This is a genomic window from Pseudomonas sp. CFBP 8770 (assembly GCF_014841705.1).
Lineage (GTDB): Bacteria > Pseudomonadota > Gammaproteobacteria > Pseudomonadales > Pseudomonadaceae > Aquipseudomonas.
Genome location: NZ_JACYUL010000001.1, coordinates 113,717 through 170,321 on the forward strand (window position 1 = coordinate 113,717; position 56,605 = coordinate 170,321).

Genomic DNA, 56,605 nt, shown 5'->3' on the forward strand with positions numbered 1-56,605 from the left:
ACGCATGCCGCTGCTGGTGGTCGGGGCCAAGGGCCTGGATTTCGGCAAACGCTGCAGGCTGGCCGACTGCCAAAGCGAGGGTTGGGTGCTCAATCCCGATGGCTGCGGCTTTCGCGCTGGCCTCTCGCACGCCTTGGCCGAGCAAGGCCTGAGCCTGAAACTCAATCTGGAGACTTTCGGCACCGACCTGCAACTGGGGCTGGCGGCCAGCGGCATGGGCCTGGGTCTGGTCCCGGCACCGCTGTTGCAGCACAGCCGCCATCGCGACGAACTGCAGGTTCTGCAGGTGTCGGATTTCAAACCCATGGTCGATCTGTGGCTGGTGCATGCGGCTTTCGTCGGCAACCTGCAAGGCGCGATTCGCTTGTTCGGGGAAACCGTGGCGCGCGGCATGAATACGGACTGATAGCGCGAGATATGTGCGATATTCGCATATTAGGATATGCCTAAAATGAGCTTTACTCATGTAATGGGGGTTAGGTAGATTGGCCCAATTCAATGTGCCGTGCGGTGAGTCGTGCCGTCGGCGGCCTGCCGTTATCGAACCGCCCGACGGAGTTTTCCCATGACCCCACTCGACCCCATCGCCCTGGCCGCGCTTACCGAGCGAATGGCGCTGCACGCCGAGCGCTACGACCGCAGTGGCGAGTTTCCCCAAGACAACATCGACCACCTGCACAGCCTCGGCCTGCTCGCGCTGAGCGTGCCTACGGCCTATGGTGGCGGCGGGGCCGACCTGGCAACAGCGCAGAAAGTGGTGGCCGCAGTCGCCAAGGGCGAGCCGGCCACGGCGCTGATTCTGGTCATGCAGTACCTGCAGCAAGCCCGCCTGCACCAGAGCGAGCGTTGGCCTCAGGGGTGGAAACAGCGTCTGGCGCTGGACGCCGTGGAAAGCGGGGCGCTGATCAATTCGCTGCGGGTCGAGCCCGAACTGGGCACGCCGGCCCGCGGCGGCCTGCCCAATACCGTGGCGCGACGTACCGCCGAGGGCTGGCGACTGGGCGGCCGCAAGATCTATTCCACCGGCAGCCACGGCCTGACCTGGCTGCTGGTGTGGGCGCGCAGCGACGATGACGATCCGTTGGTGGGTTCCTGGCTGGTGCATCGAGACACCCCCGGAATCACCATCGAAGACACCTGGGACCACCTGGGGATGCGTGCCACGTGCAGCCACGACGTGGTCTTCGAAGACGTGCTGGTACCGTTCGAGCAAGCTGTCAGCGTGAATCCGGCCAGCACGCCACAGCCGGAACTGGACAGCGAAGGCCTGTTGTGGATGGCGGTGCTGATGTCCAGTGTCTACGACGGTGTCGCCCAAGCCGCGCGGGATTCGTTCATCGATTGGCTGCAGCACCGTGTGCCGGCCAATCTCGGTGCTCCCCTGGCGACGCTGCCGCGCTTCCAGGAGCGGGTCGGCGAGATCGACAGCCTGCTGCTGGCCAACCAGGCCCTGTTGCAATCGGCTGCCGAAGGTCGCCTGCCGCCCGAGCGCTGGCCCGCCATCAAGTACCTGGTGTGCAATCAGGCCATCCGCGCCGTAACCCTGGCCATCGAAGCCGGCGGCAACCCGGCACTGGACCGTCGCAACGCGCTGGAACGGCACTACCGCAACGTGCTCTGTGCGCGCATTCACACGCCTCAGGATGACAGCGCACTGGTCGCAATAGGCCGTCAGGCGCTGTCGCTCTGACACCCATTGACGGGCTCACGAAATTTTCATGCGCCGCTGCTTACAGTGGCGTCCCTTGTTGGGGAGTAGCCTGCTCTGGATCTCGGTTCAGCGCGTTCGTGTCAACATTCTCGGCTGCCTGCCGTGGCACGAACACCTTGTGGTTGGTGAGACCAACGATGCATCCATGCCTGAAGCCGGGCGTGTGGTCGCGTCGTTGACTCATAGCCCGGCTGGATGTTCGACCGTGAATCCCATTTCCATCATTTTCGTCGCGTTGGCCATGTCCACCGACGCCTTCGCAGCCGCCATCGGCAAGGGCGCTACCCTTCACAAGCCGCGATTCGCCGAGGCACTTCGTACCGGTGTCATCTTTGGCGCGATAGAAACCATTACCCCGTTGATAGGGTGGTTCATAGGTCAGGCGGCTACACAGTACGTCCAGGACTTCGACCACTGGATCGCCTTCGTGCTGTTGGTGGGACTTGGGCTGCACATGATCTACAACGGCGTCAAAGATGAAGCCCCGGAAGAACACAAGCCGCAACAGCATTCCTTTGCCATCCTGGCCGTCACGGCCTTTGCCACCAGCATCGATGCCCTGGCGGTTGGCGTAGGCCTGGCGTTCGTCGACGTGAATATCTGGATCGCAGCCGCCGCCATCGGCGTGGCGACCACGGTCATGGTCACGATCGGCGTGATGCTGGGTCGTGCACTGGGCGTGGTGGTCGGCAAGCGCGCGGAAATCGTCGGCGGCATCGTGTTGATGCTGGTCGGTGCGGTGATTCTCTACGAGCATCTGTCTGCGGCGTAATCGGGGCAGTCAACTGCTCCTGAGCTGCGTTTTCCGGCCCGGTTGGCGGCGGCAGGTAAGGGGCCGCCGCACAGATCCTGGACGTTCGCCGATCGATTACTCGCTCGGCGCCCACACCTCCACGTTCACCGCATCGATCCGCTTGGGAATCAGCTTTTCGTCATGAAAAGCATCGGCGATCTTCTGCTGCTCGGCCAATCCTTCGCGGGTGACGGGCTGCACATCGTAGCTGCGGCGGGCGTTCGCCTGCTGCACCACTGCCGGGTCGAGATTGCCCCAGAGCGGACCTAGAATCGCGGCGGCGTCGGCCGGGTTCGCCTTGACCCATTTGCCAGTTTCGGCCAAGTCGTCGAACACCGTTTTCAGGATTGTTGGGTTGGCCTTCGCATAAGGCGTGCCTGCCAGGTAATAGCGCTTGTACGCCGCCAGGCCTTCGCTGCCCGCCAGTACGCGGGTGGGTTGGTGCTGCTGCGCGGCACTGAGGAACGGTTCCCACGCCACCCAGGCATCCACCTTCTGGTTTTCGAAGGCGGCGCGGCCGTCGGCGATGGTCAGGTAGGCCGGCTTGATGTCAGTGAACTTCAGATCACCCTTGCGCAAGGCCGCCAGCAGCAGGTAGTGAGCCCCTGCCGCCTTGGTGACTGCTACGGTATGGCCACGCAGGTCTGCCAGGGATTTGAGCGGCGAGTCCTGCCGAACCAGAATCGCCTGGGCCTGCGGCGAAGCCGATTCGGACGCGTAATAGGTGAGCTTGCCGCCGGCGGCTTGAGCGAACACCGGCACCGTGTCGGCAACGTCTGCCGACAGGTCGACGTTGCCGACGTTGAGCGCTTCGAGCAGCGGTTGGCCACTGGCGAACTCGTGCCAGCTGACGCGCACGCCTTTGTCTGCCAGTTGCTTCTCCAGCGTACCTTGCTGCTTGAGCAGCACCATCAGCGTCGAGGACTTCTGGTAACCGATGCGCAGCTGGGTTTCGGCGTGGGCCGAAAAGCTGAAGGCAACGCCGAGCGCAACGCTGAGGCTGGCGGCAAGCAGGTGCCGCGGGGTGAAGAGGGTGGACATGGTTTCAAGTCTCGTCTCCGACGCATCCGCTGGGCGCGGTCGGCTCGAAGAGAACGGGGAAGGGCATGGCCGGTGTTCCGGTGGGGCGACTATAGAAGAGTGGCGGCGAAGGGGATAATGGCGTTTGGTTATCAGCTTATGCATACCGGCCTTCGCCGTCATTGCGACGGCGAAGTGACGCGCCATCAGTGGTGACTTTGTGGCCCCGACATCGCCATCAACTGCTTCTCCTGATTCCAGTCGAACGGTTCGTCGTTCTCCTCGGCTTCGAAACGGCGCTCTTCAAGCGCCTGGTACAGCGCGATCTCTTCGTCGGGCATGTAGTGCAGGCAGTCGCCGGCAAAGAACCACAGCAGGTCGCGCGGTACCAGGTGGGCGATCTGCGGGTAGCGGGTGATGACCTGGCACATGATGTCCTGACCCAGGTACTGGCTTTCTACCGGGTCGTTCGGCAGTTGCGCCCGCAGCTCATCGAAACGCTCCAGAAACAGCGCGTGGCTTTCCTCAGGGACCTGCTCCGCTTCGCCCAGAGCCACGAGGATGCTGCGCAGATGGTCGAGCAGGACAAGGTGGTGTTCGAGATGGTTAATGGCCATGGTGGGGTCCTCTTGAGCGAAACGGGCGCGGGAGTATAAAGCTCCGCGCGCCCGCTGTCTTTTCGCAGATCCTCAGCGGACCTTGTCCGCGGTGGGCAGCAGCTCTTCCTTGCTGAAGTCATCGACGTCGATCACCTTGCGTCGCGCCGCTTCAGCCTGTTGCAACGTCTGCGCCTCGGCGGGTTGCAAGACGCCAGCTTCCAGGGCTGCGTCGATCAGCGATTGCCCGGGCGTGGCGCTGAACTGGCGCGCCTTGTAGGCCTGTTGCAGCTTCTTGTGCAACGGCTGGCTGTCACGCAGCAGATCGAAGGCAACCTGCAGCGCACCGACCGGATCGTCCGCGCCCTGTGGGCGGTAGCAGCCAGCGAGCAGCTCTTCCAGCGCCGGGTCACCCTTGTGGCGACCCGTGATGGCGGCCACTTCGGCTTCCAGCTTGTCGCAAGGCCCGGTGTGTCGACGACCGAACGGGAACACTACGCCACGCAACAGATACCCGAGTGCCTTGCTGGGGAAGTTCTTCAGGATGCCATCCAGCGCGTGCTCGGCCTGGCCCAGGCTTTCTTCCATGGCCCAGCACAGCAGGGGCCGCAGGTGCTCGGGCGAGTTCTGGTCGTGATAGCGCTTGAGCGCGGCAGAACTCAGGTACAGGTAACTGAGCACATCGCCCAGACGCGCCGACAGCCGCTCGCGACGCTTCAGCTCGCCACCGAGCAGCATCATGCTCAAGTCCGCCAGCAGGGCAAAGGCGGCTGCCTGCCGGTTCAGGGCGCGGAAATAGCCTTGGGCAAGACGGTCGCCCGGCGCTTGTTCGAAGTGGCCCAGGCCCAGGTTCAAGACGAAGGTACTGGCCGCGTTACCGACAGCGAAGCCGATGTGCTTGAGCAGCAGCGCATCGAACTCCAGCAGTGCCTGAGCCTGGTCTTCGCGGCCAGCCAGGGCCATTTCCTTGAGCACGAACGGATGGCAGCGGATGGCACCTTGGCCGAAGATCATCAGGTTGCGCGACAGAATGTTCGCGCCCTCCACGGTGATGAAGATCGGTGCGCCTTGCCAGTTGCGACCCAGGTAGTTGTTGGGGCCCATGATGATGCCCTTGCCACCGTGGACATCCATGGCGTGGGTGATGCAATCGCGCCCGCGCTCGGTCAGGTGGTACTTGAGAATGGCCGAAAGCACCGAGGGTTTCTCCCCCAGGTCCACCGCATTGGCGGTCAGCATGCGGGCGCTGTCCATCAGCCAGGCGTTGCCACCAATCCTGGCCAGGGATTCCTGAATACCTTCGAAGGCCGCCAGCGGGACGTTGAACTGCTCGCGAATCTGCGCGTATTGGCCTGTGACCAGGCTGGTGTACTTGGCGGCACCGGTACCGACTGCCGGCAATGAGATCGAGCGACCCACCGACAGGCAATTCATCAGCATCATCCAGCCCTTGCCCAGCATCGGCTGGCCGCCGATGAGGTAGTCGAGGGGGATGAACACGTCCTTGCCCGAATTCGGCCCGTTCATGAACGCAGCGCCGAGTGGCAAGTGGCGACGACCGATTTCCACGCCCGGCGTGTCGGTTGGAATCAGCGCCAGGCTGATGCCCAGGTTTTCCTTGTCGCCCAGCAAGTGCTCGGGGTCGTGGGCCTTGAAAGCCAGACCAAGCAGGGTCGCGATCGGACCCAAGGTAATGTAGCGTTTTTCCCAGGTCAGGCGGATGCCGATGACTTCCTCACCTTGCCACTGGCCTTTGCAGATGACACCGACATCAGGCATCGCGCCGGCATCCGAGCCTGCCAGGGGGCCGGTCAAGGCGAAGCAGGGAATATCGTCGCCTCGTGCCAGGCGAGGCAGGTAGTGATTGCGCTGTTCGTCGGTGCCGTAATGCAGCAGCAGTTCAGCGGGGCCCAGGGAGTTCGGCACCATGACCGTGGACGCAAGGTCGCCGCTGCGGGTGGCCAGTTTCATGGCCACCTGGGAGTGGGCATAGGCGGAAAAACCCTTGCCGCCATATTCCTTGGGAATGATCAGGGCGAAGAAGCCATGCTCTTTTATGTGGGCCCAGGCGGCCGGCGGTAGGTCCATGTCCTGACCGATCTGCCAGTCGCTGACCATGGCGCAGAGCTGCTCGGTCGGGCCGTCAATGAACGCTTGCTCTTCTGCGCTCAATTGCACCTTTGGGTAGGCCAGCAACGTGTTCCAGTCGGGCCGGCCGCTGAACAACTCGCCGTCCCACCAGACCGTGCCGGCGTCGATGGCATCGCGCTCGGTGTCGGACATCGGCGGCAGGGTCTTCTTGAACCAGCGAAACAAGGGCGCGCTGAAATGCTTGCGGCGCAGCTCCGGCAGCAACAATGGCAGCGCGCTGGCAATCAGCAATAGCCAGAACAGCGTCAGCAACCAGCCGGGCGCGTGACTGGCTGCGCCCATGATCACTAGAAACACGGCGACGATACCCATGGCGGGCAGTGCGGCAATACGGCGATGAGCCAGCCAGGCGATGCCAACCACGAGGGCGACGATCCACAGCAACAACATAGTGTTTTCTCCGTGTAAGCCAGGCGAGACGAACCACTTGCAGTTACCGTCGACACGGGGCGGCGACGGGAAAACGGTGGCCAGGCACGTAAGCTTCGGTGTGGGACAGATCCGGGACTTGCCTGGATAGTGACCGTTGCAGGGTAGGGGAGTTCGCGGCGCCGAGGGCCAGAGGCAGTTGCCCGGAACGTTCGCCGGCCACTGTGGCCCTATCTGCATGGGCGGTCGTGGCACGCGTGGGACTGATGTCCACTATCGACAGCAGTCACTTTACGAGGGCGGTCACCGCGCCCATCATGGTGTCGGTTGTTACACATCTGGTTGCAAATCATCGCAGTCGCCCTTACTTCATCACCACTCTCAACACGGCGTATAGACCCCTTATGAGTTCTGCTCTGTCCATTCGACAGTTGACCAAGACCTACGGCAACGGGTTTCAGGCCCTCAGCGGCATTGATCTCGACGTAGCGGAAGGCGACTTCTTCGCACTGCTGGGCCCCAACGGCGCAGGCAAATCGACCACCATCGGGATTCTTTCCACGCTGGTCAATAAGACCAGCGGCACCGTCAACATCTTCGGCAACGACCTGGACCGCCAGCCGGCCGCGCTCAAGCGCAGCATCGGCGTGGTGCCCCAGGAGTTCAACTTCAACCAGTTCGAAAAGACCTTCGACATCGTCGTGACCCAGGCCGGCTACTACGGAATTCCGGCCAAGATCGCCAAGCAGCGTGCCGAGCAGTACCTGACCCAGCTGGGTTTGTGGGACAAGCGCGATACGCCGTCGCGGTCGCTGTCGGGTGGCATGAAGCGGCGTTTGATGATCGCACGGGCGCTGATCCACGAGCCGCGCCTGCTTATTCTCGACGAGCCCACCGCCGGCGTCGACATCGAACTGCGGCGCTCGATGTGGGGCTTCCTCACCGAGCTGAACGAAAAAGGCATCACCATCATCCTCACCACCCATTACCTGGAAGAGGCCGAACAGCTGTGCCGCAACATCGGCATCATCGACCACGGCACCATCGTCCAGAACACCAGCATGCGTGAACTGCTCGGCACCCTGCACGTGGAGACCTTTCTGCTCGATCTGGGCCAGCCGCTGAACGCAGCGCCGCAGCTGCAAGGCTACCCCTGCACGCTGGTCAATCCGCAGACGCTGGAAGTGCAGGTCGACAAGGAAATCGGCATCACCTCGCTGTTCGGCCAGCTGGCGCTGTTGAACATTCCGGTGTTGAGCCTGCGCAACAAGACCAATCGCCTGGAGGAGTTGTTCGTGTCTCTGGTGGAGAAGAATCTGAGGAAGGTCGCGGTATGAGTTCCGAATTCCAGGCCAATGTGGTCGCTCTCAACACCATCGTCTACCGCGAAGTGCGGCGCTTCACGCGGATCTGGCCGCAGACCCTGCTGCCGCCAGCCATCACCATGGTGCTGTACTTCGTCATTTTCGGTAACCTGATCGGCAAGCAGATCGGTGGCATGGGTGGCTTCAGCTACATGGAGTACATCGTGCCGGGGCTGATCATGATGTCGGTGATCACCAACTCCTACGGCAACGTGGTCTCGAGTTTCTTCGGCGCCAAGTTCCAGCGTTCCATCGAAGAGCTGATGGTTTCGCCACTGTCACCGCACACCATTCTGATCGGCTATGTTGCAGGTGGGGTGTTGCGCGGCTTGATGGTCGGGGTCATCGTCACCGCGCTGTCGTTGTTCTTCACCGATCTGCAGGTGCATCACTTGGGCATCACGGTGCTGGTGGTGCTGCTGACCGCCACGATCTTTTCCATGCTGGGCTTCGTCAACGCGGTGTTCGCGCGCAACTTCGACGACATCTCCATCGTGCCGACCTTCGTCCTCACACCCTTGACCTACCTGGGTGGGGTGTTCTATTCGATCAGCCTGCTGCCGCCGTTCTGGCAGACCGTGTCTTTGGCCAATCCGGTGCTGCACATGGTCAACGCCTTCCGCTACGGCATCCTCGGCGTCTCGGACATCAGCATCGGCGTGGCGGTGGCATTCATGCTGGTGGCCACGGTGGTGCTGTACTTCGCCTGCGTGAAGTTGCTGGTCAGTGGTCGCGGCATGCGCAGCTGAGTTCCCCCGGCCGGACCGCAAGGCACGGCCATGTCGTTTCTCGACGGTTCAAGGTCGTAGGTGGAGCATGATCATCGGCGCGCGAAGTCGATGATCAGGACGCCAACATATGCCGTGCGGCATTCGTCGCGCGCAGCCTTATCGGGGAAGCAGAATGAACATGAAGAAAGTTCTCGGAGCCAGTGCTGCTCTGGTTCTGGCCATGGGATGTAGCTGGGCCAGCGCTGCCGCCAAGGAAGTCACCATCGGCTACGTCGACGGATGGTCGGACAGTGTCGCCACCACCCATGTCGCCGCCGAAGTCATCAAGCAGAAACTGGGCTATGACGTGAAGCTGCAGGCAGTGGCCACCGGGATCATGTGGCAAGGTGTGGCCACAGGCAAACTCGATGCGATGCTTTCTGCCTGGCTGCCGGTGACCCACGGCGAGTATTGGGCCAAGAACAACGACAAGGTGGTCGACTACGGCCCCAACTTCAAGGACGCCAAGATCGGCCTGATCGTGCCTGAATACGTCAAGGCCAAGACCATCGACGACCTCAAGACCGACGACACCTTCAAGAACCGCATCGTGGGCATCGACGCGGGCTCGGGCGTGATGCTCAAGACCGAACAGGCGATCAAGGACTACGGGCTGTCGAACTACAAACTGCAGGCCAGTTCCGGTGCCGGCATGATCGCGGAACTGACCCGGGCCGAAAACGCCCAGCAATCCATTGCCGTGACCGGTTGGGTGCCGCACTGGATGTTCGCCAAGTGGAAACTGCGCTTCCTGGAAGACCCGAAAGGTGTGTACGGCGCGGCCGAAACCGTCAACAGCATCGGCAGCAAGGGTCTGGACAAGAAAGCGCCCGAAGTGGCGGCCTTCCTGAAGAAGTTCCAGTGGTCGTCCAAGGACGAGATCGGCGAAGTCATGCTGGCCATCCAGGACGGTGCCAAGCCTGATGCCGCCGCCAAGGCCTGGGTCGCCAAACACCCTGAACGTGTCGCCGAGTGGGTTGGCAAATAACCCCATAGGGGCTGCCTTGCACGCGGGCCGCCCGTAGGAGCGGTCATCGGCCGCGAATCAGACACTGCGGTGCACCAGACATACCGCGGCGAGGCTTTCGCGGCCACCGACCGCTCCCACGTTTGCAATGAAGAAAAGGTCGCCGGTTGGCGACCTTTTTTCGTTTCCGCGCCCCGATCTACTACTAAGGTCGTCTGGAGTGCGTCCCAGAGCAGCCTAAAGTGGAATACGTTCTATCCATCTATGCTGCGAGGACAAAAACAATGAACGACAGCATTTACCTCTCGATTCAAAACAGCCCACGCTTCAAGGAGCTGGTGAGAAAAAGGGAGAAGTTTGCCTGGATACTTTCGGCGATCATGCTTGGACTGTATTCGGCCTTCATCCTCTTGATTGCCTACGGCCCGCACATCCTGGGCGCCAAGCTCAGCCCTGAATCGTCGATCACCTGGGGCATTCCCATTGGTGTCGGCCTGATTCTCTCCGCCTTCGTGTTGACCGGTATCTACGTCAAGCGCGCCAATGGCGAGTTCGATGACCTGAATCGCCTGATCCTGCAGGAGGCCAAGCAATGATGCGGCGTCTATTGGCAACAGTGGGCGCATTCGCCCTGGCTCCAAGCGTGATGGCGGCCGACGCACTGACCGGCGCGGTGCAGAAGCAGCCGCTCAACGTGGCGGCGATCATCATGTTCGTGCTCTTCGTGGGCGCTACGCTGTGCATCACCTACTGGGCGTCCAAGCGCAACAAGTCGGCGGCGGACTACTATGCTGCCGGCGGCAAGATCACCGGCTTTCAGAACGGCCTGGCAATTGCCGGCGACTACATGTCGGCGGCGTCCTTCCTGGGTATTTCCGCGCTGGTGTTCACCTCCGGCTACGATGGTCTGATCTACTCCATCGGCTTCCTCGTGGGCTGGCCGATCATCCTGTTCCTGATCGCCGAGCGTCTGCGTAACCTGGGCAAGTACACCTTTGCCGACGTGGCGTCCTACCGCTTGAAGCAGAAAGAAATCCGCACCCTGTCGGCCTGTGGCTCGCTGGTGGTGGTGGCGTTCTACCTGATCGCGCAGATGGTGGGTGCGGGCAAGCTGATCCAGTTGCTGTTCGGTCTCGACTACGCGGTCGCGGTGGTGCTGGTGGGTATCCTGATGTGCCTGTACGTGCTGTTCGGCGGCATGCTGGCGACCACCTGGGTACAGATCATCAAGGCGGTGCTGCTGTTGTCCGGTGCGTCCTTCATGGCCCTGATGGTCATGAAACACGTCAACTTCGACTTCAACGTGCTGTTCTCCGAAGCCATCAAGGTGCATGCCAAGGGCGAGGCCATCATGCGTCCCGGTGGGCTGGTGAAGGATCCGATCTCGGCCTTCTCGCTGGGCCTGGCGCTGATGTTCGGTACGGCCGGCCTGCCGCACATTCTCATGCGCTTCTTCACCGTTTCCGATGCCAAGGAAGCCCGCAAGTCGGTGCTCTACGCAACGGGTTTCATCGGCTATTTCTACATCCTGACCTTCATCATCGGCTTCGGCGCGATTCTGCTGGTCAGCACCAATCCGGCGTTCAAGGACGCTGCCGGTGCCTTGCTCGGTGGTAACAACATGGCCGCGGTGCACCTTGCCGATGCGGTCGGTGGCAGCATTTTCCTGGGCTTCATCTCGGCCGTGGCATTCGCCACCATCCTGGCTGTCGTGGCCGGCCTGACCCTGGCCGGTGCTTCGGCGGTGTCCCACGACCTGTACGCCAGCGTCATCAAGAAAGGCAAGACCAACGACAAGGACGAGATCCGCGTTTCCAAGATCACCACCGTCTGCCTCGGTGTCCTGGCGATCGGCCTGGGTATCGCGTTCGAAAGCCAGAACATTGCCTTCATGGTGGGCCTGGCCTTCTCGATCGCAGCCAGCTGCAACTTCCCGGTCCTGCTGCTCTCGATGTACTGGAAGAACCTGACCACCCGCGGCGCCATGATCGGTGGCTGGATGGGCTTGATCAGCGCAGTGACGCTGATGATCCTCGGCCCGACCATCTGGGTGCAGATTCTGCATCACGACAAACCGATCTATCCATACGAGTACCCAGCACTGTTCTCGATGGCCATCGCGTTCATCGGTATCTGGTTCTTCTCGATCACCGACAAATCGGCGGCGGCTGACGAAGAGCGTGCGCTGTTCTACCCGCAGTTCGTGCGTTCGCAAACCGGTCTGGGTTCCAGTGGGGCAGTCTCCCACTGATACCTGCACCACGCTGCAAGCAAAAAAAATCCGATGCCCGCAAGGGCATCGGATTTTTTCATTTCTGCTGCGCGGCCCAAGGCAGGCTGCGCACCTGCAGGACTATATCTTGCCGAGCAATACCAGAATCAGCAGGATGACCAGTACAGTACCGATGATACCCGACGGGCCATAACCCCAACTTCTGGAGTGCGGGAATACTGGCAATCCGCCAATCAACAGCAGAATCAGAACGATGATCAGTATGGTGCCCATGGCGATTTCCTTATTTGGACAATGAGATGATTCGTCAGCGAGCCAGTAGCACTCGTCCGCCTAATAGCTCGGACTATGACCTGCCGTAAAAAGTCCCAAAGATTTAAAAATGTTTCCGAGCGGGGTCAGGGCTGTCGTATTCTCGCGGGCTGATATGGGATCTGGAGAGTTCAAGTGCTCAACTATGTGTGGTTCCTGCTGGCCGCCCTGTTCGAAATCGCCGGTTGCTATGCGTTCTACCTGTGGCTGCGGATGGGCAAGAGTGCTTTGTGGGCATTTGCAGGCGTGCTGAGCCTGACCTGTTTTGCGCTGCTGCTCACTCGCGTGGAAGCTGGCTATGCCGGCCGTGCGTATGCGGCCTATGGTGGCATCTACATCGTGGCTTCCCTGGGGTGGCTGGCAGTGGTCGAGAAAGTTCGGCCGCAGACCTTCGACTGGCTCGGTGCAACCCTATGCGTGCTGGGGGCGAGCCTCATTCTGTGGGGGCCGAAGCTGCAGCAGGGATAGGGATGATCAATGTGGACAAGCATGTAAATATCCATACAACGGTGGATGAAAGTGTATGGATCGGTACAACTAACTGACGGCTTGCCCGCTACAAGTGCGAAATATCTGACAGGGAATTTACTAACTTTCGTAGGCCTAAACTGTATTGCTCCGCTTGCCTTGTGATGCTCGAAAACAGGGTCCACCCTCAAGAAGCATTCATTTGAGGGAACAAAGCCATGCTGGTATTGACGCGACATGTAGGCGAGCTGATCTCGATCGGCGATGACGTCTGGATCAAGGTGCTGGACGTGCGGGGCAACACCGTGCGCTTCGGCATCCAGGCGCCCAAGGACGTGGAAGTGCACCGTGCCGAGGTCTATCGGCGAATCCAGGAGAAACACGGCAAGCATGCCAAGGAGGTGCCGGTGGTGTGATGCTCAGTCGAACAGCTCGGGCGCTATGTCGTGCTTGAGCATCAGCGTGCACTGCTGGCTTTCCGGATCGAAAACGATGAACGCCTGTTTCTTGCCCAGCGCATGACGCACGCGTTCGACCCGCGTCTGCAAAGGTGTTTCATCGCCGTTGTCGGTTCCGTCGCGGGTCACGAAATCTTCGATGAGGCGGGTCAGGGTGTCGGCTTCGAGGTGGTCGTAGGGAATCAACATGTTCGGCGCTCGCAGGTTAGGCCGACATTGTAACAGTGTCGCGCGTGCCCAAGGCCCCGAGCCTGTAGTGGCAAGGGGCAGGGCGGCCGTGCTCTGGTTGTATCAGGCCGCTCAGTGACTGGATTTCTGTCCGAGCACGTCTTCGACTGCCGGAACGCGGGTATCCGATTCCATCTGCGCGTCGTGCTCCAGCTGATGACTGAAACGCTCGAGCGAGCCGTTGTTCGGCTTGGCATCGCTGGCGAACACCGGCGGGCTCAACATGTAGGCCGTGAGAATGCGGCTCAGCGCGCTCAGGCTGTCGATGTGGGTGCGTTCATAGCCATGGGTTGCGTCGCAGCCGAACGCCAAGAGCGCGGTACGAATGTCGTGTCCGGCCGTGACGGCCGAGTGGGCGTCACTGAAGTAGTAACGAAACAGGTCACGCCGCACCGGCAGTTCGTTTTCATCGGCCAGCCGCAACAGATGCCGCGACAGGTGATAATCGTAGGGCCCACCGGAGTCCATCATGGCCACGCTCACGGCGTGCTCGCTCGAGTGCTGGCCGGGTGCAACGGGTGCGATGTCGATGCCGACGAACTCGCTGACATCCCACGGCAAAGCCGCCGCTGCGCCAGAGCCGGTCTCCTCGGTGATGGTAAACAATGGATGGCAATCGATCAGAGGCTCGTAGTCACTCTCGACGATGGCCTTGAGCGATGCCAGCAGCGCGGCAACACCTGCCTTGTCGTCCAGATGGCGGGCACTGATGTGGCCACTGTCGGTAAATTCAGGCAGTGGATCGAACGCCACATAGTCGCCGATGTTCACCCCCAGCGACTCGCAATCGGCGCGCGTCGCGCAGTAGGCATCCAGGCGCAACTCGACATGGTCCCAGGTCACCGGCATCTGGTCGACGGCGGTATTGAAGGCATGCCCGGAGGCCATCAGTGGCAGCACGCTGCCGCGGATCACGCCGCTGTCGGTGAAGACGCTCACACGGCTGCCTTCGGCAAAGCGGCTCGACCAGCAGCCCACGGGTGCCAGCGACAGGCGACCGTTGTCCTGCACCGCCCGTACGCTGGCGCCGATGGTGTCCAGGTGCGCAGACACAGCGCGGTCCGGTGAATTCTGCTTGCCCTTGAGAGTCGCGCGAATAGTACCGCGGCGTGTCATTTCAAAAGGGATGCACAGCTCTTCGAGACGTTCGGCGACGTAGCGCACGATGGTATCGGTGAACCCGGTAGGGCTGGGAATGGCGAGCATTTCCAGCAGCACTTTCTGCAGGTACTGGATATCCGGTTCGGGAATTCTGACAGTCATGGAAACTCCTGAGGTGGATGGAATAGGGGGATGATTCTTCGCCGCCCCGACGGCGCGTAGCCTGCACAGGTCACCCCGGCAGGCTGCACGCAGGCTTCTTACCTGGGGCGGCTGTGCGGGAACAGCAGATCGACGAAGCGCTCTGCCGTCGGTTGCGGTTCGTGGTTGGCCAGGCCCACGCGCTCGTTGGCTTCGATGAACACGTACTCCGGCTGGTCGGCGGCCGGCACCAGCAGGTCCAGCCCCACCACCGGTATGTCCAGCGCGCGAGCGGCTCGTACCGCTGCGTCCGCCAGCACGGGGTGGAGGGTCTGCGTGACGTCCTCCAGATGCCCGCCGGTGTGCAGATTGGCAGCTTTGCGCACCGTCAGCGTCTGGCCGCTGGGCAGAATGCTGTGCATGTCGAACCCGGCTGCCTGCACCGTGCGCAAGGTTTCCTGGTCCAGCGGAATCCGGCTTTCACCGCCGGTAGCCGCCTGGCGACGGCGGCTCTGCACATCGATCAACGTGCCGATGTCGGTGTGCCCGTCACCAATGATCTGCGCCGGCCGGCGAATCGCTGCGGCAACCACTTCGTAGCCGATGACCACGATGCGCAGGTCAACCCCTTCATGGAAGCTTTCGAGCAAAACCCGGCTGTCGAACTGGCGAGCATGCTCGATGGCCTGCTGCACCTCGTCGAGTGTGCTCAGGTCCACGGCCACACCGTTGCCTTGCTCACCGTCGAGCGGCTTGACCACCACTCGGCCATGTTCGTCGAGGAAATCCTGATTGTCGTCGGCACTGCCCGCCAGCTGTTGCGCAGGCAGGCTGAGGCCGGCGGCCCTGAGCACCTTGTGGGTCAGGCTCTTGTCCTGGCACAGGGTCATGCTTACCGAGCTGGTCAGGTCGCACAGTGATTCGCGGCAACGAATGCGCCTGCCACCGTGCACCAGGGTGAACAGGCCGGCCTCGGCATCGTCCACCTGCACATCGATCCCTCGGCGAAACGCTTCGTCGACGATGATCCGCGCGTAGGGATTGAAATCGGCCTGCGGACCCGGACCCAGGAACAGTTTCTGGTTGATGCCGTTCTTACGCTTGATGGCGAAGGTCGGCAGGTTGCGAAAGCCCAGCTTGGCGTAGAGGTTCTTGGCCAGACGGTTGTCGTGCATCACCGACAGATCGAGGTAGGCCAGGCCGCGGCTCATGAAGTGCTCGACCAGATGACGCACCAGCACTTCGCCCACCCCCGGACGCGTGCAGCGTGGGTCGACGGCCAGGCACCACAGGCTGCTGCCTTTCTCCGGATCGCGAAAGGCCTTGGCATGGTTGAGGCCCATGACACTGCCGATCACCTGACCGGTGTCTTCGTCTTCGGCCAGCCAGTACACCGGCCCACCCTGATGACGCGGGGTCAGCAGGCTCTGGTCGATGGGCAGCATCTTGCGCTTGAGGTAAAGCTGGTTGATGGCCTGCCAATCGCCATCGCTTTGCGCCCGGCGAATCCGGAACCCGCGGAACACCCGCTGCGCGGGTCGGTAATCGCTGAACCACAGGCGCAGCGTATCGGACGGGTCGAGAAACAGCTGCTGCGGCGCATGGGCCAATACCTGCTGTGGCGCGGCAACGTACAGGGCGATGTCTCGCTCACCCGGCTGTTCGTTGATCAGTTCGGCAGCCAGCGCTTGCGGATCGGGGTAGGTGTGCCCGATCAGCACGCGGCCCCAGCCGCAGTGCAACGGTCGTTGTTGCAGGTCGTCGCTGTGGCCTTCTTCGGCGAGCCGCGCCTGCAAGCGCTCGTAGGACGGCGACTGGCCGCGCTGCAAGCGCTGGTTGAATGCCGTGGCATGAGCTTTCATCGATCAGAGTCCTTGTTCGCTGAGCCACAGGTTCAACGCCGCCAGCTGCCAGAGCTTGGAGCCGCGCAGCGGCGTGAGCTGGCCTTGCGGATCGGTCAGCAGACGGTCGAGCATGGTCGGGTTGAACAGGCCGCGGTCCTGGCTGGGGTCCAACAGCAGATCGCGTACCCAGTTGAGTGTGTCGCCTTCGAGATGCTTGAGGCCAGGCACCGGGAAATAGCCTTTCTTGCGGTCGATGACTTCGCTCGGAATCACCAGGCGCGCCGCTTCCTTGAGCACTTGCTTGCCACCATCGGGCAGCTTGAACTTGCCCGGAACCCGCGCGGAGAGCTCGACCAGGCGATAGTCAAGGAACGGCGTGCGCGCTTCCAGGCCCCAGGCCATGGTCATGTTGTCGACGCGTTTGACCGGGTCGTCGACCAGCATCACTGTGCTGTCCAGGCGCAAGGCCTTGTCCACCGCTGCATCGGCGCCAGGCATGGCGAAGTGCTCGCGGACGAAGTCACCCGCCGCATCGTTGGCGGTCAGCCATTTGGGGGCCACGGTTGCGGCGTAGTCGTCGTAGCTGCGGTCGAAGAACGCATCGCGATAGGCCTGGTACGGATCGCTGGCGCCGTCCACTTGTGGGTACCAGTGGTACCCGGCGAACAGTTCGTCGGCGCCCTGGCCGCTCTGCACCACCTTGCAATGCTTGGCAACTTCCCGCGAGAGCAGGTAGAAAGCAATGCAGTCGTGGCTGACCATCGGCTCGCTCATCGCGCGGAACGCCGCGGGCAGTTGCTCGATGATTTCCCGCTCCTGGATGCGCAACTGGTGGTGCTGTGTGCCGTAATGCTTGGCGATCAGGTCGGAATACTGGAACTCGTCGCCCCGTTCGCCGCCGGCGTCCTGGAAGCCGATGGAGAAGGTCGACAGATCCTTCACGCCCACTTCGCGCAACAGACCTACCAGCATGCTCGAATCGACGCCGCCGGACAGCAGCACGCCCACATCCACGGCGGCCCGCTGGCGAATGGCAACCGCTTCTCGGGTGCTTTCCAGTACACGGTCGCGCCAGTCCTCAAGCGTCAGGTTGGCTTCGTCGGCATGCGGCCCGTAGGGCAAGGTCCACCACGTCTGCTGTTCGGTCTTGCCGTTGGCATCGATGCGCATCCAGGTCGCTGGCGGCAGCTTTTCGATACCCGCGATCAACGTCCGTGGCGCAGGCACCACAGCGTGGAAGTTCAGGTAGTGGTTCAACGCCACCGGGTCGAGCATCGGGCTGATGTCGCCACCCTTGAGCAGCGCCGGCAGGGCCGAGGCGAAGCGCAGGCGCTTGTCGGTACGCGACAGGTACAACGGCTTGACGCCCAGACGGTCGCGGGCAATGAACAGACGTTGCGTGTCGCGCTCCCAGATGGCGAAGGCGAACATGCCGTTGAGCTTTGGCAGCAGTTTTTCGCCCCAGGCATGGTAGCCCTTGAGCAGCACCTCGGTGTCGCCACCCGAATAGAAGCTGTAACCCAGCGCTTCCAGCTCACTGCGCAGTTCAGGAAAGTTGTAGATGGCACCGTTGAACGCCAGGCTCAGGCCCAGCTGGGCGTCGGTCATCGGCTGCGCGGAGCCGTCCGACAGGTCCATGATCTTCAGGCGGCGATGGCCCAGGGCAATCGGCCCTTGCGCCTGAAAACCCCAGGCGTCCGGCCCGCGTGGGGCCAGTTCATGGGTAATGCGTTCCACGGCCGCAAGGTCCGCAGGTTGAAAGTCGAAGCGCAACTCACCAGCTAATCCGCACATAAGTCCTTACCGGTTTTTCCGTTGGGGAGCGGCCGAGTTAAGTTCGGCCAGGTATGAAACTGACCGGAGCGGGTAGCGAGAGTTTTAGAACGATCGGTTATAAGGAGGAGAACTGTCCGAAGACGCATTCGCGGGTAGAACCCGCTCCCTCATGAATGCAATGCACAGCGACTACTTCAGATTTCCGCTGAGAAACTGCCGCAACCGCTCGCTTTTCGGGCTTCCCAGCACCTGTGCAGGCGGGCCTTCTTCTTCCACCAGCCCCTGATGCAGGAACAGCACCTGGCTCGACACTTCGCGGGCGAAGCTCATTTCGTGGGTGACCATGATCATGGTACGGCCTTCCTCGGCCAAGCCCTTGATCACCTTCAACACCTCACCCACCAGCTCCGGGTCGAGGGCCGAGGTCGGTTCGTCGAACAGCATGACTTCCGGTTCCATGGCCAGGGCACGGGCGATGGCCACGCGTTGCTGCTGACCACCGGAGAGGAAGGCTGGATACTGGCTGGCAACCCGCTCGGGCAAGCCGACTTTGTCCAGGTAGCGCAACGCCCGCGCCCGCGCTTCGTCCTTGTCGATGCCCAGCACCCGGCGCGGGGCCATGGTGATGTTGTCGAGCACGGTCATGTGGCTCCACAGGTTGAAGTGCTGGAACACCATGGCCAGACGCGTGCGCAGGCGCTGCAACTCGTCGGCGTCGGCGACCCGCATGCCGCCGTGGTCGCTGATCATCTGGATCGGTTTGCCATCCAGGCTCATGGCGCCGTCGTCGGGCTGCTCGAGAAAATTGATGCAGCGCAGGAAGGTGCTCTTGCCCGAGCCACTGGCGCCGATCAGGCTGATCACGTCACCCGTGCTGGCCTTGAGCGAGACGCCTTTGAGTACCTTGTTGTCGCCATAGCTCTTGTGCAGGCCGTCGATGGTCAGTTTGTACATGCGCAACACGTCCTCAAGGTTGAAGTAGATAGCCGCTGCGGCAGGCCTGGGTACCCGCGACATGGGCCACCAGCATGCCGGTGGTGGCCATGCGGCGCAGCGAGCGGGCGTACATCAGGCCCGGCCGACGGTTGCGCACCGGGGTGACCGCATTGGTCAGCGGATCGATGATCTCGGCGATCAACTGGTCGGCTTCCAGGTACTGTCCGGGCACCGCGCTGTACACCAGCAGCCCACCCACTGGCGCTGTAACCGGTTCTACGGCAGCCAGCGGCGTTGCCGCGGCGAGCAACGCCGGCAGCGCGGCCGGCTGGCGGTCGATGGCACCGACGCTGGCCAGGTAGTCGAGAATGGCCTGGCAGTCGCCGCTGGCCATCGGATGGTTGACGTCGCCCTGGCCGCGCAATTCGACAGTGACCGAAAAGCTGCCCATGGCGATCGGGAAACGCTCGCCAAAGCGTTGCTGCAACTGCCACCACAACAGGCTGAAGCACTCGTCGAACGACTGCCCGCCCGAATCGGTGGCCAGCAGGCTGGCCTGGGCGCCCAGATAGCGCGCCAGCGGCTCCACCTGCGGCCAGGCCTCGGGCGTGGTGTACAGATGCTGCACGGCTTCGAAGTCGCAGTGCAGGTCCAGCACCATGTCGGCGTCGCACGCCAGGCGCTGCAAGGTCAGGCGCTGCGACTGCAGGGCGGTGGCAGGCTGCAGCCGGTTCAACCCATCGCGCAGATGCGTACGGATCAGCGCGGTATTGCGCGCAACGTCATCGCCCAGCAGGCTCTCGACGGCGCCCCCGACCTGATCGGCCAGGTCGACGAAACGGCGATTGAAGTTCTCGCCGGTTTCCAGCTCGTAGCGGCCCATGGGAGTGTCCATGACGATCTGGTCGAGCCCGGCGGGGTTGGCGATGGGCACCACCACGACCTGCCAGCGCAGTTGCCCGGCGCTTTCCAGTTCGGCCAGGCGCTGGCGCAGGTGCCAGGCGACGAGCATCCCCGGCAGCTCGTCGGCATGCAGCGAGGCCTGGATGTAGACCTTGCCGGCACCGGTCGGGCCGTAGCTGAAGCTGTGGATCTGGCGCGCGGTGCCCGGCAGCGGGGCCAGCAGTTCATGAATGTCGTGTTGCATGTTCAGGTCCTAGTGCGTCGGGCCGAGAAAGGCCAGCCAGCGGCGTTCTGCCAGGCGAAACAGTCCGACCAGAGCGAAGGTGACGGTCAGATAGATCAGCGCGGCGATGCCGAAGGATTGGAAGGTCAGGAAGGTCGCCGAATTGGCATCACGCGCGACCTTGAGAATGTCCGGAATGGTGGCAGTGAACGCCACGGTGGTCGAGTGCAGCATGAGGATCACTTCGTTGCTGTAGTAGGGCAACGACCGGCGCAAGGCCGACGGCATGATCACGTAGGCGTACAGCTTCCAGCCGCTGAGGCCGTAGGCCTTGGCCGCCTCGACCTCGCCGTGGTTCATGCTGCGGATGGCCCCGGCGAAGATCTCCGTGGTGTACGCGCAGGTGTTCAGCGCGAATGCCAGCACCGTGCAGTTCATCGCGTCGCGGAAGAAGTCGTTGAGCAAGGGCTGCCCACGCACCGCCTCCAGGCTGTAGATGCCGGTGTAGCAGATCAGCAGCTGGATATAGAGCGGGGTGCCGCGGAACAGGTACGTGTAGAACTGCACCGGCCAGCGGACCCAGCGCCGATTCGAGACCCGGGCGATCGACAGCGGCACCGAGAACACGAAGCCGATCACCAGGGCGGCAGTGAGCAGCCACAGGGTCATCGCCAGACCGGTGATGTTCTGCCCGTCGGAGTAGAGGAACGGTCGCCAGTATTCTTGAAGAAGCTCGATCATCGCAGGGCCTCCCGGGTGCCCGCGCTGTAGCGCCGTTCAAGCCAGCGCAGGGCGATGTTGGAGGCACCGGTGATCAGCAGATAGATGAGCGCGGCGAGGACCAGGAAGTAGAACAGTTGATAGGTGCTCTTGCCCGCGTCCTGGGCGGCCTTGACCAGATCGGCCAGGCCGATGATCGACACCAGCGCGGTGGCCTTGAGCATGACCATCCAGTTATTGCCGATACCGGGCAGGGCGTAGCGCATCATCTGCGGAAACACCACATAGCGAAAACGCTGCGAGCGCTTGAGGCCATAGGCCGTGGCCGCTTCGAGTTGCCCGCGCGGTACTGCCAGCATGGCGCCGCGAAAGGTCTCGGTGAAATAGGCGCCGTAGATGAAGCCCAGGGTGATCACCCCGGCGGCGAAAGGATCGATTTCGATGTAGTCCCATTCCAGCGCTTCGGTAATACCGGTCAGCCAGGTCTGCAGGCTGTAGAAAATCAGCAGCATCAGCACCAGGTCGGGCACGCCGCGGATCAGGGTGGTGTAGAGCTGCGCAGGCACGCGCAGCGCCGCCGCGCCGGACAGCTTGGCGCTGGCGCCGATCAGGCCCAGCACCACGCTGACCAGCAGCGAGAGCAGGGACAGCTTGATGGTCATCCAGGTGCCTTCGAGCAGCAACGGGCCGAAGCCCTTCAAGCTGAACGCAGACAACCCGAGGTACTGCAAAAGGTCATCGAACATGAATCTGGCCTTTGCCGATCAAAAAAACGCCCATCCCCGAGTGGGAATGGGCGCTGTCACCGCGGCGGTTTACTTGCCGCTGTACAGGTTCAGCTCACCGAAGTGTTTCTTCTGGATTTCGCTGTAGGTGCCATCATCGTGTAACGCTTTGATACCTTTATCGATCAACGCCTTGAGTTCCTTGTTACCTTTGGCGATACCCACGGCCGTCTTGGCCGGCAACAATTCGCTGTCGATCGGCTCGCTGACTTCATAGCCAGCACCTTGTGGCGATTTCAGAAAGCCCAGCTCGGCCTGCAGCATGTCCTGAATGGACGCGTCGAGACGACCTGAAATCAGGTCGGCGTAGACCTGGTCCTGATTCTGATAGGCCTGGGTCTTCACGCCAGCCTTGTCGAGCACGGCCTTGGCGTAGGCTTCCTGAATGGTGCCTTGCTCGTAGCCCACGGTCTTGCCCTTGAGCGAGGCCAGGTCTGTGCTCAGGTTTGCACCTTTCTTGAACACCAGCGAGGTCGGGCCGGAAAACAGTTCGTTGGAGAAGTCGATGACTTTCTCCCGCGCCGGGGTGACGGTCATCGAGGAAATCACACCGTCGAATTTCTTCGCCTTGAGGCCTGGAATCATGCCGTCGAAATCGCTTTCGACCCACTTGCAGGTCACCTTCAGTTCCTTGCAGATGGCATTGCCCAGATCGATGTCGAAACCCACCAGGCTGCCGTCGGCGGCCTTGGATTCGAACGGTGCATAGGAAGGATCGACCCCGAAGCGCAACTCCTTGTATTCCTTGGCCATTGCGCTGCCGGCCGAAAACGCTAGGGCCAGAGCAGAAAGGGTCAGCAATGCTTTTTTCATCGTGCAGTCCTTAAAACCAGTTGAATGCGTTGGTGAGGGCGATGTGCGTTACCGGCGAGTGCCAGACATCATTTTGATAGCAATTTCCGCACCATAGTCCCAGTGCAGACCGCTCTGAGCAAGGTTGTGTCGCGTGGCAGCAAGTTTCGCCATGGCCTGAGTCCGGGTGGATGTCCGTGCCGCGCGTCATTGGTACAGCAATGCCCTGAAATAATCCACGGCAAAAAAATGCACCTCGGCGGTGCATTCAGAACGGTCAGGCCAACAGGTCCTGGAGGGTCGCCAGGCTGTCGGCTTCAGCCACCGGTTTGTCGTGACGCCAGCGCAACATGCGCGGGAAGCGCACCGCAATGCCGCTTTTGTGGCGCTTGGACAGGGCAATGCCCTCGAAGCCCAACTCGAAGACCAGCGTCGGGGTCACGCTGCGTACCGGGCCGAATTTTTCCACGGTGGTCTTGCGAACGATCGCGTCGACCTTGCGCATCTCTTCGTCGGTCAATCCGGAATAGGCCTTGGCGAACGGCACCAGGGTTCGCTCGGACGCTTCGGGTGGGCCATCCCACACGGCGAACGTGTAATCGCTGTACAGGCTCGCGCGACGCCCATGGCCAGCCTGGGCATAGATCAACACCGCGTCGACGCTGAACGGATCCACCTTCCATTTCCACCAGGTGCCCATGTCCTTGGTGCGACCAACGCCATACAGCGAGTCGCGCGCCTTGAGCATCATGCCTTCCACACCCAGCGCGCGCGACGCTTCGCGCTGGCGGCCCAGGTCTTGCCAATCGTCGCCGGTCAAGACTGGCGACGGACGCAATACGGGGTCGGCGGCCTGCGCGATGACCTGTTCCATCTGGGTGCGACGTTCGTGCTGCGGGCGGTTGCGCCAGTCTTCCCCTGCCCATTCGAGCAGGTCATAGGCGAGCACCACCACCGGAATCTCTTCAAGGATCTTCTTGTTCAAGGTTTTGCGGCCGATGCGCTGCTGCAGCAGGGCGAACGGCTGCACGGCGGGCGCATCGGCCGACGCGCTCGATGCCTCGTCCAGGCTGAAATCTTCAGGTGCCACGTCGGCCGGTGGCGGTGTCTTCCAGACCACGATCTCGCCGTCGATGACCGTGCCATCGGGCAGGCTCGCGGTCAGCGAGTGCAGTTCCGGGAAGCGATCCGACACCAGTTCCTCGCCGCGCGACCAGATCCACAGACGGCCGTCGCGCTTGACCAGTTGGGCGCGGATTCCATCCCACTTCCATTCCACCTGCCAGCCGTTGCTGGGGCCCAACAAGGTGTCGAACTGATCGACCGGCTGTTGCAGCGAGTGGGCGAGGAAAAACGGGTAGGGCTGGCCACCCCGTTGGGCGTGTTCGTCCGCCGATTCCTGGGCGATGAGCTTGAGGTAACTTTCGGCGACCGGACGGTGCGACAGATCGGTGTAGCCCACCAGGCGCTGGGCCACGCGCTTGCTGTCGATACCGGCCATCTGCGCCAGCGCGCGGGTGACCAACAGCTTCGACACACCGACGCGAAAGCTGCCGGTGATCAGCTTCAGGCAGAGCATCAGGCTGGCCCGGTCCAGCTGCGCCCACAACGGCGGCAAGCGCGCGTGGAGCTCTTCGGGTGGCAGCCCGCGCAGGGGCAACAGGGCGTTTTCCAGCCACCAGGCCAGGCCTTCGTCACTGCTCTGCTCGGCTTCGGGCAACAACAGCGAGAAGGTCTCGGCCAGGTCACCTACGGCCTGATAGCTTTCTTCGAACAGCCATTCGGGCACGTTCGCCAGTTTGATCGCCAGCTCGCGCAGGATCTTGGTCGGCACCAGCTGTCGAGGACGGCCGCCGGACAGAAAGTACACTGCCCAGGCGGCATCGGCCGGTTGCGCCTGACGGAAGTAATCCTCCAGGAACTGGCGCTTGGCATTGGTCGAGGTGGTTTCGTCGAGATTGGCATACAACTGCGCGAAAGCTTTCAAGACGCGGCCTCCTGGGGTTCCTCTTCGTTGCCGTACTCGGTGGTGAACCCCTGAGCGTCCAGACCGATGTCGCGCAGATAGCGCACCAGCACCTCTACCGAGCCATGGGTGACCATGACCCGCTCGGCCCCGGTCTGCTCGATGGCCCACAGCAGGCCGGGCCAGTCGGCGTGGTCGGACAGCACGAAGCCTCGGTCCACGCCGCGCCGGCGGCGGGTGCCGCGCAGGCGCATCCAGCCGCTGGCGAAGGCATCGCTGTATTCACCAAAGCGGCGCATCCAGGTGCTGCCTCCAGCCGAGGGCGGGGCGATGATCAACGCATTGCGCAGGGCCGGGTCGGTTTTCTTGAAGTCCCCGGCGTATTGGGTTTCCGGGATATACACGCCAGCATCGCGATAGACACGGTTCAGCGGTTCGACCGAGCCGTGCGCCAGAATCGGTCCGATGCTCGCGTCGATCCCATGCAGCAAGCGCTGGGCCTTGCCGAAGGCGTAGGCGAACAACACGCTGGCCTTGCCTTGCTCAACGTTGGCTCGCCACCACTGGTTCACTTCCGCGAAGATCTCGGCCTGCGGCTGCCAGCGATAGATCGGCAGGCCAAAGGTCGATTCGGTGATGAAGGTGTGGCAGCGCACCGGCTCGAAAGGCGCGCACGTACCGTCTGGCTCGACCTTGTAATCGCCCGAGGCTACCCACACCTCACCTTTGTATTCCAGGCGCACCTGGGCCGAGCCCAGTACGTGTCCGGCAGGATGGAAACTCAAGGTCACACCGTTGTGCTGCAGGACTTCGCCGTACTCGAGCAATTGCAGATTTATGTCCTGGCCCAGGCGCGTGCGCAGGATGCCTTCGCCCGGTGCTGCGGCCAGATAGTGTTCGTTGCCCGTGTGCGCGTGGTCGCCGTGACCATGGGTGATCACCGCGCGCTCGACGGGCTTCCACGGATCGATATAGAAATCCCCGGCGGTGCAATACAGACCTTCGGGACGCGCGACGACAAGATCCATGGCAGGTCGGCCAGGTGATGGGTGTGTTGTTATGAGGGGGTAGGGCGGGGGAAAGTTCGAAGGCAAACGCCTCGACGACTGCTGCGAGAAGGCCAGCGTCCGGGCGAAAAAAAGCCCCTGCGATGAGGGGCTTGTTTTTCAGTGTCTGGCTCCACGACCTGGACTCGAACCAGGGACCCAATGATTAACAGTCATTTGCTCTACCAACTGAGCTATCGCGGAATCTGCTGCGTATGTTACTGATTGCTAAGGGGAAGTCAAGCCTTCCCCTTAGCAAGGATGCTACAGCACCTTGACGATGGCCTTGATCACGCCGTCGATGTTGCTCTGGTTCAACGCAGCCACGCAGATGCGCCCGGTATCCAGCGCGTAGATGCCGAACTCGCTGCGCAGGCGCCCGACCTGCTCAGCGCTCAACCCGGAATACGAGAACATGCCAGCCTGGCGGGCGACGAAGGCGAAGTCACGGTTGGCACCCTGTGCGGCCAGGCCTTCGACCATTTGCAGGCGCATGCCGCGAATGCGCTGGCGCATCTCGCCCAGCTCGGCTTCCCACATGGCTCGCAGTTCGGGACTGTTGAGCACGTTGGCGACGATCATGGCGCCATGGGTCGGCGGGTTCGAGTAGTTGGTGCGAATGACGCGCTTGAGCTGCGACAGCACGCGCGCGCTTTCATCGCTGGACTGGGTGACGATCGACAGCGCACCGACCCGCTCGCCATACAGCGAGAACGACTTGGAAAACGAACTGGAGACGAAGAAGCTCAAGCCCGACTCGGCGAACAGGCGCACCGCCGCTGCGTCTTCCTGGATGCCGTCGCCGAAGCCCTGATAGGCCATGTCGAGGAACGGCACATGGCCCTTGCGCTTGACCACATCCAACACGTTGACCCAGTCCGCCGCGTTGAGGTCGACCCCGGTGGGGTTGTGGCAGCACGCGTGCAGCACGACGATGGAGCCAGTGGGCAAGGCGTCGAGGTCTTCGAGCATGCCTGAACGGTTAACGTCGTTGCTGGTCGCATCATAGTAACGGTAGTTGCGGACGCCGAAGCCTGCGGCTTCGAACAGCGCACGGTGGTTTTCCCAGCTCGGATCGCTGATCGCGACGACCGCATCGGGCGACAGCTGCTTGAGGAAATCTGCACCGATCCTCAGGGCGCCGGTACCGCCAACGGCCTGCGTGGTGACCACACGGCCGGCGGTCAGCAGCGGCGACTGGGCGCCGAACATCAGGGTCTGTACGGCCTTGTCGTAGGCGGCGATGCCGTCGATAGGCAGATAGCCGCGCGCGGCGTGCTGTGCAACGCGCTGGGTCTCGGCTTCGATCACCGCGCGCAGCAGGGGAATTCGCCCCTCTTCGTTGCAGTACACGCCCACGCCCAGGTTCACCTTGTCGGTGCGGGTGTCGGCGTTGAATGCTTCGTTGAGGCCCAGGATAGGATCGCGGGGTGCCAATTCGACAGCGGAAAACAGGCTCATTTTTACCGTAGCTCTGATCGGGAGTGAGAAAGGATGCACGCTTCATCCATGCTGCGCGAAGCGGTGCACGAGTGGGAAGTCAGTATAAAGACGCTTGACTGACGGGGCGACAGGTTGCACCTGGTTTTACCTGTTTTTGCCGATTTATTTTTGACCATTGGTCCTGCGATTACCGGGGTGCTTGGGCCTTGCCCTTGAAACTCGTAGGAACAGGCGCAAACTAGGGTTAAGTACTGTCTATAAATACAGTCGGAAATGTCCGGCTGGTGCGACTCATGAGGTGTGGCATGTCCGAGTTTCAACTCGTTACCCGTTTCGAACCTGCTGGCGATCAGCCAGAAGCCATTCGCTTGATGGTGGAGGGTATCGAGGCGGGCCTGGCACACCAGACATTGCTGGGGGTAACCGGGTCGGGCAAAACGTTCAGCATTGCCAACGTGATTGCCCAGGTGCAGCGTCCGACACTGGTGCTCGCGCCCAACAAGACCCTGGCAGCTCAGCTGTACGGCGAGTTCAAGGCGTTCTTTCCGAACAACGCCGTCGAGTATTTCGTCTCCTACTACGACTACTATCAGCCCGAAGCCTACGTGCCGTCGTCGGACACCTTCATCGAGAAGGATTCCTCGATCAACGATCACATCGAACAGATGCGCCTGTCCGCCACCAAGGCACTGCTCGAGCGCAAGGACGCCATCATCGTTACCACGGTGTCATGCATCTACGGTCTGGGCAGCCCCGAAACCTATCTGAAAATGGTCCTGCACGTGGACCGTGGCGACAAGCTCGACCAGCGCGCGCTGCTGCGCCGCCTGGCCGACCTGCAATACACCCGCAACGAGATGGACTTCGCCCGCGCCACGTTCCGTGTGCGCGGCGACGTGATCGACGTGTTCCCGGCCGAATCCGATCTTGAAGCCATCCGTATCGAGCTGTTCGATGACGAAGTCGAGAACATTGCCGCCTTCGACCCGCTGACCGGCGAGGTCACGCGCAAACTGCCGCGCTTCACCTTCTACCCCAAAAGCCACTACGTGACCCCGCGCGAAACCCTGCTGGGCGCCGTGGAGGGCATCAAGGAAGAACTCAAGGAGCGCCTTGACTACTTTCGCGACAAGAACAAGCTGGTGGAAGCTCAGCGGCTGGAGCAACGGACCCGCTTCGATCTCGAGATGATCCTCGAGCTGGGCTATTGCAACGGCATCGAAAACTATTCGCGCTACCTCTCCGGACGCCCTTCAGGCGCCGCGCCGCCAACGTTGTACGACTATTTGCCAGCCGACGCCTTGCTGGTCATCGACGAGTCCCATGTCAGCGTTCCGCAGGTGGGTGCGATGTACAAGGGCGACCGCTCGCGCAAGGAAACCCTGGTCGAGTACGGCTTCCGTCTGCCGTCGGCGCTGGACAACCGACCCATGCGTTTCGATGAGTGGGAGGGGGTGAGCCCGCAGACCATTTTCGTCTCTGCTACCCCCGGCAACTACGAGGCCGAGCACGCGGGCCGCATCATCGAGCAGGTGGTGCGCCCGACCGGCCTGGTCGACCCCCAGGTGGAAGTGCGGCCCGCGTTGACCCAGGTCGACGACCTGCTGTCCGAGATCCGCAAGCGCGTGGCCACTGACGACCGCATTCTGGTCACCGTGCTGACCAAGCGCATGGCCGAGGATCTGACCGACTATCTGGCGGATCACGACGTGCGTGTGCGCTACCTGCACTCGGACATCGACACCGTGGAACGGGTCGAGATCATCCGCGACTTGCGCCTGGGCGCGTTCGACGTGATCGTGGGGATCAACCTGCTGCGCGAAGGCCTGGACATGCCCGAGGTCTCGCTGGTGGCGATTCTGGATGCCGACAAGGAAGGTTTCCTGCGCTCCGACCGCTCGCTGATCCAGACCATTGGCCGTGCCGCACGAAATCTCAATGGGCGTGCCATTCTGTATGCCGATCGCATGACCGGTTCGATGGAACGTGCCATCGGCGAAACCGAGCGCCGTCGCGAGAAGCAGATCGCCTTCAACGAGGCCAATGGCATCGTGCCCAAGGGCGTGATCAAGGATGTCGCCGACATCATGGAAGGCGCCACCGTGCCGGGTTCGCGCAGCAAGAAGCGCAAGGGCATGGCCAAGGCTGCCGAGGAGAACGCACGCTACGAGAACGAGCTGCGCTCGCCGAGCGAGATCACCAAGCGCATCAAGCAGCTGGAAGAGAAGATGTACCAGCTGGCGCGGGATCTGGAGTTCGAAGCGGCAGCACAGATGCGCGACGAAATCGGCAAGCTGCGTGAGCGCCTGCTCAAGGTCTGACAGCGCGTCGCTCCATTCGCGGCCGCTGACCGCTCCCACAACAGATCTGCACCCACGCGATCTGTGGGAGCGGTCGGCGGCCGCGAAGGCCGCACCGCAGACCTCAAGCCATGCACTCACCCCCACCGCCACACGATTCTGGAGCCTTGCCCCCAAGCCCTGCTAACATCGGCGTTTCGATTCAACCTGCTCGAGACCCTCCATGACCGTTCGTACGCGTATCGCCCCATCGCCCACCGGCGACCCCCATGTCGGCACGGCCTACATTGCCCTGTTCAACTATTGCTTTGCCAAACAGCATGGCGGCGAATTCATCCTGCGCATCGAAGACACCGACCAGTTGCGCTCGACCCGCGAATCCGAGCAGCAGATCTTCGACGCCCTGCGCTGGCTGGGCATCGAGTGGAGCGAAGGCCCGGACGTAGGCGGGCCCCACGGCCCGTACCGGCAGAGCGAGCGGGGCGAGATCTACAAGCAGTACGCCCAGCAACTGGTCGACATGGGTCATGCATTCCCCTGCTTCTGCACGGCCGAAGAACTCGACCAGATGCGCGCCGAACAAACCGCCCGCGGCGAAACCCCGCGCTACGACGGTCGCGCCCTGTTGCTGCCGGCCGAGGAAGTCCAGCGTCGCCTGGCGGCAGGCGAGCCCCACGTCATCCGCATGAAGGTGCCCACCGAGGGCGTCTGCGTGGTCCCCGACATGCTGCGCGGCGACGTCGAAATCCCGTGGGACCGCATGGACATGCAGGTCCTGATGAAAACCGACGGCCTGCCCACCTACTTCCTGGCCAACGTCGTCGATGACCACCTGATGGGCATCACCCACGTCCTGCGCGGTGAAGAGTGGCTGCCCTCGGCGCCCAAACTGATGAAGCTCTACGAATACTTCGGCTGGGAGCAACCGGCACTGTGCTACATGCCGCTGCTGCGCAATCCTGACAAGAGCAAGCTGTCCAAACGCAAGAATCCGACCTCGGTCACCTTCTACGAGCGCATGGGCTTCATGCCGGAAGCCATGCTCAATTATCTGGGCCGCATGGGCTGGTCGATGCCCGACGAACGCGAAAAGTTCTCCCTGGCTGAAATGGTCGAGCACTTCGATCTTTCCCGCGTCTCCCTGGGCGGTCCGATCTTCGATATCGAGAAGCTCTCGTGGCTCAACGGCCAGTGGCTTCGCGAATTGCCGGTGCAGGAGTTTGCCGCACGGGTGCAGCAGTGGGCCTTCAACCCTGACTACATGATGAAGATCGCGCCGCATGTGCAGGGCAGGGTGGAAACCTTCAGTCAGATCGTTCCGCTGGGCGGCTTCTTCTTCGCCGGTGGCCTGCAATTGGATGCGCGCCTGTTCGAAAGCAAGAAGCTCTCCGCGGACCAGGTGCGGCAACTGATGCAGTTGATCCTGTGGAAGCTGGAAAGCCTGCGGCAGTGGGAAAAGGAACGCATCACCGCAACCATTCAAGCGGTGGTCGAGTCGCTCGGCTTGAAACTGCGCGACGCCATGCCGCTGATGTTCGCCGCGATCACCGGGCAAGCCAGCTCGGTGTCGGTCCTCGATGCCATGGAAATCCTCGGCCCGGACCTGACCCGCTTCCGTCTGCGCCAGGCCCTCGACCTGCTCGGCGGCGTCTCCAAGAAAGAAAACAAGGAATGGGAAAAGCTCCTGGCCGCAATCGCCTGACCGCAGCTATTCGCCACCCCAAATGACGCGGCTCGCACCGCTGCTACAAACGCTCCCTGTAGCAGCGGCGCAAGCCGCGTCCGGCCACACCACCCGTCCACTAGGCACCCCACGCCCCCTGTAGCAGCGGCGCAAGCCGCGTCCAACCACGCCACCCGTCCACCGGGCACCCCACGCCTCTGTAGCAGCGGCGCAAGCCGCGTCGCCCTTCGCTCAAACCGCTCGAATCCGGTAAGTCCCTGTAATAGCGATGAAAAACTTCAGAATAATTCTAAAAATATGTTTGACACCCTGGCGAGGTCGTCTTAATATGCGCCCCGTCCACACAGCAACACACTGTTTGGGGCTATAGCTCAGCTGGGAGAGCGCTTGCATGGCATGCAAGAGGTCAACGGTTCGATCCCGTTTAGCTCCACCAAATTCCAGGCTCGATGTCACGCGCTGACAACGAGCCGATCAGTTCCAGACTGATCTTGGTAGAAGGTATGTCCCCTTCGTCTAGTGGCCTAGGACACCGCCCTTTCACGGCGGTAACAGGGGTTCGAGTCCCCTAGGGGACGCCAGTTGTACAGAAATGCCGAGTGAAGTCGGTATTCCGCCGCAGGGCGATAAATTCGGGGCTATAGCTCAGCTGGGAGAGCGCTTGCATGGCATGCAAGAGGTCAACGGTTCGATCCCGTTTAGCTCCACCAATTTGCCGGAGTCCGCTACAGCGGGCTTGACTGAAGGTTTTGCGTCCCCTTCGTCTAGTGGCCTAGGACACCGCCCTTTCACGGCGGTAACAGGGGTTCGAGTCCCCTAGGGGACGCCACGATTACCCGCTCTGCGGGACTTATAAGGCTCATTCGATTATTGAATGAGCCTTTTGTTTTTCTGCCCTCGCCATATCCGCCTGTTCCTAATTCCTCAGGAGCGCCCATGCACTGGGATCGGCCCGACCCCTTCGTCATTGCCCTCACAGTCCAGCCCGAAGACATCGACGGCCTGGGGCATGCCAACAACGCCGTGTACGTAACCTGGCTCGAGCGCTGTGCCTGGCAGCATTCACAGCATCTGGGTCTGGATCTTGCGACCTATCGACAACTGGACCGCGCAATGGCTGTGGTTCGTCATGAAATCGACTACCTGGCCAGCGCCCATGAAGGCGATGAGCTGGAATTGGGTACCTGGATACTCGACTGGGACCGGCGCTTGAAGATGACTCGCCAGTTCCAACTGCTGCGCCCACGCGACGGTGCGGTCCTGCTCAGGGCCCGCACCACCTTCGTATGCATCGAGCTGTCCAGCGGCAAGCCCAAACGCATGCCGCCGCAGTTCCTGGAAGGGTACGGCTCGGCGATAGCTATCGAGCCTTAGAACCTTCAGGCTTCACGGCCACCGGGTTCCAGCGCTACCGTCGATGTGCGGCCTTTCTGCTAGAATCCGCTCCCTTTCCCGCCCCTGCCCGAGAAACACCTCATGCAATTAGCCTTGGCGCCCATGGAAGGGTTGGTCGACGATATTCTGCGCGACGTCCTCACCCAGGTCGGCGGCATCGACTGGTGCGTCACCGAGTTCATCCGCGTCAACGAGCGCGTGCTCACCGCCGCCTACTATCACAAATTCGGCCCTGAGCTGCTCACCGGCGCCCAGACCCGTGCCGGGGTGCCGCTACGCGTGCAACTGCTCGGCTCCGACCCCTCGGCCCTTGCCGACAACGCCGCGTTCGCCTGTACCCTCGGCGCGCCGGTGATCGATCTGAATTTCGGCTGCCCGGCCAAGACGGTGAACAAATCCCGTGGTGGCGCGGTCCTGCTCAAGGAGCCCGAGTTGCTCCACCGCATCCTGCGCGAAGTGCGCGCCACGGTACCTGCGCACATTCCCGTGACGGCCAAGATGCGCCTGGGTTTCGACACCCCGGACAGCGCCATCGAATGCGCCACTGCCTTGGCCGAAGGTGGCGCCGATGTGCTGGTGGTGCACGCGCGGACCAAAGTCGATGGCTACAAGCCGCCGGCGCACTGGGAATGGGTCGCCAAGGTTCAGGACGTGGTGAAGGTGCCGGTCTATGCCAATGGCGACATCTGGACCGTCGCTGACTGGCGGCGCTGCCGCGAGGTCAGCGGCGCCAAGGACTTCATGCTCGGGCGTGGCCTGGTGTCCAGGCCCGACCTGGCTCGGCAGATCGCTGCGGCCCATCAGGGCATCGAGCTGCCCGACATGACCTGGTCCGAGCTGTTGCCACTGATCCGCGAGTTCTGGCGCCAGGCCCGTGCGCAACTTACACCGCGCCAGGCGCCGGGCCGGCTCAAGCAGTGGCTGGCCATGCTGACTCGCACCTACCCCGAAGCAACCGAGCTGTTCACCCTCGTGCGTCGCGAACAGGATTGCGATGCCGTGGAGCGCCTGCTGCAGCCAGGCTAGCGAGCCGCCTGACCGCACGACAACATACTCGGGCCGCTGAAATTTTTTGCGTGGGAGCTCTTGAAAGTGTTTGGGTGGTCCCTATCTATGGGTTACGCGATGCCGAATTCGGGTCGCGGAGACAACCACTCGCTGAGATTCAGGAGAAACACATGGCTACTGCATTTTCCCTTGCTCCACTGTTCCGCCACTCCGTGGGCTTCGATCGTTTCAACGACCTGTTCGAGTCTGCCGCACGCAACGAGTCGGCCAGCAGCTACCCACCCTACAACGTCGAAAAGCATGCCGATGATCAGTACCGTATCGTCATCGCCGCCGCAGGTTTCCAGGAAGAAGACCTGGAGCTGCAGGTCGAGAAGGGCGTACTGACCGTCAGTGGTGGCAAGCGCGACGCCGATACCAGTGCAGTGACCTACCTGCACCAGGGCATCGCCCAGCGCGCGTTCAAGCTGTCGTTCCGCCTGGCCGACCATATCGAGGTCAAGGCCGCAGCGTTGAACAACGGGCTGCTCAATATCGACCTGCTGCGTGTCGTGCCAGAAGAGGCCAAGGCCAAGCGGATTCCCATCAACGGATCCGCGCAGACTCGTCTGCAGTAACGCTTGAAGCCGTAGAAGAAAAGGGCGCCTGGTGGGGCGCCCTTTTTTATTGCCTGAGACTTCTTCTGGTTGTCAGGCCTGTCGGCGCGTGCCGGCCAGCACAGGCACACTGCCTGCTGCAGGAAACAGCACCAGATGATCAGCGGCGACCTGAATGCCAACCTCGGTGCCTGGCGGGTAATCCAGGTGGCTGGGGAATACGGCCTCGAGCTGGCTGCCGGTTGGCAGCTGCAGGCGATACAAAGTGGCGGCACCCTGGAAGCTCTTGCCGACGATGCGCCCTTTGAGAGGGCTGTCGGGGGCGTGGACGATGTCATCGGGACGCAGAAGTACGTCAACCGCACTACCGGTCGGCCAGGTGTAGGCACGATTGCCGCGCAGTGCGCCCAGCTCCGTGGTCACCGTGTCCGGATCCTGCATCTGGCCGCGAATGAAATAGCCCTGGCCGATGAAGCTGGCCACGAACGGCGTGGCGGGTTCGTGGTACAGATTGTAGGGGGTATCCCACTGCTCGAGCCGACCCTCTTTGAATACGCCAACGTGGTCACTGACGGCAAAAGCCTCTTCCTGGTCGTGGGTCACCAGGATGGCACTGGTGCCGCGACGCTTGAGAATGTCCCGTACTTCATGGCTCAGGCGACGGCGCAGCTCGACGTCGAGGTTGGAGAAGGGTTCGTCCAGCAACAACAGCTGCGGCTCCGGCGCCAATGCTCGGGCCAACGCGACACGTTGTTGCTGGCCACCCGACAGTTCGTGGGGATAGCGCGCGTCCAGGCCGCCCAGATTGACCAGTTCGAGCATGTCGCCGATCACCTGGGCCTGCCGCGGGTGCTTGCGAATGCCGAAAGCGATGTTCTGCGCCACGGTCAGATGAGGAAACAGCGCGTAGTCTTGAAAGACCATGCCGATCCGGCGTTTCTCTGGGGCCAGGGTGTGCCCGGGCTTGGAAATGACCTCGCCATCGAGGGTGATCTCGCCCTCATGAACCGGCTCGAACCCGGCAATGGCGCGCAGGGTCGTGGTCTTGCCGCATCCGGAAGAGCCGAGCAGGCAGCCGATATCGCCGGCATTCAGGTGCAGATTGAGGTTCTGCACCACGCGTTGGTCGCCATAGCCGCAGGCCAGGTTGCGCAGTTCGAGCAGCAGTGCGGTGCTCATTCAGGGCGGTATCCGGGAGCGACCAGGAATTCCAGCAGCGCTTTCTGCGCATGCAGGCGGTTCTCGGCCTGGTCCCAGGCCACAGCGCGTGGGTCGTCGAGTACGTCGTGGCTGATCTCCTCGCCGCGATGCGCAGGTAAACAGTGCATGAACAGCGCATCGTCAGCCGCCAGGTCCAGCAGCTCCCGGTTGACCTGATAAGGCTTGAAAAGCTTCAGGCGGCGGGCGGTTTCCTCTTCCTGGCCCATGGAGGTCCAGACATCGGTGCTGACCAGGTGGGCGCCACGCACGGCTTCGCGCGGATCACGGACCACGCTGACGCGGTCCGGGGCCATGGCGAGGAAACGAGGGTCGGGCTCGAAGCCCTCCGGGCAGGCAATGCGCAGTTGGAAGTCGAACTGGATGGCCGCTTCTATATAGCTGTGGCACATGTTGTTGCCATCGCCTATCCAGGCCACTGTCTTGCCTTGAATGGCACCACGGTGTTCGAGAAACGTCTGCATGTCGGCCAGCAGCTGGCACGGATGCAGGTCATCGGACAGGCCGTTGATCACCGGTACCCGCGAGTTGGCGGCGAACTCGGTGAGGGTCTGATGGGCGTAGGTGCGGATCATCACCGCATCGAGCATGCGCGACATGACGATGGCGCAGTCGCCGATGGACTCGCCCCGGCCCAGCTGCGTATCGCGCGGGGACAGGAAAATCGCCTGGCCGCCGAGCTGGATCATGCCGGCCTCGAAAGACAGGCGGGTACGCGTCGACGACTTCTCGAAGATCATGCCCAGTACGCGGTTTTTCAGGGGTTCGAAAAGCACGCTGCGCTGACGCAGGTCCTTGAGCTCGATGCCTCGACGAATGATGCTGATTAGCTCTTCGGGCGTGCAATCCATAAGGGAGAGAAAGTGCCTTGCGCTCATCATTGACTACCTTTTGCAACGGACCGCAGGTACTCGAAAACAGGTTTTTCGGAAAAACGAGTGAGACCTGCGGCGAAAGCCGCACGGGGCGACGAAATAAGGGAAGGCGCCATCCTATAAGGAACTGTCGCCTTTTACCAACAGCCACTGCAGTTTTAACCGGGGCCAACAAGTTTCACAGGGTTTCGATAGCTGGATGTTTCGCCCGACCATCTGACGTTTCCTAAACATCGGGCGTGGGTTATAAATGCGTCTTGGGAAACACACGGAGTTTGCGGAATGGAATCGAAAGAACAACAACTGCTGGAGCTGCTCGGTCTGACCGCGCGCACCCTGACCCACTTGACGGCGTCCATGACCTCGATGTCGTTCGAGCTGCTGCGCAGCTCCGACGAGGTCACACGCTCGGCCGGCAAGCACATGATCGATCGCATGGCGACCATCAGCACCGGCCTGGATGACCACTGGCGCCTCATCGGCGAACTGACCGGGGTGCATGTTGCCCAGGAAGAAGTCGAGACGGTCCTGGAAATCCAGCTGCAGGCACTGCCGCCTTCGCTGCCACTGAACTAGTTCGGCACCCCGGCAACGCCTTCGCTCTGAGCGACGGTCAGCGCAAGAGCCCGAGCGTAGCGCTCGGCTTTCCGTTACAATGCCTCACCGTGCCGACGACTGAGTCGGATAGACAAGCCGAGCGAGGTGCTCCATGGATATTATCGAAACGATCAAAGAGCAGATTGCCAACAATACAATCCTGCTTTACATGAAAGGCTCGCCGAATGCGCCGCAGTGCGGCTTCTCGGCCAAGGCGTCGCAGGCGATCATGGCCTGTGGCGAGAAGTTCGCCTACGTCGACATCCTGCAGAACCCGGAAATCCGCGCAAATCTGCCCAAGTACGCCAACTGGCCGACCTTCCCGCAGCTGTGGGTAGCCGGTGAACTGGTAGGCGGTAGCGACATCGTGGCTGAAATGGCTGGCAATGGTGAATTGCAGACGCTGGTCAAGGACGCTTCGGCCAAGGCCGCACAGCCCAAAGCCGACGCCTGATCCGGTTGCTGGCTGGCCTTGGTGCCAGCCAGCCATGAAAAAGCCCCGCCTGTTCAAACAGTGCGGGGCTTTTTCATGGTGTCACGCCAGGGTTGCGAAGACTCAGCTTTCCTCGCCCATGCTCGACTGCAGGTAGTTCTCGATCCCGACCTTGTCGATCAGGCTCAGTTGAGTCTCCAGCCAGTCGATCTGCTCTTCCTTGCCTTCGAGGATGTCTTCGAGCATTTCGCGGCTACCGAAGTCGCCAGCGGTTTCGCAATGAGCGATGGCGCCTTTCAGATCGCCCAGACCCTTGTATTCGATCTTGAGGTCGCAGGCGAGCATTTCACCGGCGTGTTCACCGATCAGAATCTTGCCCAGTTCCTGCAGGTTCGGGATGCCTTCGAGGAAAAGAACGCGCTTGATCAGCTTGTCGGCGTACTTCATCGCGTCGATTGACGCCTTGTATTCATGCTTGCCCAGCTTGTTCAGGCCCCAGTCTTCGTACATGCGGGCATGCAGGAAGTACTGATTGATGGCGACCAGCTCGTTTCCGAGGATCCTGTTGAGATGCTGGATGACGCTGATATCGCCTTTCATGATCAGAGAGCCTGCGCGGGTATAGGAGTAATGGCGTGAAGTTTGGCCTCAGGAACTAAGCATGTCAAACCTAAGTTATTGAATACTATATGAAAATTAATCGGAATAAGAATGACTGAGTTCCGCGTTTGTTGCTAAGTCGTTGTATTCCAGACATAAAAAAACCGGGCAGGGCCCGGTTTCTTCAAAGACGGTGGTTTTACGCGGGTGTAAATTCTGCCGGGTAGGGCAGTGCAGAGGCTTGAGCGGTCTGGATTTGAGTCAGGGTATCGCGTACCACTTCCTTGGCGAGGCAGGCACATTTACCGCACTGCGTGGCCACGCCTAGGGTTTCACGCACGTCACGAAAGCTGCAGCAGCCCTCGTAGATCGCATCGCGAATCTGGCCATCGGTGACACCCTGGCAAAGACAGACATACATACGTAAGAACCGCCGCTGTGTTGGTTTCAGTGCGGACGATCCTAATGTTAATGAGAATGCTTGTCAAAGCAACTCGCGACTACGTTTGGCGCAAGCGATGAACGGTTGCGGCAGGGGCCGTCGATCATTCTCGACGTTCCCTGCTGCACCGGTTCAATCGTTGAAATCCTGCCAGCCGCCCATCTGCTTCCAGCGGTTGACGATGCCGCAGAACAGCTCGGCAGTCTTCTCCGTGTCGTAGCGCGCGGAATGAGCTTCGCGACCATCGAAGTCGATATCGGCAGCCTGGCATGCCTTGGCCAGGACGGTCTGGCCGTAGGCAAGACCCGCGAGGGTCGCGGTGTCGAAGCTGGAAAAGGGATGGAACGGGTTGCGCTTCATCTCGGTGCGCGCGACTGCGGCGTTGAGAAAGCCGAGGTCGAAACTGCTGTTGTGGCCCACCAGGATCGCGCGCTTGCAACCGTTGGCTTTGAGCGCCTTGCGAATGCCGCGGAAGATGTCGGTCAACGCTGTCTCTTCACTGACGGCCATGCGCAGCGGATGGTCCAGCTTGATACCAGTGAACTCCAGCGCAGCGGCCTCGACGTTGGCCCCCTCGAACGGTTCGACGCGGAAGAAGTAGGTGTGATCGGCAAACACGAAGCCTTTCTCGTCCATGCCGATGGTGGTAGCGGCAATTTCCAGCAGGGCGTCGGTGGCGCAGTTGAAGCCGCCCGTTTCCACGTCCACGACTACCGGCAGGTAGCCGCGAAAACGTGCGGCCATGGGGTGGCGCGAGCCTGTGCCCGAACCGCCCGTCTCTTCGTCGTCGTAGTTGTCTTCACTCACGCATCTTTCTCCAGCAGGCGCCAGCGCAGTTTTTCACCGGCGCGCAGCGGGATGACTACCTGCTCGCCGAATGGCAGGCTGGTTGGGGCGGTCCACTCGTCGCGGACCAGGGTAATGGTGTCGGTGTTGCGCGGCAGGCCGTAGAAATCCGGGCCGTGCAGGCTGGCGAAGCCTTCGAGCTTGTCCAGCGCATCACGTTGCTCGAACGCCTCGGCGTACAACTCGATACCGGCGTAGGCGCTGTAGCAGCCGGCGCAGCCACAGGCCGCCTCCTTGGCCTGCTGCGCATGGGGCGCCGAATCGGTGCCCAGGAAGAACTTGACGCTGCCGCTGGTGGCGGCGTCGAGCAAGGCAACCTGGTGTGTATTGCGCTTGAGGATCGGCAGGCAATAGAAGTGCGGCCGGATTCCGCCTACCAGCATGTGGTTGCGGTTGTACAGCAGGTGCTGCGGGGTGATGGTCGCGGCGACATTGGCCGACGCGGCCTTGACGAACTCGGCGGCCTCGGCCGTGGTGATGTGCTCGAACACCACCTTGAGCGCGGGAAAGCGCTCCACCAATCGACACATGTGTTCGTCGATGAAGATCTTCTCGCGGTCGAACACGTCGACATCACCGCGGGTGACCTCGCCGTGGATCAGCAGGGGCATCCCGGCATCGCTGAGGGCTTCGAGCGCCTCGGTGATGTTGTCCAGGCTGGTCACCCCGGAATCGGAGTTGGTAGTGGCACCTGCCGGGTACATCTTGGCCGCCTTGACGAAGCCACTGGCCTTGGCGGCGCGAATGTCGGCAGCGCTGGTGCGGTCGGTCAGGTACAAGGTCATCAGCGGTTCGAAGGCGCTGCCTGCGGGGCGTGCGGCAAGGATGCGCTGGCGATAGGCATCGGCTTCGGCGGCAGTGCGCACCGGCGGTACCAGGTTGGGCATGACGATGGCGCGGGCGAAGATTCGCGATACATCGGCCACGGTATGCGGCAGCACGGCACCATCACGAAGATGAATGTGCCAGTCGTCGGGACGCAGAAGGGTCAGGCGGTCGGACATTGGGGATTCCAGGCGGTTCGAACTCGTCGCGGATGCTACCGGAAAACGCCGTGCACGGCATCCGCTATCAAGTTTTGCAGGCCATGTCCGATACCTTGGAAGTACCCCGTTCGAACCCGTGGAGCCTGTCGTGCGCCAGCGTTATATTGCCCTGCTCAGTGTGTTTGCCAGCCTTCCGGCCCTGGCGATGAATTTCCAGACCCGTCTGGAGAACGTCGAGTGGAAGGTCGCGGGTGACCAGTTCGAGTGCCGACTGGGTCAGCCGGTGAGCAATTTCGGTTCGGCCGAGTTCGTGCGCCGTGCAGGCGAGCAGGCCGTGTTCCGCCTGACCTCCGCCAGCCGTCTGCTGGGTACGGGCTCTGCCATGCTGATTGCGGCTGCGGCACCGTGGCAGCCGGGTCGCGGCGACATCAATCTGGGCAGCGTGCGCCTGGGCCAGGGCGAAGCCCTGCTCACCAGCTCGCAAAGCCAGGCCAGTGGCTTGATCAATGGCCTGCTGGAGGGCCGCATGACCCTCGTACGCAGCCAGTCCGGCGGCGGCCAGCCGGTCGAGATCCGCTTGCTGTCGGCGCGCTTCGGCCAGGCCTTCGGCGAGTACCAGGCCTGTGCGGCAAAGCTGCTGCCGATGAACTATGACCAGATCCGCCTGAGTGAAGTAGGCTTTCCCCGCAACCTCGAACTCGATGCGGCAGCGAAGGCGCGCCTGGACAAGCTGCTGACCTTCATGAAGGCCGATCCGAGCGTCAATCACGTGCAACTCGACGGGCATTCGGACAACAGCGGCAACCGGCTGGTCAATCGCGACCTGTCCAGGCGTCGGGCCATGGCCGTGCAGGAATACCTGCTCGCCCATGGCTTGAACGACAGCCAGATCACCTTGCGCTTCCATGGCGAAAGCTACCCGCTGGTGACCAACAACACGGCTGCCAATCGGGCGCGCAACCGCCGCGTGAGCATCGAGTTGACCCGCGCCGAGGCGGCGCCGAGCGTGACGCCCGCCGCCGATTCACCCGCCGTTCTGGCCACGGAAAAACCGCCGGCCAAGCCGCTGTGACTGTCGCCTGTTCAACCAAAGCTGTCGCGCCCCTGTAAATTCGCGGCCTTGGGCGGTAGAATCGACGGCTTTCCGTAGAACCCCGTGGAGTGATGGCATGGCGGACGTAAACAAGGTCGTTCTGGCGTATTCCGGCGGCCTGGACACTTCGGTGATCCTCAAGTGGCTGCAGGATACTTATAACTGTGAAGTGGTGACCTTCACTGCCGACCTGGGTCAGGGCGAAGAGGTCGAACCGGCCCGCGCCAAGGCACAGGCCATGGGCGTGAAAGAAATCTACATCGACGATCTGCGCGAAGAATTCGTGCGCGACTTCGTGTTCCCGATGTTCCGCGCCAATACCGTTTACGAAGGCGAGTACCTGCTGGGTACGTCCATCGCTCGTCCGCTGATCGCCAAGCGCCTGATCGAAATCGCCAATGAAACCGGTGCCGACGCCATTTCCCATGGCGCTACCGGCAAAGGCAACGATCAGGTCCGTTTCGAGCTGGGTGCCTATGCACTCAAGCCCGGCGTCAAGGTCATCGCACCATGGCGTGAGTGGGATCTGCTCTCCCGTGAAAAGCTGATGGACTACGCCGAAAAGCACAACATTCCGATAGAGCGTCACGGCAAGAAGAAATCACCGTACTCGATGGACGCCAACCTGCTGCACATTTCCTACGAAGGCGGTGTGCTGGAAGACACCTGGACCGAGCACGAAGAAGACATGTGGCGTTGGACCGTCTCGCCGGAGAACGCCCCGGACACCCCACAGTATCTTGAGCTGACCTACCGCAATGGTGACATCGTCGCGCTGGACGGCGTCGACATGACCCCTGCGACCGTGCTGGCAACGCTGAACCGCATCGGCGGCGAGCACGGCATCGGCCGCCTGGATATCGTCGAAAACCGCTACGTCGGGATGAAGTCCCGCGGTTGCTACGAAACCCCGGGCGGCACCATCATGCTGCGCGCCCACCGCGCGATCGAATCCATCACCCTGGATCGCGAAGTGGCTCACCTCAAGGACGAGCTGATGCCCAAGTACGCCAGCTTGATCTACACCGGCTACTGGTGGAGTCCGGAACGTCTGATGCTGCAACAGATGATCGACGCCTCGCAGGTCAACGTGAACGGTGTGGTCCGACTCAAGCTGTACAAGGGCAATGTAATCGTTACCGGCCGCAAGTCCGACGACTCGCTGTTCGATGCCAACATCGCGACCTTCGAGGAAGATGGCGGCGCCTACAATCAGGCTGATGCCGCAGGCTTCATCAAGCTCAACGCTCTGCGCATGCGTATTGCCGCCAACAAGGGTCGCACGCTGTTCTGATCACGCTGCTGTGGTACAGAGTGCCCCGACACGCGCAAGGCGTGCCTGAAACCCCGGTCTCGACCGGGGTTTTTTTATCGGTCAGCCCAGCAGCACCGTCCACTTCAGGCGGCCGGGCTGCAGCGCCGCCACGTGGCAATGCAGCCCGCTCAGACGCGCAACCAGTGCACTGGGCAACGGTGGTGGCGCCGCCTGGCCCACCAGTAAGATCAATAGCGGTCGGATGTGCTTGCGCGTTTCCAGAACGTCGACCAGCCGTTCCAAGTGCGCTGCCATGCGGGCGCGTGTCTGCAAAGTGCTGGTATCGATGATGTGCAGATCGTTGTGCGCCAGGCGGACCCGGTTATCGGCTCGGTATTTGTAAGCGTCCACTTCGATATCGAGACTTTCGAGAAAGTACGCTGAACTCTCGAAGTCCGAGGGTGAGTAAAGTGCACGTCGATTGAAGTTGAGCGTTGCAAAGAAAAGAATGGCCAGGAAAGTTGGGAAACCTACCAGAAACCATATATAGATCGTCTGGCTGGTTTCGTCCAGGAATGGCAGGCTCGCCAGGGCCGATGCCTCGACCATGGCCGTGAACAGCGCGATGACGCCCAGCGGATTGGGACGGGTGATCTTTTTGTTAGCCACGTGTGCCTCGCAGGGCCGTGTCCGGCCGGTAGTTGCTTGGCCAACGATAGTATTAGGCTCGCCGGGCCGCGCAGGATGCATAGTTATCTGCCTGCCGGTGTCATGGTGCCCGTGGGCATGCGGCGCTGCGCATGGCAGCCAATGCTCTGGCCCAGGGATTTTCGTGTGGAACGGTGATGATCGATGGGCGGTATTTATCCTGCAACAGCTTGGCCAGTTCCAGGCACACGGCTCAATTGAAGCGGCAGGTCAATTATGCAATGCTCCTGTTCCTTGGTTTTATAAGCAGAGCTCGATGCCGCCAAGCACTGTACAGAAATTTTCACCGACTTAATATGTAGGAATATTCGTCTGGTGTTGTAGGAAGTGTCTTAGTTATTGCCTGCCCAGATTCTCTATCGTCCAAGGCGGCAGTTGTCTGAGGTAATGTGCGGGCTCTAGAATTCGAACAGCGAAAATTGGATCTTCCCATGAATAAAGTGCTGATCGTGGACGACCATCCGGTCATCCGCCTGGCCGTGCGATTGCTGATGGAGCGCCATGGCTACGAGGTGGTGGCCGAGACCGACAACGGTGTCGACGCGTTGCAACTGGCTCGTGACCACGCACCGGACATCGTCATTCTCGACATCGGTATTCCCAAGCTCGACGGCCTGGAAGTCATCGGTCGGCTTACGGTCAGCGAGCCTCAGCTCAAGGTCCTGGTGCTGACTTCCCAGGCACCGGGGCATTTCTCCATGCGTTGCATGCAGGCAGGTGCGGCGGGTTATGTGTGCAAACAGCAGGACCTCACCGAGCTGCTCAGTGCGATCAAGGCCGTGTTGTCTGGCTACAGTTATTTCCCCAACCAGGCGTTGCACTCGGTGCGGGCGAGCCTGGGCAATGCCTCGGAAGCCGACATGGTGGATCGCCTGTCCGGGCGAGAAATGATGGTGTTGCAGCAGTTGGCCAAAGGCAAGTCGAACAAGCAGATCGCCGACGGCATGTTTCTCAGCAACAAGACCGTGAGTACCTACAAGACTCGCCTGCTGCAGAAACTCAATGCCCGCTCGCTCGTCGACCTGATCGAGTTGGCCCAGCGCAACGGTCTGGCTTGAGGGCAGCGGAATACCGTGCGCACTGTGCGCTAGAGATCGAAGTCGTAGTCGGCGAGCTGGCGCTGCAACCGCCGTTCTTCGAGCAGGTTGTCGATCGTGCGCCGCTTGCTCAGATTGCTCTTGGCAGGTTCGACGACAGGCTCCGTCTCATCATCGTCCACACCGATGATGTCATCTTCCGTTTCCAGCGTTTCTTTTTCGGTACTCATGAAGTCAGCTCCAGGCATGTGCAGCCGTTGGCGGACCTTATAGCGACATTCGAAGACGGCGTAAAAAAGATTTTCTCAATCGAGCGGCAAGGTTCTACAGATCGCCTCAATCGTCGCTGGTCTTGTGCTTGTATTCACACAGGTCTTCGATACGACAGCTGCCACAGCGGGGCTTTCGCGCCTGACAAACGTAGCGCCCGTGCAGGATCAGCCAATGGTGGGAGTCGAGCAGGTACGCGCGGGGCACGAACTTCATCAATTTCTGCTCGACCTCGACCACGTTTTTCCCGGGCGCGATCCCGGTGCGGTTGCTGACACGAAATATGTGGGTGTCGACGGCCATGGTCAGCTGCCGAAACGCCGTGTTGAGCACCACGTTGGCGGTCTTGCGTCCAACGCCGGGCAGCGCTTCCAGCGCTTCGCGAGTCTGCGGCACCTGGCCATCGTGCCGTTCCACAAGCAGGCGGCAGGTCTCGATGACGTTGCGCGCCTTGCTGTTGTACAGGCCGATGGTCTTGATGTAGCTCGACAGCCCTTCGACGCCGAGCGCATGCATCGCCTGGGGAGTCGGTGCGACGGGGAACAATTTTGCGGTGGCCTTGTTCACGCCAACGTCAGTGGATTGTGCAGAAAGAATGACCGCGATCAGCAACTCGAAGGCGGACCCATAGGCCAGCTCCGTCTTCGGCTCTGGATTGTCTTCATGCAGCCGACGGAAGATTTCCTGGCGTTTCGTCGCGTTCATCGGGCGGATAGATCCTTGGCAGGCGGGGCTAGACTGTTTGCAGTGCAGCGAGATGACGTTCGGCAGCCTCATGCTCGCGGCCCAGGGCGTCGAGTATGAGGTAGTGCTCGAATGTCGGTGGGGTCACGAAAGCCTTTCGGGTTTTCACCAATTGTGCGCGAGTCATGGCCACGGCGATCTTTGCCTGTTTCAGGGCGGTGTCGCCGTCGCTGGCCTTGGCTGCCTTCGCTGCCTTGATCCGTTCGATTGCCGACAGGGCTGGGGGCACAGGCAGCGCTACGGTCGACGAGCGCGCTGGCGTTGGTGATCGCGTGGCCTGGCGTGCAGTTTCGAGCCGCTGCAGGCGTCTGTTTCGAGCTTCAAAACGTTGTCGGGCGTGATCGCGCTTGCGCAGCCGAGCGCGTTGCTGCTCGGGGCTGCATGAAGGATCGCCCGCCAGCGATGTGAACGGCGATGTCGGCGCCGGATGCATCTCGATGCAGTCGACGGGGCAGGGCGCCACGCACAGGTCGCAACCGGTGCATTCGTCGGCCAGTACGCTGTGCATCAACTTTGCCGCGCCGAGAATGGCGTCCACCGGGCAGGCCTGAATGCATTTGGTGCAGCCGATGCATTCCGCTTCCCGTATGTAGGCGATCTGGGCGGGTGCCGCACCGCGTTCCGGGTCCAGTGGCAGCACCGGCAATTGCAGCAGCTTCGCCAGGGCGGCGATGGTCGCATCGCCCCCCGGCGGGCAACGGTTGATCGGTTCACCGGCTGCGATACCGACTGCGTAGGGCTTGCAGCCGGCATGGCCACATTTGCCGCATTGAGTCTGCGGCAGCAATGCGTCGATGCGTTGGATCAGGGTCATGGGCCGGCCGGAGAGCGGAAGTGGGCAGGTTGCAAGGATGGAGTGGCAGCAGCCTTGCCCGTCGCCTTGCGCTGAAGATGACGGGCAGGGTGCGTGAGCCGCGAACCTATTTGATGCGCTGGCCCGGCTTGGCGCCGCTGTCGGGGCTGAGCAGGTAGATCTCTTCGCCGCCAGGGCCCGCAGCCATGACCATACCCTCGGAGATGCCGAAGCGCATCTTGCGAGGCTTGAGGTTGGCAATCATCATGGTCAATCGACCTTCCAGTGCAGCCGGGTCCGGATAGGCACTCTTGATCCCGGAGAAGACGTTGCGCTGTTCATCGCCGATGTCGAGGGTCAGGCGCAGCAGTTTGTCCGCGCCTTCCACCGCTTCGGCCTTGAGGATCAGCGCGACACGCAGGTCGACCGCAGCGAAGGCGTCGAAGTCGATCTCGGCGGCCAGCGGTTCCTTGGTCAGCTCACCGTTGCCACTGGCGGGCTCAGGCGCGACAGGGTCCTGGGCAGCGGCGAGGTCTTGCTTGGAAGCCTCGGTCATCGCCTGCACCTTGACCGGGTCGATACGGGTCATCAACGCCTGGAACGGGTTGAGCTGATGGTCGGCGAGCCAGGTGGCGTGGTCGTTCCAGCTCAGGGGTTCGACGTTGAGGAAGCGTTCGGCTTCACGGGCCAGCTCCGGCAATACCGGCTTGAGGAAGATGATCAGCTGACGGAACAGGTTGATGCCCACCGCACAGACGGCCTGCACCTCGTCGCCGCGACCTTCCTGCTTGGCCAGCGACCAGGGCGCTTTCTCGGCGATCCAGGCGTTGGCGCGGTCGGCCAATGCCATGATTTCGCGCATGGCGCGGGCGAAGTCACGCACTTCATAGGCTTCGGCAATGCTCGGCGTCGCGTCGAGGAACGCCTGGGTCAGCTCCGGCGCGGCATTGGCAGCAACCAGTACGCCATCGTTGCCCTTGTGGACGAAACCGGCGCAGCGGCTGGCGATGTTGACCACCTTGCCCACCAGGTCGGAGTTGACCTTCTGCACGAAGTCGTCGAGGTTGACGTCCAGATCGTCCACGCCGCGGCCCAGCTTCGATGCGAAGTAGTAGCGCAGGTATTCGGGCGCCAGGTGATCCAGGTAGGTACGGGCCTTGATGAACGTGCCACGTGACTTGGACATCTTCTCGCCGTTGACCGTGAGGAAACCGTGCACGTTCAGCGCGGTCGGCTTGCGGTAGCCGGCGCCTTCGAGCATGGCGGGCCAGAACAGCGCGTGGAAGTTGATGATGTCCTTGCCAATGAAATGGTACAGCTCGGCCGTCGAATCCTTGCTCCAGTACGCGTCGAAGTCGAGTTCGGGGCGGCGGGCGCAGAGATTCTTGAAGCTGGCCATATAGCCGATCGGCGCATCCAGCCACACGTAGAAGTACTTGCCCGGCTCACCGGGAATCTCGAAGCCGAAATAGGGCGCATCGCGGGAAATGTCCCACTCCTGCAACCCGGCATCCAGCCACTCGGCGATCTTGTTGGCCACGGCGTCCTGCAAGGTGCCGCTGCGGGTCCAGCCTTCGAGCATCTGCTGGAAGTCGGGCAGCTTGAAGAAGAAGTGCTGGGAATCCTTGAGTACGGGCGTGGCGCCCGAGATCGCCGATTTTGGATCGCGGAGCTCGGTGGGCGCGTAGGTAGCGCCGCATTTTTCGCAGTTGTCGCCGTACTGGTCGGTTGCCGCGCACTTGGGGCAGGTGCCCTTGATGAAGCGGTCGGCCAGGAACATCTGCTTCTGTGGGTCGAAGTACTGAGTGACCGAACGCTGGGCAATGTGACCGGCCTCGCGCAGTTTCAGGTAGATCTCGCTCGACAGCTCGCGGTTTTCTTCGCAGTGGGTGGAGTGGAAATTGTCGAAGTCCACCAGGAAGTCGGCGAAATCGGCGCTGTGCTCGGCCTTGACGTTGGCGATCAGCTGTTCAGGCGTGATGCCTTCCTTTTCCGCTCGCAGCATGATGGCCGAGCCATGGGCGTCATCTGCACAGACATAGACGCACTGATTGCCGCGATGCTTCTGGAAGCGCACCCACATATCGGTCTGGATGTACTCCAGCATGTGGCCAAGGTGGATGGAACCGTTGGCATAGGGCAGGGCGCTGGTGACGAGAATCTTGCGTGGCTCGGACATGGGGCTCGGCTACTGGAAGTGAAACGAAGACCGAACACTATAAAGGGGCCAAGGGATTTTTTCACCTGTTGTCAGGGGCGGGGGGCCTAGCGCCCGACAACGAGGGCGTGGCGCTGCGGCCACTGCCATTGCGACAAAACGTCTCAAGTTGCCGAAGTGGCGGCCGACAACCTGGGATTAGGAGACTTCCCTCATGATTCCGCCCCTGATTCCGATCAGCGTCGTGCCGGTGACTTCGCAACTGGACCCGGTCAAGTCCACGCCCAGCATTGCGCCGGTCGCGCCGGCCCAGCCGGGTTCGAATGAAACCGCCATCGACCTGCGCCATCACGATGCCGACCAGACGGCGCTGCTCCTGCGCGAGGAGCAGCGGCGGCGCCAGCGCGAAGGCCGGCAGCAGGACCCCGACGAGCACGCACCGGTGCCGGGCGACTCGCTCAACGCCGACAACACCGTCCCGGTGGCGCCCTTGGTCGAGGACCCGCCGCGCCAGGGGCTGTGGGTCGACATCCAGGTCTAGTCAGGGCTGTTCGCGCGCTGCATCATGAACGATCCTTTCTGACAGCCGACTCGACACTGCCATGAGCCAAGACGACAACCTGATCGATTTCGCCAGCGAACGCGGCAAGCGTATCCATGACCTCAAGGACAAGCGCCTCAACGAGATGCGTCAGGCATTCGAGCAGGCGCTGCCCCTGGATCCGGCCAAGTCCAGGAAAAAAGCGAAGAAGCCGAAGAAGCGCTGAGACCCGTCAGCCGATGCTGATGGGTGGCGGGCTGACCAGGGTCACGGTCTGCTGCTTGCGTGGCGCAAGGATTTCCGCCTCGCCGTCGACCACGAGTTCGTCGCGCTGATTGAACACGCGAGTGGCAATGCGGACGCGGAACTTGGGCAGTTTTTCGAGGATTTCCAGGCGCACGGTCAGGGTGTCGCCCAATTTCACCGGTTTCTGGAAGCTCATCTGCTGGCCCAGATAGATGGTGCCAGGCCCTGGCAGTTCGCAGGCTACTGCGGCGCTGATCAGCGCACCGCTGAACATGCCGTGGGCGATGCGCTCCTTGAACATGCTGTTGGCGGCGAATTCCGCGTCCAGGTGCACGGGGTTGTGATCGCCCGACATGGCGGCGAACAGCTGGATGTCGCGTTCCTGCACGGTCTTGCTGAAGCTGGCGGTCTGGCCAACCTCGAGCGCTTCGTACGGGGTATTGGTGACTTGGGTCATGGGCGGTGGGTCCTTGGCTTGGCGACGGTCATGGCCGCGTCAAATAGATTCACGATGTTAACAGCGGGGTCGTGCGCATTTGCGTCGGTGGCGGCAGCTGCTAACGTCGGCAGCATACCGCAGGCGCAATGGCCGGGCGGGCTTCGAATCAGAGGACAATAATAATGCATCCTGATTTCTGGAACGACAAGCGCCCACCGGGTGTGCCCCACACCCTTCCTGTCGATGAATTCACGTCCATTGTCGATGTGTTCGACCGTTCCTGCAGCACCTTTGCCGATCGCCCGGCATTCAGCAACATGGGCGTGACCCTGACCTATGCGGAGCTCGACCGGCACTGCAGCGCTTTCGCCAGCTGGCTGCAGCAGCACACCGACCTGGTCCCCGGCGATCGCATCGCCGTGCAATTGCCCAACGTCCTGCAGTACCCGATCGCAGTGTTCGGCGCACTGCGCGCAGGCCTGGTCGTGGTCAACACCAACCCTTTATACACCGCGCGTGAAATGCGCCATCAGTTCTGCGATTCCGGCGCGCGGGCGCTGGTCTACCTCAACCTGTTCGGCGACAAGGTCGAGCAGGTACTGCAGGAAACAAAGCTGGAATACCTGATCGAAGCCCGCCTGGGCGATCTGATGCCCACCGCCAAGGGTTGGCTGGTCAACACGCTGGTGAGCAAGGTCAAGAAGCGCGTGCCGGCGTACCATTTGCCCCAGGCAATCGCGTTCAAAACGGTTCTGGCGCAGGGGACGGGCTCGTCGCCACGCCTGGTAGCGCCCACGCTCGAAGACCTCGCGGTGCTGCAGTACACCGGCGGCACCACTGGCCTGGCCAAGGGCGCCATGCTCACGCATGGCAATCTGGTCGCCAACATGCAGCAGGTACGGGCCTGTTTCCATCAGCTCGACGAGCAGGGGCAGACCATCCTGCAGCAAGGCCATGAGGTGATGATCGCCCCCCTGCCGCTGTACCACGTGTATGCGTTCACTGCGAACTGCCTGTGCATGATGGTTACCGGCAACCATAACGTGCTGATCACCAACCCGCGCGATATCGGCGCTTTCATCAAGGAACTGAAAAAGTGGCCGTTCACCGCGCTGCTGGGCCTCAACACCCTGTTCGTGGCGTTGATGGAGCACCCGCAGTTCCGTTCGCTGGACTTCTCCCGCCTGAAGGTGACCAACTCCGGTGGCACGGCACTGGTCAAGGCCACGGCCGAGCGCTGGGAGAGCCTGACCGGCTGCCGCATCGTCGAAGGCTATGGGCTGACCGAGACATCGCCGGTGGCGTGTACCAACCCCTATGGTCTGCGCGCGCGCATCGGCACCGTGGGCATTCCGGTGGTCGGCACGGCGCTGAAGGTGATCGACGAGCAGGGCGACGAGTTGCCGCTGGGCGAGCGGGGTGAGTTGTGCATCCAGGGGCCTCAGGTAATGCGCGGCTACTGGCAGCAGCCCGAGGCAACCGCCCAGGCGCTGGACGCGCAAGGCTGGTTCAAGACCGGCGACATCGCTGTGATTGATCCCGACGGCTATGTGCGCATCGTCGACCGCAAGAAGGACCTGATCATCGTTTCCGGTTTCAACGTCTATCCCAACGAGATCGAGGACGTGGTCATGGCTCACCCGCAAGTGGCCAATTGCGCAGCCATCGGCGTAGCAGACGAGCGTTCCGGCGAGGCGGTCAAGTTGTTCGTCGTGGCTCGGGATCCGCAACTGACCACGGCCGAACTCATGGCCTACTGCAAGGCCAATTTCACCGGGTACAAGTTGCCACGCGAAATTGTCCTGCGCGACGCCCTGCCGATGACGCCCGTGGGCAAGATCCTGCGGCGTGAACTGCGCGACGGGTAACGCCCAACGAGTATGGCTGGCCTTGATGGCATGGCTCATTCAGCGCGCAGGTCTGTGGGTTTGCGGCCAGCAAAAGCAGGTGTGACCGAAAATGGCAATCTGGTCACAATGGTTACCGGCGGGCCACCTTCGGCCTCTAGTCGCCTCATGGCAAAGCTGCTACTCTCGGCGCGCTTTTCGGCATTCGGACCCGTATCGGTCGTGCTGACATATCAATAATAATCGCATCGAATGCGGTGAAGATTCGCTGGCGCTGGAGGAGTGGGCTTCCATGATCGAAAATTTCTGGAAGGATAAGTATCCGGCTGGAATCGCGGCGGATATCGATCCAGACATGTACCCCAATATCCAGGCGGTGCTCAAGCAGTCCTGCCAGCGCTTCGCCGACAAGCCAGCGTTCACCAACCTGGGCAGGACCCTCAGCTACGGCGAGCTCTATGAGCTGTCCGGTGCGTTTGCCGCGTACCTGCAGCAGCACACCGACCTGGTACCGGGTGATCGCATCGCGGTGCAGCTGCCCAATGTCCTGCAATATCCGGTGGCAGTCTTCGGCGCGATTCGCGCAGGCCTGGTGGTGGTCAATACCAACCCGCTGTATACCGCGCGGGAGATGGAGCACCAGTTCAAGGACTCCGGCGCCAAGGCCCTGGTCTGTTTGGCCAACATGGCGCACCTGGCAGAAAAGGTCGTGCCCAAAACGGCCGTCCGCCACGTCATCGTCACCGAGGTCGCCGACCTGCTGCCGCCGCTCAAGCGACTGCTGGTCAACAGCGTGATCAGGTACGTGAAGAAAATGGTCCCGGCCTATCACCTGCCGCGCGCGGTCAAGTTCAACGACGTATTGAGCAAGGGTCGCGGCCAGGCCGTTACCGAGGCCAATCCGGCCAGCTCGGAAGTCGCAGTGCTGCAATACACCGGTGGCACTACCGGGGTGGCCAAGGGGGCGATGCTCACCCACCGCAATCTGGTCGCCAACATGCTGCAGTGCAAGGCCTTGATGGGCGCCAACCTCGATGAAGGTTGCGAAGTGCTGATCACGCCGCTGCCGCTCTACCACATCTATGCCTTCACCTTTCATTGCATGGCAATGATGCTGATCGGTAACCACAACGTGCTGATCAGCAATCCGCGGGACCTGCAGGCGATGGTCAAGGAGCTTTCCAAGTGGAAGTTCAGCGGCTTCGTCGGCCTCAACACGCTGTTCGTGGCCCTGTGCAACAACGATGCGTTCCGCAAGCTCGACTTTTCGGCCCTGAAAGTCACCCTGTCGGGGGGCATGGCCCTGCAACTGGCGGCCGCCGAGCGCTGGAAGGAAGTGACCGGCTGCGCTATCTGCGAAGGCTACGGCATGACCGAGACCAGCCCGGTGGCCACGGTCAACCCCAACCAGCGCATCCAGATCGGTACGATCGGCATTCCGGTGCCGTCCACCCTGGCCAAGATCATCAACGATGCAGGTGAAGAGCTGCCGTTGGGGGAAATCGGCGAGTTGTGCATCAAGGGCCCGCAGGTCATGAAGGGCTATTGGCAGCGCCAGGACGCCACGGCCGAGATCCTCGATGCGCAGGGCTGGCTGAAGACCGGCGACATCGCGTTGATCCAGCCCGACGGCTACATGCGCATCGTCGATCGCAAGAAGGACATGATCCTGGTCTCGGGTTTCAACGTGTATCCCAACGAGCTGGAGGATGTCCTCGCGACCCTGCCCGGCGTGCTGCAGTGCGCCGCCATCGGCATACCGGACGAGAAGTCCGGGGAGTCGATCAAGATGTTCGTCGTGGTCAAGCCCGGGGTTACCCTGACCCGGGAAAAGGTCATGGAACACATGCGTGCAAACGTTACCGGCTACAAGGTGCCGCGCACGGTGGAATTCCGCGATGTACTGCCGACCACCAACGTGGGCAAGATCCTGCGGCGGGAGCTGCGCGACGAAGAACTGAAGAAACTGGGCATCAAGAAATCGGCTTGATCGCTGCCCAGGTCCGGGGGCTGCCGACACAACCCCCGCAAATCTGCGACAATCGCGGGGTGTAACCTTCGACGTACCCCACCAAGACCTCTGCGTACCTGATGACCGACCAAACCGCTTCGATTGACCAGCTGCTGAAAAACCTCGACCAGGCCATGATCGGCGACCGTCACCGTCTGCGCCGGCAGTTGCACGAACTGCGCAAGCGTCCCGACGAGGCGAAGCTTGGCCAGTGGGTCGAGAAAGTCCAGGCCTCGTTCGCCCGCGTCGAGGCGCGGCGGCGCAGCGTGCCAAGCGTGCGCTACGACGACAGCCTGCCGATTGCCGCCAAGCGCGACGAGATCAAGAAAATCCTCGCCGAGCACCAGGTGCTGATCATTGCCGGCGAAACGGGCTCGGGCAAGACCACTCAGTTACCCAAGATCTGCCTGGAAATGGGTCGCGGCCAGCACGGCCTGATCGCCCACACTCAGCCGCGTCGGATTGCCGCGCGCAGCGTGGCCAGTCGGGTCGCCGAAGAACTGGCCACGCCGTTGGGCGGGTTGGTCGGCTATCAAGTGCGCTTCGAAGACCAGAGCGATGCCAATACCCTGGTCAAGCTGATGACCGATGGCATCCTCCTGGCCGAGACCCAGCACGACCGCTTCCTCGAACGCTACGACACCATCATCGTCGACGAAGCGCACGAGCGCAGTCTCAACATCGATTTTCTGCTGGGGTACCTGAAGACCCTGCTGCCACGGCGTCCCGACCTCAAGGTCATCATCACTTCGGCCACCATTGATCTGCAGCGTTTCTCCGAGCACTTCGACGACGCGCCGATCATCGAGGTGTCCGGTCGGACCTTCCCGGTGGACACCTGGTATCGACCGCTCACCGCCGAGCAGGACGAGGAAGGCAATCAGATCGAGAACGACCTGACCGTCGACCAGGCGATTCTGGCGACGCTCGACGAAATCGCTGCTTTCGAGCGCAGCGAGCGCAAGACGCCGGGCGACGTGCTGGTGTTCCTGCCCGGCGAACGCGAGATTCGCGATGCCGCCGACATGCTGCGCAAGGCGCAGCTGCGGCACACGGAAATCTTGCCGCTGTACGCGCGCCTGTCGCCAGCCGAGCAGCAGCGTATCTTTCAGTCCCACCCCGGGCGGCGCGTGGTCCTGGCCACCAACGTGGCGGAAACGTCGCTGACCGTGCCAGGCATTCGCTACGTGATCGACAGCGGCACCGCGCGCATCAGTCGCTACAGCTACCGTGCCAAGGTCCAGCGCCTGCCGATCGAGGCGGTGTCCCAGGCCAGCGCCAACCAGCGCAAGGGTCGCTGTGGCCGGGTCGAGCCGGGTATCTGCATCCGCCTGTACAGCGAAGAGGATTTTCTCTCGCGACCCGAATTCACCGATCCGGAAATCCTGCGCACCAACCTGGCGGCGGTGATTCTGCAGATGCTGCACCTGCGCCTGGGCGAAATCGACCAGTTCCCGTTCATCGAGCCGCCCGATGGCAAGGCCATCAGCGATGGCTTCAACCTGCTGCAGGAGCTGTCTGCGGTCAACCGCGAGAATCAGCTCACGCCCATGGGTCGCCAGCTGGCCCGGTTGCCGATCGACCCGCGGCTGGGCCGCATGCTGCTCGAGGGCGCGCGCCAGGGCAGCCTGCAGGAAGTCCTGATCATTGCCAGCGTGCTTTCGGTGCAGGACCCGCGTGAGCGTCCACCCGAGCGCCAGCAGGCGGCCGACCAGGCCCATGCGCAATGGAAGGATGCCGATTCGGATTTTGCCGCGCTGGTCAATCTGTGGCGTGGTTTCGAAACCCAGCGCCAGGAGCTGGGCGCAAGCGCGTTGCGCAATTGGTGCCGCAAACAGTTCCTCAATTACCTGCGCCTGCGCGAATGGCGCGATGCGCATCGGCAGTTGAGCCTGATCTGCCGCGACCTGCAGCTGGAGGTGAACAAGGACGCTGCGGACTATCCCAGGTTCCACAAGGCGGTGTTGTCCGGTCTGCTCAGCCAGATCGGCCAAAAGACCGAAGACGGCGACTATCTGGGCGCACGGCAGCGACGCTTCTGGGTCCACCCGTCCTCGGGCATGGGCCGCAAGAAGCCACAGTGGCTGATGGCCGCCGAGCTGGTCGAAACGACCAAACTGTATGCGCGCATGGTCGCCAAGATCGAACCTGACTGGATCGAGCCGCTGGCCGGGCACCTGATCAAGAAGAACCATTTCGAGCCGCATTGGGAAAAGAAGCGCGGCCAGGTGGTGGCGTTCGAGCAGATCACGCTCTACGGCATGATCGTGGTCGGCCGGCGCCCGGTGCATTTCGGCCCCATCGACCCGGTAGCGTCACGCGAGCTGTTCATTCGCGAAGGCTTGGTGCGTGGCGAGATCCACTCGCGGGCCAAGTGCCTGACGGCCAATCGCCTGCTGCTCGAGCAACTCGACGAGCTGGAGGCCAAGGCCCGGCGTCGCGACATTCTGGCCGATGAGGAAACCCTCTACGGCTTCTATGAAGCGCGCCTTCCTGCCGAGATTCATCAGACCGCCACCTTCGACAGCTGGTACAAGGTCAACAGCCAGAAACAACCCGATCTGCTGATCATGCGCGAAGAGGACGTACTGGCCCGCGAGGCGAGCGAAGTCACTGCGGCGCAGTACCCGGATACCCTGCGGCTGGGCGACCTGAGCCTGCAGTTGAGCTACCACTTCGAGCCCAATCATCCGCGCGATGGCGTGACGTTGTGCGTGCCCGCGCCGCTGCTGCCCGCTTTGCCGGGTGAGCGTCTGGAGTGGCTGGTGCCGGGGTTGCTGGAAGCCAAATGCATATCGCTGGTGCGCAACCTGCCCAAGGCGCTGCGCAAGAACTTCGTGCCGGTGCCGGATTTCGTTCGCGCAGCGCTCGCGCGCCTGACCTTCGGTGCAGGCTCGCTGCCCCAGGCGCTGGGGAGCGAATTGCTGCGCATGACCGGTGCGCGCGTCAGCGACGAGGCGTGGGCCGAGGCGGCCCAGCAGGTCGACAGCCATCTGCGCATGAACATCGAAGTGCTCGACGGCCAGGGCAAGTTTCTGGGTGAAGGGCGCGACCTGGCCGAGCTGACCGCGCGCTTCGCCGAGGCCAGCAGCGCTGCGTTGGCCGTGCCGAGCACGGCCAAGAGCCAGCAACCGGTGCAAGCCAAGGCGTTCGCCAAGGTCGAGCAGACCACCCAGCAAAACATCGCCGGACTGTCGATGACGGTGTATCCCGCATTGGTCGAGGAGGGTGGTACGGTCAAGGAAGGGCGTTTCTCGACGGCTGCCGAAGCCGAGTATCAGCATCGCCGCGCCTTGCAGCGCTTGTTGCTGCAGCAATTGGCCGAGCCTGCCAAGTTCCTGCGTGGCAAGCTGCCGGGCCAGACCGA

The 56,605-nt window shown here is 61.9% G+C and carries 52 protein-coding genes, 5 tRNA genes and 1 pseudogene (2 of these 58 cut by a window edge); 29 read left to right on the forward strand and 29 right to left on the reverse strand.

Annotated elements, in window-relative coordinates:
• The 3 genes from IFT98_RS00480 to mntP form a co-directional block, all read left to right on the forward strand.
• Positions 1-406 carry the end of a LysR family transcriptional regulator gene (locus tag IFT98_RS00480; RefSeq protein WP_192049838.1) on the forward strand. Its footprint begins 488 nt before the window's first position, so the window shows 406 of its 894 coding nt (coding positions 489-894); its start codon lies beyond the left edge, outside the window; the stop codon is at positions 404-406.
• Positions 407-565: 159 nt separating this feature from the next.
• Positions 566-1,690 carry an acyl-CoA dehydrogenase family protein gene (locus tag IFT98_RS00485; protein WP_192049836.1) on the forward strand — a complete coding sequence of 375 codons (1,125 nt, stop codon included), beginning with the start codon at positions 566-568 and terminating at the stop codon, positions 1,688-1,690.
• A 226-nt stretch (positions 1,691-1,916) separates the two neighbouring features.
• Positions 1,917-2,483: a manganese efflux pump MntP gene (gene mntP, locus IFT98_RS00490; protein WP_192049834.1), complete on the forward strand. Its 567-nt coding sequence runs from the start codon at positions 1,917-1,919 to the stop codon at positions 2,481-2,483.
• 96 nt (positions 2,484-2,579) lie between these two features.
• Here mntP and IFT98_RS00495 read toward each other — a convergent pair whose 3' ends face one another.
• The 3 genes from IFT98_RS00495 to IFT98_RS00505 all read right to left on the reverse strand — a co-directional run bounded on the left by IFT98_RS00495 (position 2,580) and on the right by IFT98_RS00505 (position 6,661).
• Positions 2,580-3,545: an aliphatic sulfonate ABC transporter substrate-binding protein gene (locus tag IFT98_RS00495; protein WP_192049832.1), complete on the reverse strand. Its 966-nt coding sequence runs from the start codon at positions 3,543-3,545 to the stop codon at positions 2,580-2,582.
• Positions 3,546-3,730: 185 nt separating this feature from the next.
• A complete protein-coding gene (locus tag IFT98_RS00500; RefSeq protein ID WP_122797265.1) occupies positions 3,731-4,141 on the reverse strand; it encodes a PA2817 family protein in 411 nt (136 codons plus the stop codon).
• Between the two features lie 72 nt (positions 4,142-4,213).
• Positions 4,214-6,661: an acyl-CoA dehydrogenase gene (locus IFT98_RS00505; protein ID WP_192049830.1), complete on the reverse strand. Its 2,448-nt coding sequence runs from the start codon at positions 6,659-6,661 to the stop codon at positions 4,214-4,216.
• 383 nt (positions 6,662-7,044) lie between these two features.
• Here IFT98_RS00505 and IFT98_RS00510 point away from each other — a divergent pair, with 383 nt between their 5' ends.
• The 5 genes from IFT98_RS00510 (at position 7,045) to IFT98_RS00530 (ending at position 11,992) form a co-directional block, all read left to right on the forward strand.
• Entirely contained in the window at positions 7,045-7,977 is a 933-nt protein-coding gene (locus IFT98_RS00510; protein ID WP_122713262.1) for an ABC transporter ATP-binding protein, read from the forward strand.
• Positions 7,974-8,753, forward strand: coding sequence for an ABC transporter permease (locus IFT98_RS00515; RefSeq protein WP_192049828.1), 780 nt, complete (start codon positions 7,974-7,976; stop codon positions 8,751-8,753). Before IFT98_RS00510 ends, IFT98_RS00515 begins: the two co-directional genes overlap by 4 nt.
• 154 nt (positions 8,754-8,907) lie before the next feature.
• A complete protein-coding gene (locus IFT98_RS00520) occupies positions 8,908-9,762 on the forward strand; it encodes a glycine betaine ABC transporter substrate-binding protein (RefSeq protein ID WP_192049826.1) in 855 nt (284 codons plus the stop codon).
• Between the two features lie 263 nt (positions 9,763-10,025).
• Positions 10,026-10,337: a DUF485 domain-containing protein gene (locus IFT98_RS00525; protein WP_122797268.1), complete on the forward strand. Its 312-nt coding sequence runs from the start codon at positions 10,026-10,028 to the stop codon at positions 10,335-10,337.
• Positions 10,334-11,992 (forward strand): cation acetate symporter, encoded by a 1,659-nt coding sequence (locus IFT98_RS00530; RefSeq protein WP_122797269.1) that lies wholly within the window; start codon positions 10,334-10,336, stop codon positions 11,990-11,992. The genes IFT98_RS00525 and IFT98_RS00530 overlap by 4 nt, the downstream gene beginning before the upstream one ends.
• Positions 11,993-12,094: 102 nt before the next feature.
• Here the strand turns inward: IFT98_RS00530 and IFT98_RS00535 are convergent, their stop codons facing one another.
• Positions 12,095-12,253: a DUF3309 family protein gene (locus IFT98_RS00535; protein WP_122479270.1), complete on the reverse strand. Its 159-nt coding sequence runs from the start codon at positions 12,251-12,253 to the stop codon at positions 12,095-12,097.
• A gap of 168 nt (positions 12,254-12,421) precedes the next feature.
• Between IFT98_RS00535 and IFT98_RS00540 the strand changes: the two genes are divergently transcribed.
• Together IFT98_RS00540 and csrA are read left to right on the forward strand one after the other, a co-directional pair.
• Positions 12,422-12,754, forward strand: coding sequence for a YnfA family protein (locus IFT98_RS00540; protein ID WP_192049824.1), 333 nt, complete (start codon positions 12,422-12,424; stop codon positions 12,752-12,754).
• A 218-nt stretch (positions 12,755-12,972) separates the two neighbouring features.
• The gene (gene csrA / locus IFT98_RS00545; RefSeq protein ID WP_043187251.1) at positions 12,973-13,170 is read left to right on the forward strand and encodes a carbon storage regulator CsrA; all 198 of its coding nucleotides are present in this window, start codon (positions 12,973-12,975) and stop codon (positions 13,168-13,170) included.
• 3 nt (positions 13,171-13,173) lie between these two features.
• Here the strand turns inward: csrA and IFT98_RS00550 are convergent, their stop codons facing one another.
• The 13 genes from IFT98_RS00550 to IFT98_RS00610 all read right to left on the reverse strand — a co-directional run bounded on the left by IFT98_RS00550 (position 13,174) and on the right by IFT98_RS00610 (position 27,134).
• Entirely contained in the window at positions 13,174-13,401 is a 228-nt protein-coding gene (locus IFT98_RS00550; RefSeq protein WP_043187253.1) for a YheU family protein, read from the reverse strand.
• Positions 13,402-13,512: 111 nt separating this feature from the next.
• The gene (locus IFT98_RS00555; RefSeq protein ID WP_192049822.1) at positions 13,513-14,703 is read right to left on the reverse strand and encodes an osmoprotectant NAGGN system M42 family peptidase; all 1,191 of its coding nucleotides are present in this window, start codon (positions 14,701-14,703) and stop codon (positions 13,513-13,515) included.
• A gap of 98 nt (positions 14,704-14,801) precedes the next feature.
• Complete coding sequence (gene ngg, locus IFT98_RS00560) at positions 14,802-16,544, reverse strand: N-acetylglutaminylglutamine synthetase (RefSeq protein ID WP_192049820.1); 1,743 nt, start codon at positions 16,542-16,544, stop codon at positions 14,802-14,804.
• A gap of 3 nt (positions 16,545-16,547) precedes the next feature.
• On the reverse strand, positions 16,548-18,320 hold the full coding sequence (locus IFT98_RS00565) for an N-acetylglutaminylglutamine amidotransferase (protein ID WP_192049818.1): 1,773 nt from the start codon (positions 18,318-18,320) through the stop codon (positions 16,548-16,550).
• A 171-nt stretch (positions 18,321-18,491) separates the two neighbouring features.
• Positions 18,492-19,256 carry an ABC transporter ATP-binding protein gene (locus IFT98_RS00570; protein ID WP_192049816.1) on the reverse strand — a complete coding sequence of 255 codons (765 nt, stop codon included), beginning with the start codon at positions 19,254-19,256 and terminating at the stop codon, positions 18,492-18,494.
• A 13-nt stretch (positions 19,257-19,269) separates the two neighbouring features.
• Positions 19,270-20,385, reverse strand: coding sequence for a succinylglutamate desuccinylase/aspartoacylase family protein (locus IFT98_RS00575; RefSeq protein WP_192049814.1), 1,116 nt, complete (start codon positions 20,383-20,385; stop codon positions 19,270-19,272).
• Positions 20,386-20,394: 9 nt separating this feature from the next.
• A complete protein-coding gene (locus IFT98_RS00580; protein WP_122479262.1) occupies positions 20,395-21,105 on the reverse strand; it encodes an ABC transporter permease in 711 nt (236 codons plus the stop codon).
• Positions 21,102-21,830, reverse strand: coding sequence for an ABC transporter permease (locus IFT98_RS00585; RefSeq protein WP_192049812.1), 729 nt, complete (start codon positions 21,828-21,830; stop codon positions 21,102-21,104). The genes IFT98_RS00580 and IFT98_RS00585 overlap by 4 nt, the downstream gene beginning before the upstream one ends.
• Positions 21,831-21,899: 69 nt before the next feature.
• Positions 21,900-22,682: a transporter substrate-binding domain-containing protein gene (locus IFT98_RS00590; protein WP_122797275.1), complete on the reverse strand. Its 783-nt coding sequence runs from the start codon at positions 22,680-22,682 to the stop codon at positions 21,900-21,902.
• A 256-nt stretch (positions 22,683-22,938) separates the two neighbouring features.
• On the reverse strand, positions 22,939-24,648 hold the full coding sequence (locus IFT98_RS00595; RefSeq protein WP_192049810.1) for an ATP-dependent DNA ligase: 1,710 nt from the start codon (positions 24,646-24,648) through the stop codon (positions 22,939-22,941).
• The gene (locus IFT98_RS00600) at positions 24,645-25,655 is read right to left on the reverse strand and encodes a ligase-associated DNA damage response exonuclease (protein ID WP_192049807.1); all 1,011 of its coding nucleotides are present in this window, start codon (positions 25,653-25,655) and stop codon (positions 24,645-24,647) included. The genes IFT98_RS00595 and IFT98_RS00600 overlap by 4 nt, the downstream gene beginning before the upstream one ends.
• Before the next feature lie 146 nt (positions 25,656-25,801).
• Positions 25,802-25,877, reverse strand: a tRNA-Asn gene (locus IFT98_RS00605).
• Positions 25,878-25,937: 60 nt separating this feature from the next.
• Entirely contained in the window at positions 25,938-27,134 is a 1,197-nt protein-coding gene (locus tag IFT98_RS00610) for an amino acid aminotransferase (protein ID WP_192049805.1), read from the reverse strand.
• Positions 27,135-27,421: 287 nt separating this feature from the next.
• Between IFT98_RS00610 and uvrB the strand changes: the two genes are divergently transcribed.
• The 9 genes from uvrB (at position 27,422) to IFT98_RS00655 (ending at position 34,120) form a co-directional block, all read left to right on the forward strand.
• Entirely contained in the window at positions 27,422-29,437 is a 2,016-nt protein-coding gene (gene uvrB / locus IFT98_RS00615) for an excinuclease ABC subunit UvrB (protein ID WP_122479256.1), read from the forward strand.
• A 202-nt stretch (positions 29,438-29,639) separates the two neighbouring features.
• Positions 29,640-31,118: a glutamate--tRNA ligase gene (gltX, locus tag IFT98_RS00620; protein WP_192049803.1), complete on the forward strand. Its 1,479-nt coding sequence runs from the start codon at positions 29,640-29,642 to the stop codon at positions 31,116-31,118.
• Between the two features lie 342 nt (positions 31,119-31,460).
• A tRNA-Ala gene (locus tag IFT98_RS00625) sits at positions 31,461-31,536 on the forward strand.
• 69 nt (positions 31,537-31,605) lie between these two features.
• Positions 31,606-31,681: transfer RNA gene (locus IFT98_RS00630), tRNA-Glu, on the forward strand.
• A 53-nt stretch (positions 31,682-31,734) separates the two neighbouring features.
• Positions 31,735-31,810: transfer RNA gene (locus IFT98_RS00635), tRNA-Ala, on the forward strand.
• A gap of 43 nt (positions 31,811-31,853) precedes the next feature.
• Positions 31,854-31,929 (forward strand) — tRNA-Glu (locus IFT98_RS00640).
• A gap of 107 nt (positions 31,930-32,036) precedes the next feature.
• A complete protein-coding gene (locus tag IFT98_RS00645) occupies positions 32,037-32,474 on the forward strand; it encodes an acyl-CoA thioesterase (RefSeq protein ID WP_122797280.1) in 438 nt (145 codons plus the stop codon).
• 102 nt (positions 32,475-32,576) lie between these two features.
• Entirely contained in the window at positions 32,577-33,521 is a 945-nt protein-coding gene (locus tag IFT98_RS00650) for a tRNA dihydrouridine synthase (RefSeq protein WP_192049801.1), read from the forward strand.
• A gap of 152 nt (positions 33,522-33,673) precedes the next feature.
• Positions 33,674-34,120, forward strand: coding sequence for an Hsp20 family protein (locus IFT98_RS00655; protein ID WP_122713242.1), 447 nt, complete (start codon positions 33,674-33,676; stop codon positions 34,118-34,120).
• 72 nt (positions 34,121-34,192) lie between these two features.
• Here the strand turns inward: IFT98_RS00655 and IFT98_RS00660 are convergent, their stop codons facing one another.
• Both IFT98_RS00660 and argF read right to left on the reverse strand, forming a co-directional pair.
• Positions 34,193-35,278 carry an ABC transporter ATP-binding protein gene (locus tag IFT98_RS00660; protein ID WP_192049799.1) on the reverse strand — a complete coding sequence of 362 codons (1,086 nt, stop codon included), beginning with the start codon at positions 35,276-35,278 and terminating at the stop codon, positions 34,193-34,195.
• Positions 35,275-36,195: an ornithine carbamoyltransferase gene (gene argF / locus IFT98_RS00665; RefSeq protein WP_122479250.1), complete on the reverse strand. Its 921-nt coding sequence runs from the start codon at positions 36,193-36,195 to the stop codon at positions 35,275-35,277. The genes IFT98_RS00660 and argF overlap by 4 nt, the downstream gene beginning before the upstream one ends.
• A gap of 279 nt (positions 36,196-36,474) precedes the next feature.
• Here argF and IFT98_RS00670 point away from each other — a divergent pair, with 279 nt between their 5' ends.
• Together IFT98_RS00670 and grxD are read left to right on the forward strand one after the other, a co-directional pair.
• On the forward strand, positions 36,475-36,768 hold the full coding sequence (locus IFT98_RS00670) for a hypothetical protein (protein ID WP_122479249.1): 294 nt from the start codon (positions 36,475-36,477) through the stop codon (positions 36,766-36,768).
• 133 nt (positions 36,769-36,901) lie between these two features.
• Positions 36,902-37,243, forward strand: coding sequence for a Grx4 family monothiol glutaredoxin (grxD, locus tag IFT98_RS00675; RefSeq protein WP_192049797.1), 342 nt, complete (start codon positions 36,902-36,904; stop codon positions 37,241-37,243).
• Between the two features lie 102 nt (positions 37,244-37,345).
• Here grxD and bfr read toward each other — a convergent pair whose 3' ends face one another.
• From bfr to pyrC, 4 genes are all read right to left on the reverse strand, one after another.
• The gene (gene bfr / locus IFT98_RS00680) at positions 37,346-37,822 is read right to left on the reverse strand and encodes a bacterioferritin (RefSeq protein WP_122713240.1); all 477 of its coding nucleotides are present in this window, start codon (positions 37,820-37,822) and stop codon (positions 37,346-37,348) included.
• 199 nt (positions 37,823-38,021) lie between these two features.
• The gene (locus IFT98_RS00685) at positions 38,022-38,243 is read right to left on the reverse strand and encodes a bacterioferritin-associated ferredoxin (RefSeq protein WP_122479247.1); all 222 of its coding nucleotides are present in this window, start codon (positions 38,241-38,243) and stop codon (positions 38,022-38,024) included.
• A 153-nt stretch (positions 38,244-38,396) separates the two neighbouring features.
• Positions 38,397-39,071 (reverse strand): ribonuclease T, encoded by a 675-nt coding sequence (rnt, locus tag IFT98_RS00690; protein ID WP_192049795.1) that lies wholly within the window; start codon positions 39,069-39,071, stop codon positions 38,397-38,399.
• Complete coding sequence (gene pyrC, locus IFT98_RS00695; protein ID WP_192049793.1) at positions 39,068-40,114, reverse strand: dihydroorotase; 1,047 nt, start codon at positions 40,112-40,114, stop codon at positions 39,068-39,070. Before pyrC ends, rnt begins: the two co-directional genes overlap by 4 nt.
• Positions 40,115-40,244: 130 nt before the next feature.
• Here pyrC and IFT98_RS00700 point away from each other — a divergent pair, with 130 nt between their 5' ends.
• Together IFT98_RS00700 and IFT98_RS00705 are read left to right on the forward strand one after the other, a co-directional pair.
• Positions 40,245-41,168, forward strand: coding sequence for an OmpA family protein (locus IFT98_RS00700; protein WP_192049791.1), 924 nt, complete (start codon positions 40,245-40,247; stop codon positions 41,166-41,168).
• A gap of 97 nt (positions 41,169-41,265) precedes the next feature.
• On the forward strand, positions 41,266-42,483 hold the full coding sequence (locus IFT98_RS00705; RefSeq protein WP_192049789.1) for an argininosuccinate synthase: 1,218 nt from the start codon (positions 41,266-41,268) through the stop codon (positions 42,481-42,483).
• A gap of 81 nt (positions 42,484-42,564) precedes the next feature.
• Here IFT98_RS00705 and IFT98_RS00710 read toward each other — a convergent pair whose 3' ends face one another.
• On the reverse strand, positions 42,565-43,113 hold the full coding sequence (locus IFT98_RS00710; protein ID WP_192049787.1) for a hypothetical protein: 549 nt from the start codon (positions 43,111-43,113) through the stop codon (positions 42,565-42,567).
• Between the two features lie 470 nt (positions 43,114-43,583).
• On the opposite strand from IFT98_RS00710, the gene IFT98_RS00715 reads away from it, so the two are divergent.
• On the forward strand, positions 43,584-44,210 hold the full coding sequence (locus tag IFT98_RS00715) for a response regulator transcription factor (protein ID WP_122479241.1): 627 nt from the start codon (positions 43,584-43,586) through the stop codon (positions 44,208-44,210).
• A gap of 29 nt (positions 44,211-44,239) precedes the next feature.
• On the opposite strand, the gene IFT98_RS00720 is transcribed toward IFT98_RS00715, so the two are convergent.
• From IFT98_RS00720 to metG, 4 genes and pseudogenes are all read right to left on the reverse strand, one after another.
• Entirely contained in the window at positions 44,240-44,419 is a 180-nt protein-coding gene (locus tag IFT98_RS00720; RefSeq protein ID WP_192049785.1) for a PA3496 family putative envelope integrity protein, read from the reverse strand.
• Between the two features lie 106 nt (positions 44,420-44,525).
• A complete protein-coding gene (gene nth, locus IFT98_RS00725; protein WP_122479240.1) occupies positions 44,526-45,164 on the reverse strand; it encodes an endonuclease III in 639 nt (212 codons plus the stop codon).
• A 37-nt stretch (positions 45,165-45,201) separates the two neighbouring features.
• Positions 45,202-46,017 (reverse strand): annotated as a pseudogene (locus IFT98_RS00730) (RnfABCDGE type electron transport complex subunit B); the annotation flags it as partial.
• Between the two features lie 106 nt (positions 46,018-46,123).
• Positions 46,124-48,175 (reverse strand): methionine--tRNA ligase, encoded by a 2,052-nt coding sequence (gene metG / locus IFT98_RS00735; protein WP_192049781.1) that lies wholly within the window; start codon positions 48,173-48,175, stop codon positions 46,124-46,126.
• A gap of 193 nt (positions 48,176-48,368) precedes the next feature.
• Here metG and IFT98_RS00740 point away from each other — a divergent pair, with 193 nt between their 5' ends.
• Positions 48,369-48,695, forward strand: coding sequence for an aspartate-semialdehyde dehydrogenase (locus tag IFT98_RS00740; RefSeq protein ID WP_122713231.1), 327 nt, complete (start codon positions 48,369-48,371; stop codon positions 48,693-48,695).
• 61 nt (positions 48,696-48,756) lie between these two features.
• Positions 48,757-48,921 (forward strand): hypothetical protein, encoded by a 165-nt coding sequence (locus IFT98_RS00745; RefSeq protein ID WP_192049779.1) that lies wholly within the window; start codon positions 48,757-48,759, stop codon positions 48,919-48,921.
• Between the two features lie 6 nt (positions 48,922-48,927).
• On the opposite strand, the gene IFT98_RS00750 is transcribed toward IFT98_RS00745, so the two are convergent.
• Complete coding sequence (locus tag IFT98_RS00750; RefSeq protein WP_122713230.1) at positions 48,928-49,398, reverse strand: MaoC family dehydratase; 471 nt, start codon at positions 49,396-49,398, stop codon at positions 48,928-48,930.
• 164 nt (positions 49,399-49,562) lie between these two features.
• Between IFT98_RS00750 and fadD2 the strand changes: the two genes are divergently transcribed.
• The 3 genes from fadD2 to hrpA form a co-directional block, all read left to right on the forward strand.
• Positions 49,563-51,248, forward strand: a complete 1,686-nt coding sequence (gene fadD2, locus IFT98_RS00755) for a long-chain-fatty-acid--CoA ligase FadD2 (RefSeq protein ID WP_192049777.1) — start codon at positions 49,563-49,565, stop codon at positions 51,246-51,248.
• A 271-nt stretch (positions 51,249-51,519) separates the two neighbouring features.
• Entirely contained in the window at positions 51,520-53,217 is a 1,698-nt protein-coding gene (fadD1, locus tag IFT98_RS00760; protein ID WP_192049775.1) for a long-chain-fatty-acid--CoA ligase FadD1, read from the forward strand.
• A 101-nt stretch (positions 53,218-53,318) separates the two neighbouring features.
• Positions 53,319-56,605: the 5' portion of an ATP-dependent RNA helicase HrpA gene (gene hrpA / locus IFT98_RS00765; RefSeq protein WP_192049773.1), read on the forward strand. The gene runs 625 nt beyond the window's last position; 3,287 of the gene's 3,912 nt are visible here — the first part of the coding sequence; its start codon is at positions 53,319-53,321; its stop codon lies off the right edge, out of view.

Excerpts from the sequence above, each read along its gene's own strand:
- IFT98_RS00485 (WP_192049836.1), top strand. The coding sequence starts at position 566 with ATGACCCCACTCGACCCCATCGCCCTGGCCGCGCTTACCGAGCGAATG.
- IFT98_RS00495 (WP_192049832.1), bottom strand. The coding sequence starts at position 3,545 with ATGTCCACCCTCTTCACCCCGCGGCACCTGCTTGCCGCCAGCCTCAGC.
- IFT98_RS00500 (WP_122797265.1), bottom strand. The coding sequence starts at position 4,141 with ATGGCCATTAACCATCTCGAACACCACCTTGTCCTGCTCGACCATCTG.
- IFT98_RS00505 (WP_192049830.1), bottom strand. The coding sequence starts at position 6,661 with ATGTTGTTGCTGTGGATCGTCGCCCTCGTGGTTGGCATCGCCTGGCTG.
- IFT98_RS00510 (WP_122713262.1), top strand. The coding sequence starts at position 7,045 with ATGAGTTCTGCTCTGTCCATTCGACAGTTGACCAAGACCTACGGCAAC.
- IFT98_RS00515 (WP_192049828.1), top strand. The coding sequence starts at position 7,974 with ATGAGTTCCGAATTCCAGGCCAATGTGGTCGCTCTCAACACCATCGTC.
- IFT98_RS00520 (WP_192049826.1), top strand. The coding sequence starts at position 8,908 with ATGAACATGAAGAAAGTTCTCGGAGCCAGTGCTGCTCTGGTTCTGGCC.
- IFT98_RS00525 (WP_122797268.1), top strand. The coding sequence starts at position 10,026 with ATGAACGACAGCATTTACCTCTCGATTCAAAACAGCCCACGCTTCAAG.
- IFT98_RS00530 (WP_122797269.1), top strand. The coding sequence starts at position 10,334 with ATGATGCGGCGTCTATTGGCAACAGTGGGCGCATTCGCCCTGGCTCCA.
- csrA (WP_043187251.1), top strand. The coding sequence starts at position 12,973 with ATGCTGGTATTGACGCGACATGTAGGCGAGCTGATCTCGATCGGCGAT.
- IFT98_RS00550 (WP_043187253.1), bottom strand. The coding sequence starts at position 13,401 with ATGTTGATTCCCTACGACCACCTCGAAGCCGACACCCTGACCCGCCTC.
- IFT98_RS00555 (WP_192049822.1), bottom strand. The coding sequence starts at position 14,703 with ATGACTGTCAGAATTCCCGAACCGGATATCCAGTACCTGCAGAAAGTG.
- ngg (WP_192049820.1), bottom strand. The coding sequence starts at position 16,544 with ATGAAAGCTCATGCCACGGCATTCAACCAGCGCTTGCAGCGCGGCCAG.
- IFT98_RS00565 (WP_192049818.1), bottom strand. The coding sequence starts at position 18,320 with ATGTGCGGATTAGCTGGTGAGTTGCGCTTCGACTTTCAACCTGCGGAC.
- IFT98_RS00570 (WP_192049816.1), bottom strand. The coding sequence starts at position 19,256 with ATGTACAAACTGACCATCGACGGCCTGCACAAGAGCTATGGCGACAAC.
- IFT98_RS00575 (WP_192049814.1), bottom strand. The coding sequence starts at position 20,385 with ATGCAACACGACATTCATGAACTGCTGGCCCCGCTGCCGGGCACCGCG.
- IFT98_RS00580 (WP_122479262.1), bottom strand. The coding sequence starts at position 21,105 with ATGATCGAGCTTCTTCAAGAATACTGGCGACCGTTCCTCTACTCCGAC.
- IFT98_RS00585 (WP_192049812.1), bottom strand. The coding sequence starts at position 21,830 with ATGTTCGATGACCTTTTGCAGTACCTCGGGTTGTCTGCGTTCAGCTTG.
- IFT98_RS00590 (WP_122797275.1), bottom strand. The coding sequence starts at position 22,682 with ATGAAAAAAGCATTGCTGACCCTTTCTGCTCTGGCCCTAGCGTTTTCG.
- IFT98_RS00600 (WP_192049807.1), bottom strand. The coding sequence starts at position 25,655 with ATGGATCTTGTCGTCGCGCGTCCCGAAGGTCTGTATTGCACCGCCGGG.
- IFT98_RS00610 (WP_192049805.1), bottom strand. The coding sequence starts at position 27,134 with ATGAGCCTGTTTTCCGCTGTCGAATTGGCACCCCGCGATCCTATCCTG.
- uvrB (WP_122479256.1), top strand. The coding sequence starts at position 27,422 with ATGTCCGAGTTTCAACTCGTTACCCGTTTCGAACCTGCTGGCGATCAG.
- gltX (WP_192049803.1), top strand. The coding sequence starts at position 29,640 with ATGACCGTTCGTACGCGTATCGCCCCATCGCCCACCGGCGACCCCCAT.
- IFT98_RS00645 (WP_122797280.1), top strand. The coding sequence starts at position 32,037 with ATGCACTGGGATCGGCCCGACCCCTTCGTCATTGCCCTCACAGTCCAG.
- IFT98_RS00650 (WP_192049801.1), top strand. The coding sequence starts at position 32,577 with ATGCAATTAGCCTTGGCGCCCATGGAAGGGTTGGTCGACGATATTCTG.
- IFT98_RS00655 (WP_122713242.1), top strand. The coding sequence starts at position 33,674 with ATGGCTACTGCATTTTCCCTTGCTCCACTGTTCCGCCACTCCGTGGGC.
- IFT98_RS00660 (WP_192049799.1), bottom strand. The coding sequence starts at position 35,278 with ATGAGCACCGCACTGCTGCTCGAACTGCGCAACCTGGCCTGCGGCTAT.
- argF (WP_122479250.1), bottom strand. The coding sequence starts at position 36,195 with ATGAGCGCAAGGCACTTTCTCTCCCTTATGGATTGCACGCCCGAAGAG.
- IFT98_RS00670 (WP_122479249.1), top strand. The coding sequence starts at position 36,475 with ATGGAATCGAAAGAACAACAACTGCTGGAGCTGCTCGGTCTGACCGCG.
- grxD (WP_192049797.1), top strand. The coding sequence starts at position 36,902 with ATGGATATTATCGAAACGATCAAAGAGCAGATTGCCAACAATACAATC.
- bfr (WP_122713240.1), bottom strand. The coding sequence starts at position 37,822 with ATGAAAGGCGATATCAGCGTCATCCAGCATCTCAACAGGATCCTCGGA.
- IFT98_RS00685 (WP_122479247.1), bottom strand. The coding sequence starts at position 38,243 with ATGTATGTCTGTCTTTGCCAGGGTGTCACCGATGGCCAGATTCGCGAT.
- pyrC (WP_192049793.1), bottom strand. The coding sequence starts at position 40,114 with ATGTCCGACCGCCTGACCCTTCTGCGTCCCGACGACTGGCACATTCAT.
- IFT98_RS00705 (WP_192049789.1), top strand. The coding sequence starts at position 41,266 with ATGGCGGACGTAAACAAGGTCGTTCTGGCGTATTCCGGCGGCCTGGAC.
- IFT98_RS00715 (WP_122479241.1), top strand. The coding sequence starts at position 43,584 with ATGAATAAAGTGCTGATCGTGGACGACCATCCGGTCATCCGCCTGGCC.
- IFT98_RS00720 (WP_192049785.1), bottom strand. The coding sequence starts at position 44,419 with ATGAGTACCGAAAAAGAAACGCTGGAAACGGAAGATGACATCATCGGT.
- nth (WP_122479240.1), bottom strand. The coding sequence starts at position 45,164 with ATGAACGCGACGAAACGCCAGGAAATCTTCCGTCGGCTGCATGAAGAC.
- metG (WP_192049781.1), bottom strand. The coding sequence starts at position 48,175 with ATGTCCGAGCCACGCAAGATTCTCGTCACCAGCGCCCTGCCCTATGCC.
- IFT98_RS00740 (WP_122713231.1), top strand. The coding sequence starts at position 48,369 with ATGATTCCGCCCCTGATTCCGATCAGCGTCGTGCCGGTGACTTCGCAA.
- IFT98_RS00745 (WP_192049779.1), top strand. The coding sequence starts at position 48,757 with ATGAGCCAAGACGACAACCTGATCGATTTCGCCAGCGAACGCGGCAAG.
- IFT98_RS00750 (WP_122713230.1), bottom strand. The coding sequence starts at position 49,398 with ATGACCCAAGTCACCAATACCCCGTACGAAGCGCTCGAGGTTGGCCAG.
- fadD2 (WP_192049777.1), top strand. The coding sequence starts at position 49,563 with ATGCATCCTGATTTCTGGAACGACAAGCGCCCACCGGGTGTGCCCCAC.
- fadD1 (WP_192049775.1), top strand. The coding sequence starts at position 51,520 with ATGATCGAAAATTTCTGGAAGGATAAGTATCCGGCTGGAATCGCGGCG.